Below are 55,140 nucleotides of genomic sequence, written 5' to 3' on the forward strand. Positions count from 1 at the left end.
CCGGGGTCCGCCGGCCGGGTCGGGGCCGGCCGGGCGGGGGGCGGGGGCCTCGGGGCGGGGCGGGCTGTCGGGGGTGTCCGGCGGCGGGGTGGGGCGGTCGGCGGGGGGCGCGCTCGCGGGCCGGTCCGCGGCGGCGGTCGGGTCCCCTGCCCTGTGGGCGGCCAGCCAGAGGGCTTCCGCCAGCGCGGTGCCGTCCAGGTCGGGGACGGCGGAACGCAGGGCGGAGAGCAGTCCGGGCAGCGGATCAGGCACGGGAGAGCTCGCGCAGGATCAGTTCCTCGACGGCCTGCCGCCGGTGCTCGTCGGGAGCGTCGGCTCCGGCGAGCAGGTGGACGGCGTTGAGGAGCTGGTCGACGGCGAGGCTCTCGCCCGCGGTGAGCCGTTCGAGGAAGACGGTGAGCAGCCGGCCGGCCTCGGGGGTGCGGGCGGTGCCGGCGCCCAGGTGGGCCTCGACGATCCGGAGCAGGGTGTCGGGGGTGGGCAGGGGCATGGTGAAGCGGACGCAGCGGCGGAGGAAGGCGGCCGGGAAGTCGCGTTCGCCGTTGCTGGTCATGACGATGAACGGGAACTCGGTGCACTGCACGCGTCCGCGCCGCACCTCGTGGCGCTCGTCGCCCTGCCATTCGCGTACGGCGACGAGGTCGGTGCCGTAGCGGGCGAGTTCGGGGATCTCGAACTCGCCGCGCTCCAGGACGTCGAGCAGGTCGCTGGGGAGGTCGAGGTCGCTCTTGTCGATCTCGTCGATGAGCAGCGCGCGGGGCCGGTCGGCGGGCAGCAGGGCGGTGCCGAGGGGACCCATCCGCAGGAAGGGGGCGATGTCGTCGCCGTTGTCGCCGCCGTCGGCGCCGTGGAGCCGCTGGGCGTGGATGCGGCCGAGCGCGTCGTAGCGGTAGAGGGCCTCGGTCAGGCCGCTGCGGGAGGTGATGTGCCAGCGCAGGACGGTGCCGAGGGCGAGTTCGGCGGCGACCTGCTCGATGACGGTGGACTTGCCGGATCCGGCGGGTCCGGTGACGAGCAGCGGGCGGCGCAGCGCGAGCGCGGCGTTGACGGCCTCGACGAGGCCGGGCGGCGGCACGAACCGCTCGTGCAGGGAGCGGCGCGGGAACTCCCGCCAGGGCGGGGCCGGGGGCAGCGCGACGGGGCGCTCGGGATCGGCCGGGGCGGCGCCGTCGCCGACGTAGAAAGGCTGCCAGGTCATGCGGGACTCTCCCCCTCCATCGGGAACGACTCCCGGGGGAATCCTTCCCGAGCCGTGTGCTCGCGGTCGAACCATTTGCAGAATTCCAGCCATTCGTGCCCGTCCCAGACCGTGCGCAGTCCGGCGAGCCGGAGCCGCGCGGGGTCGGCGGGGCCGCAGCCGCCGTCCGTCCCGGGTCCGGCGCGCCGGTGCTCCCGGTAGGCGCGGCTGAACTCGGCGGGCAGCAGATGCCAGTAGGTGTCCACGGAACGGCGTACGGGCTCCGGTACGGCGGTCCCGGGGGCGCCCGGGTCCCCGTCGGCGCCCGGGGCGCCCTCGCCGGCCCGGGCCGGGTTCGGCCAGAGCACGATCGGCGAGGAGGCCAGCAGGATCTCCATCAGGTCCGGCAGCTGGGCGGGCCGGTGGGCCAGGGCGACGGCCCGGCTGCGGGGCGCGGAGCGGCGCAGCCGCTCGTGGAGTTCCTCGGCGCGGCGGGTGTCGGCCTCGCCGAGCCAGTCGACGCGGCTGCCCTCGGCGTGGGCGTCCATGGCCTTGAGGACGGTCCTGGCCTGGCCGTTGATCCAGAACAGGTGCTCGGGTGGCTGGATGCGGTCGCTCCAGCGCAGCACCACGTCGTGCAGGTCGCCGAGGCGCATCCCGAAGTCGGTGTCCTCCGGGCGCCAGGTGGCGAGCAGCGGGGCGGGGGCGGCGATCTCGACCCGGCGCAGCGGGGCGTCGAGGGCGTCGGCGTGCCAGGAGGCCCATTTGAGGACGCCGACGAGGGCCCGTTCGACGCCGGCCCGGTCCTGCGCGGGGCAGGGGAACTCCTCGTGCCGGCACACGGTGCCGCCGTCGAGGAGCCAGACGGCGAGCGATTCGGGCCACTCGTCGCCGACGGCCGCGTGGAGGCTGACCACGAGCCGCAGCCGGGTCTCCCGGGCGCTGTCGGCGAGCCGCTCGAAGGCGTCGTTGAGGTCGATCCCGGCGCCGAGGTCGTGGGCCCAGCGGCGCAGCGCGGGATCGTGCGGGTCGACGAAGCTCTCGACGGCGAGGGCGGCGACGAAGGCGGCGAGGGGTTCGGTGGGGCGCTGCCCGGCGCGCGGGGCGCGCAACAGCAGGTATTCGACGGCGTCCCTGAGCAGTTCGCCGCCGGAGGACTCGGGCGGCGGGACCAGCGGCGCGGGGCAGGCCACGGCGAGGGCGCGGCGCAGCAGGGCGGTGGTGAGGTCGGCGCCGGGCCAGCCTGCCAGCAGTTCCTGGGTGCGCACGGCGTCGCGCAGGGCCCGCACCACCCGGCGCGCCCAGCTCCGCCGGGGCTCGGGCAGGGCGTCGAGCCGGCGGTCGAGCGCGTCCCGGCGCCGGGCGTCGGCGAAGAGGACGGAGGCGGGGAGGCCGAGAGCGCCGGGGCCGAGAGCGCCGGGGCCGAGGGCGCCGGGACCGCCGGGGGCCCCAGGACCACCCGGGCCACCCGGGCCGCCCGTACCGACCCGGTCGCCGGGGTCGCCTGGGCCGCCCGGGGCGCTCGTACCGACCGGGCCGACCGGGCCGACCGGGCCGCCCGGGTCACCCAGGGCGCCGAGGGCGAGGTCGAGTTCGGCGCGGCCGACCGGGCCGAGCGGGGCGCCCGGCCCGGCGTCGCCGTGGCGGGCGTTGCGGGCGAGCCAGAGCGCTCCCGTGGCGAACGGGGCGCCGTCGTGGTCCGTGTGGTGGACGGCCTGGCCCTCGGCGCCGCCGTCCTCGCGGACGGCCCGGACGACGGCCGAGGCGGCGAGCGTCTCGCCCTCGTCGGCGATGCCCGCGTCGAGCACCTTGACGAGGGTGCGGCTGAACCGGAGCCCGTACGCCTCCTCCTCGGCGCCCGCGCCCATGAGCAGCGAGAACCGGGTGTCGCCGCGCCGCACGCCGAGGGCGAGGGAGCCGAGGTCGGGCTGGGCGTTGCCCGCGTGGCAGGTGTCGACGAGGGCCAGCACCCCGTCGAGCCCGGGGGTGTCGAGGAGCGCGGTGAGCAGCGAGCCGACGTCCACGGCGCTCATCGGCTCCTCGGCGCGGGAGTCGTCGGCCATGAAGTAGAGCCGGGTGCCCGCGGCCATGCCGTGGCCGAGCAGGCCGAGGACGAGGACGGCCCCGGCGTCGGCGGCGGCCCGGCCCGCCCGCCGGACGGCCTCGTCGACCCGGGCGCGGGTGAGCCCGGGTCCGTACAGCAGGGTCGGGCCGTGCGGCTGCTCCTTCTCGCAGGCGCCGGCCCAGGGGGTGGTGAGGGTGTCGTGGAGGGCGCGGGCGGCCTGCTCCAGCTCGTCGAGGAGGCCGAGTCCGGGGCACTGAGCCCCGATCACCAGCACGTGGCGGGGTCCGGTCATCGCTCCCCGAGGGTGGTCAGCGCCTCGACGAGCGGCCCGGCGACGGCGGGCTGGGCCAGGTACTTCGCCGCCGGGTGGACCCAGGCGCCGTCGGAGTCGACGCGACGGGAGACCGGGCGGACGGCGTCGGCGTTGGGGCGGACGAAGCTCTCCAGGTGCGGGCGGGCGGCGACGAGGTCGTCGCGGTCCCAGAAGTTGAGCCAGCGGCCCACGGCGCCGGGCGTGGCGAGGGGCTGGGGCCGGACCCGGGGCTGGACGGCGGTGCGGATGCCGAGCGGTGAGCCGAGGGTGACGAGCAACGGGACCCGGGGGCCTCCCCGGGCTCCGGGCCCGGGCCCGGCCCCGGCTATGGCTTCGGTGCCGGGGACGGTGCCGGTGCCGTCACCGGCCCCGTCCCCGTACGCGAGTTCGTGGAGGGTCTCCAGGGCGACGACGGTGCCGAGGGAGTGGGCGACGACCACGTTGGGGCCGTCCGGGTCGAGGCAGGCCGCGACGCGGGCGCGGACGCGGCGGTCCAGGGTGGCGCCGCTCGGGTCGGCCTCGGCGCGGTTGAGGTAGCGGGCGACCTGGCCGAGCATCCCGGCCGTCGTGCGGGCGCCGAGCCAGCCGCCGAGGGCGCGCAGGCCCGGGACGGCGAGCAGCGTCGTGACGGCGTTGACCGCGCGGCGGGCGGGCGCCCCCGCGCCCTGGGCCCCGGGCGGCGGGGCGAGCTGGGTGCGGGCGTGCCGCAGGGCGCGGGTCTCGGTGGCGGACAGGGGCGCGGCGGGCTCGGCGAGCCGGGCGTCGACGGCCTCCAGGAGCAGCGCGGCGAGCAGTTCGCCGTCCTCGTCCCGCTCCGCTCCGGCGCCCCCGGCGCCCTGGCTGCCGGGGGCGCGGAACAGGTCGCCGTAGTAGGCGAAGCGGGCGTCGGCGGCCCAGCCTCCGGTGAGGCCGGAGGCCCGTTCCGCGTGCCCGGCGGCCCGGGCGCCCGAGGCGGCGGCCCGCAGCCATTCCTCCAGGTCGGCGGCGGCGTCGCGGGGGCCGCCGATGCCGTGGACGAAGACCAGGCGAGGTTTCATGGCGCCCCCCGTTCGACTCTGTGCGTGCGGGCGATCCTTACGGGTGCGACGGGGCGGGAGCAAGCCGTCCCGGAGGCTTGACCGAGTCTCGGCCAACTCTTACCGCAGCTTGGCGAGATCGTTCCGGTCGGGGGCGGGGGCGGGGCCGGAGCCGGAGCCGGCGGGGGCGCGGCCGGCTGCCTCGCGGACGAGGCCGTCGATGAGGGCGAGGGCGTCGTGCGCGGCGTACTCCTCGGCGAGGGCGGCGGCGCGCTCGCGGTAGGAGGGGGTGGCCAGCACGGTCTCGACGGCCGCGCGGAGCTCCTCGGCGGAGGGCTCGGCGGTGCGCAGGTTCACGCCGGTGCCGGACCATTCGACGCGCGCGGCGACCTCGGGCTTGTCCTCGGTGTCGCCGCCGACGACGAGCGGGACGCCGTGCGCGAGGGCGGCCTGGGTGCCGCCGTAGCCGCCGTTGGTGACCAGCAGGTCGGTCAGCGGGAGGAGTTCGGCGAAGGGGACGAAGCCGGCGACGCGGGCGTTGGCGGGGAGCTCGGGGAGTTCGGCGGCGATCCGCTCGGCGGCGTCGGGGCGGCCGGTGGCGGCGACGACGAGGACGTCCGGGCGGTCCGCGAGGGCCCGCAGGGTGGGGACGACGAGGCGGCCGAGGGCGGTGTTGGCGAGGGTGCCCTGGGTGACGACGACGATCCGCCGCCCCTCGGCGCGGGCCCGCGCGAGCTCGGGCCACCAGGCGGGCGGGCGCGGGGCGGTGGCGGTGCCGGGCTCGACGGGGATGGCGCCGACGAAGCGGACGTTGCCGGGCAGGTCGCTGCGCGGGTACTCGAATCCGGCCACGGTGAGCTGGAGGAACAGGTCGGCGGACTGGACCCGGTGGCGGATCAGGGAGCCTTCGCCGAGGGTCACCCCGGCGGCGGCGAAGCAGCCGCGCAGGTGCTCCATCAGGGGGACGGCGCGCTCGGCCATCGTCGCCGAGAGCTCGGCGTAGCGCGCGCGTTCGGCCTCGTCGGCGGGCGGCAGCAGGCCGAGCAGGTGCGGTGCGGTGTCGCGGCTGTCGACGCCGAGCGGCGAGATGCCGACGCCGAACACGGCGGGGCGGCGGCCCGGTTCCGCGCCGAGGGAGAGCGCGACGCCGCCGAGGAAGAGGTTGTCGTGGATGACGACGGAGGCGGGGAACTCGGCCAGCACCGCGCGCAGGGCCCCGAGTTGGGCCGGTACGGGGTCGCCGAAGATGTGCTTGACGTCCCACAGCACCTGGGCGGGTCCGGCGGGGACGGCCGCGCGGCCGGGGAAGCGGGCGGGCAGGTCGCGGTCGTCGTAGTCCGCCTCGGCGGGCAGCACCCGGAACGCGGGCCCGGCGGCCTCGACCTGGGCGGCGAAGCGGGAGCCGCCGAGGAAGACGACCTCGTGGCCGAGACCGGAGAGGTGCCGGGCGATCTGGAGCAGCGGCGCGTGGTGGCCGGCGACGGGTGTGGCGGCGACGAGGATCCTGGACATGGCGGTGCGTTCCCCCTGGGACGGTGCGTTGTGGAGCGGTCGGCGCGCCCCCGTGGGCGACGCGCGTAGCGACCCTACGAGCTGCGGCGACGGGGAGGGAAAGGGTCGGGGGACGACGGCGCGTCGGCCCGGCCCCGCCCCACGCGGGGCGGCGGCGGGCGCGCTCGGGGAGACTGCCCGGCACCTCGGGGGAGAATGCCCGGCATCTCGGGGAGAATGCCCGGCATGAAGATCACCGCACGTGGGCTCAACCGCGCCGCCCTGGCCCGCCAGCTGCTCCTGGAGCGCGCGCCGCTGGGCGCGGCCGAGGGCGTCCGGCGGGTCGTGGCGCTCCAGGCGCAGCACCCGGGTTCGCCGTACGTGGCGCTGTGGAACCGGCTGGACGGGCTGGATCCGGCCGAGGTGGACGCGGTGTTCGCGGGGCGGGAGGTGGTGAAGGCGACGCTGATGCGGATCACCCTGCACGCGGTGCACGCCGGGGACTACCGCGTGTTCCGGGAGGCGCTGCAGCGGACGCTGTACGGGACCCGGCTCGGCTACCGCTTCGCCGCGACGGGGCTCACCCCCGCCGAGGGCGAGGAACTCGTGCCGGGGCTGCTGGAGTTCGCGGAGCGGCCGAGGACGGTGGCGGAGCTGCGCGGCTGGCTGGCGGAGCGGGTCGGGGAGGAGCGGGCGGAGGGCGCGTGGTGGGGGCTGCGGGCGTACGCGCCGCTGCACCACCAGCCGACCGGCGGGCCCTGGTCGTTCGGGCAGCGCCCCTCGTTCGTGGCGTCCGGCGGGGCCCCGGTGACCGGCCGGGAGGAGCCGCCCGAGGCGCTGCGGGAGCTGGTGCTGCGCTACCTGGCGGGCTTCGGGCCCGGCTCGGTGGCGGACGTGGCGCAGTTCGCGATGGTGCGGCGGGGCCCGGTGCGCCAGGTGCTGACAGAGCTCGGCGACGGTCTGGAGCGGCTCGAAGGGCCGGACGGCACGGTCCTGTTCGACCTGCCCGGGGCGGTGCGGCCGGACGGGGAGACGCCCGCCCCGCCAAGGCTGCTGGGGATGTGGGACAGCGTCCTGCTGGCGTACGCGGACCGCGCCCGGGTGATCCCGCCGGAGTACCGGCGGGCGGTGATACGGGTCAACGGGGACGTGCTGCCGACGCTGCTGGTCGACGGCTACGTGGCCGGGGTGTGGCGGCCGGCCGAGGGCGGCATCGAGGCGCGCGCCTTCCACTCCCTTCCGGCGGGCGCGTGGGAGGGGCTGGCCGGGGAGGCCCGCTCGCTGCACGCGCTGCTCGCCTCCCGCGACCCGGCGCTCTACCGCCGCTACGACCACTGGTGGCCCAAGCTGCCCGAGGGGCACACGCGGCTGCTGCCGGGGTAGCGGCGGGGGCGGGAAGGCGGGGCCGTCCGTCACGGCGCCCCCGGGGGGCGCGCCGATGGCGTGGTTCCGCACCCGGCACGGCCCCTGACGGAGGGGCTCCGTCGGGCGGGCTCCATCGGGACGGGCCCCATCAGGCGGGCCCCATCGGGCGGGCTCCATCGGGACGGGCTCCATCGGGCGGGCCCCATCGGCCGGGCGCCCGGCTACCCCCCGTACCGCAGCGCCGCGGCGTACGCCTCGTCCGGGTCGAGGCGGCGCAGCTCCTCGGCGATGAGCTCGGCCGTGGTGCGCACCTTGAGGGCCATCACGCGGCTCGGCTGGCCCGGGATGGCGAGGTGGGCGACCGGGCCCTCCGGGCGGTCGATGCGGATCTCGCCGTCGGGCGTGCCCATCCGGACGGCCGTGACGACCGGGCCGTCCGTGACCACCCGCTCCACCGGCACGTCGAGCCGGACGCCGAACCAGCGGGCGAGCAGCTCGGCGCTGGGGTTGTCGGCCTCGCTCTCGACGGCGGCCGAGACCACCGTCGCGCCGGCCTGGTCGAGCGCGGCGGCGAGCAGGGAGCGCCAGGGGGTGAGCCGGGTCCAGGCGAGGTCCGTGTCGCCGGGGGCGTACGAGGCGGCGCGCGCGGCGAGGGCCGCGAGCGGGTCCTCGACGGCGTAGGTGTCGGTGATGCGGCGCTGGGCGAGCGAGCCCAGCGGGTCGCGGGAGGGGACCTCGGGGGCGTCCACCGGCCACCAGACGACGACCGGGGCGTCCGGCAGCAGCAGCGGCAGCACGACGGAGTCGGCGCGGGTGCCGAGCTCGCCGTGCAGGCGGAGCAGGACGGTCTCGCCCGCGCCCGCGTCGGTGCCGACCCGGACCTCGGCGTCGAGCCGGGTCTCGGCCCGGCCGCGCGGGGAGCGGGCGTGCCGCTTGATGACGACGAGGGTGCGGGAAGGGTGTTCGCGGGAGGCGTCGTTGGCCGCCTTCACGGCGTCGTAGGCGTTCTCCTCGTCGGTGACGATGACGAGGGTGAGCACCACGCCGACCGCCGGGGTGCCGACCGCGCGCCGGGCCTCCAGGATCGTCTTGTTGATCTTGCTGGAGTTGGTGTCCGTGAGATCGATCTTCATGGCCGGCGCCCGTTCCTTCCCTCGCGTGTCCGCATGGTCTCCCCCTGCCCTCCCGTAGGTGCCAGCACCGGGAGGGCTCCGGATCTTCCCGAACACTATCGAGCCGGCGCGTCCTCTCCGACCGAGAGGACCAGCTTGCCCCGGGTGTGGCCGCCGGCGCTGAGCCGCCAGGCCTCGGCCGCCTCGGCCAGCGGCAGCACCCGCTCGACGGGGACGGTGAGGCGGCCCGCGTCGGCGAGGGCGGCGAGGGCCGCCAGGCCGGCCCCGTCGGGCCGCACCCAGACGTAGTGCCCGCCGAGCGCGGCGGCCCGGTGGTCGGCGATGGAGGCCAGCCGGGCGGGCGAGCCGAGGAGGTCCAGCGACGCGTCGACCGCCTCGCCGCCCACGAAGTCGAGCGCCGCGTCCACCCCGCCCGGGGCCAGTTCCCGCACCCGCTCGACGAGCCCGGGGCCGTACGCGACGGGCTCGGCGCCCAGTTCGCGCAGGAAGGCGCGGTTGGCGGGGCCCGCGGTGCCGATGACCCGGGCGCCCCGGGCGACGGCGAGCTGGGTGGCGAGCGAGCCGACGCCGCCGGCCGCCGCGTGCACCAGCACGGTGTCGCCCGCGCCGACGCCGACCCGGTCGGCGGCCTGGAGGGCGGTGAGCCCGGCGAGCGGCAGGCCCCCGCACTGCGCCCAGTCGAGCGCGCGCGGCCGGCGGGCGAGCATCCGGACCGGGACGGAGACCTTCTCCGCGTAGCCGCCGCACTCGGCGCTGTCCTTGCGGATGTAACCGAACACCTCGTCGCCCGGGGCGAACTCGGTGGAGTCCAGGCCGTTGCGCTCGACGACCCCGGCGACGTCCCAGCCGGGGATCAGCGGGAAGTGGGTGACCATCAGGGGGTCGAGGCCCCCGGCGGCCATCTTCCAGTCGACCGGGTTGACCCCGGCGGCGACGACCCGGACCAGCACCTCGCCGGGGGCGACCTTGGGGTCCGGGAGCTCGGTGAGGGCGAGGTCCTCGGGACCGCCGTACCGGGGCATGGTCATGGCCCGCATGGGCTCAGCCCTCCGGGTCCGGGGCGGCCTCGTGCACGGGTTCCGGCTCGGGGCGCGCCTGCGCGTCGGCCTGGGCCTGGGCCCGGCGCCCGACGACGGCGGCGGCGGCGAGCGCGGTGCCGACGAAGGCGACGGCGACCACCCAGGGGCGGTCGAGGACGTGGCAGGTGGCGTGGTCGAGGGAGTAGCGGCCCGCGCCGGCGACGCCGATGGCGGCGGCGGTGAAGCCGAGGAAGGCGGGGTACTCGTAGCCGCCGCCCTGGGCGAAGAAGCCGGCCGGGGCGTGCACGGCGACCGCGCCCGCCATGGCGCCGGCCGCGGCGGCCCCGGCCGCGGGGGTGGCGAGGCCGAGGGCGAGCAGCGCGCCGCCGCCCGCCTCGCCGAGCCCGGCGGCGATGGCGCTCTCCCGGGCGGGCGAGAAGCCCATGGCCTCCATGCCCTGGGCGGTTCCCTCGATGCCTCCGCCGCCGAACCAGCCGAAGAGCTTCTGTGTGCCATGGGCGGCCAGGACGGCGCCGGTGCCGACCCGCAGGACGAGCAGTCCCAGGTCGCGGCGGTTGAGCGGGGTCATGGGGTCTCCCGGTGCGTGACGGGGTCGCGGCGGGTGCGGCGAGCTCCACGGGCGCTCTCCACTCTGCTCCGGACGGCGGCGGGAGCCGCTGCGATACTCGGCCGTTCAGGTCATTTTTGTCATGTTTTGCGGCGTTCGCCGTGTGTTGCTTTAGTGAGAGCGCAGTCACCCGCCCGACGGAAGGGGCCGCATGACAGCCGATGCGCCGGAGACCGCCGCCCTGCGCGCGAAGGTGCGCGCGCTGATGCCGCGCGCGAAGGAGGACCTGACCGCGCTGGTCGCGATGCGCTCGGTCGCCGACCCCCGGCAGTTCCCGCCCGAGGAGTGCGCGCGGGCCGCCGACTTCCTGGTGACGGCGTTCACCGAGGCGGGGCTGACGGACATGCGGCGCGTCACCACCCCGGACGGCAGCGACGCCGTCGTCGGGCACGCCCCGGGCCCCGAGGGCGCCCCGACGGTGCTGCTGTACTGCCACTACGACGTGCAGCCGCCGCTGGACGACACGGCCTGGCGCACCCCGCCGTTCGAGCTGACCGAGCGCGAGGGACGCTGGTACGGGCGGGGCGCCGCCGACTGCAAGGGCAACATCGCGATGCACCTGACCGCCCTGCGCGCGCTCGGCGGCCCGGACGGCGAGGGCTTCCCGGTCGGCCTCAAGTTCGTCGCCGAGGGCTCGGAGGAGCAGGGCACCGGCGGGCTCGAACAGTTGGTGCCGAGGCATCCGGAACTCTTCGCCGCCGACGCCCTGCTGATCTGCGACACCGGCAACTTCGCGCGCGGCCTGCCCACCGCCACCACCTCGCTGCGCGGGCTGGCCACCGCGGTGGTGACCGTCTCCACCCTGAAGGGGGAGATGCACTCGGGCATGTTCGGCGGCCCCGCCCCGGACGCGCTCGCCGCGCTCGTGCGCATCCTGGACAGCCTGCGCGACGAGGCGGGCAACACCACGGTCAAGGGCCTGCCGGGCGAGGGGAGCTGGGCGGGCGTCGCCTATCCGGAGGAGCGGTTCCGGACCGACGCCGGCGTGCTCGACGGGGTGTCGCTGCTGGGCACCGGGACGGTCGCCGAGGAGCTGTGGGCACGCCCGGCGGTGACGGTGCTGGGCATCGACTGCCCGCCGGTGGTGGGCTCCTCGGCCGCCGTGCAGGCGAAGGTACGGGCCCGGGTCAGCCTCCGGGTGCCGCCGGGCACGGACGCCGAGGAGGCACGGGCGGCGCTCGGCGCCCATCTGCTCGCGGCCGCGCCGTGGGGCGCCCGGGTGGAGGTGGAGTACGAGAGCGCGGGCCAGCCCTTCGAGGCGCGCACCGACGGCCCCGCCTACCGGGCACTGGCCTCGGCGCTGGGCCAGGCGTACGGGAAGGACATGGTCCGGTCGGGGCAGGGCGGTTCGATCCCGCTGTGCAACGTGCTGGCCGGGCGGTTCCCGCAGGCGGAGATCGCCCTGATCGGCGTCGAGGAGCCCGGCTGCCTCATCCACGCGCCCAACGAGAGCGTGGACCCCGCCGAGATCGAGACGATGGCGCTGGCCGAGGCGCTGTTCCTGCGCACGTACGCGACCGCCCTCGGAGGCGGCGCGACGAGGAGTGGAGTGAGGTCATGACACAGACGGACGACCGTCCCGGACGGGACGTGCCCCCCGGGCCGCTCGGGCTGCTGGCCGGGCTCGCCTGGCAGGCGACGCTGATCGCGGGACTCCTCTCGCTGGCGCTGGGCGTGATCGTGCTGGCCTGGCCGAAGGCCACGCTGACCGTGGTCGGCGTGCTGTTCGGCATCTACCTGCTGGTCAGCGGTGTGCTGCAACTGGTCGCCGCGTTCGGCACGCACGCCCGGACCTCGCTGCGGGTGATGGCCTTCATCAGCGGCACGCTGGGCATCCTGCTGGGCCTGTTCTGCTTCAAGGGCGCCACCCAGTCGCTCCTGCTGCTGGCGCTGTGGATCGGCATCGGCTGGCTGTTCCGAGGCATCATGCAGACCGTGGCGGCCGCCTCCGACCCGATGATGCCGGCCCGGGGCTGGCAGATCGCGCTGGGCGTGATCAGCGCGCTGGCCGGTGTGGTGCTGATCGTCTCGCCGCTGGAGTCGGTGGCGGTGCTGACGGTCCTCGGCGGTGTCTGGCTGCTGGTGGTGGGCGTGGCCGAGATCGTGACCGCCTTCATGGTCCGCTCCCGCGCGAGGCAGATCCCGCCGGGCGTCTGACCCGGCACGGATCCGGCCGACGCGGTACGGACCCGGCTGTGCGCGGCGCGGCCCCGGCCGGGCGGGCACGGACCGGGCCGCCGCTCGGCGCGACCGCCACCGGGCACGAGCGGCGCCGCTCGGCGCGGGCCCGCCGCCCCGGCGGGGGATGCGGAGCCACGGGGCCCCGGCCCGCCCGGCCGGGGCCCCGGCGCGCTGCGCTACATTTTTCCGGTTCCTTGACCGCGACCGTTCACGCTTCCCGAGCGTGCGCGATCCCCCTGCCCCGGAGCCGGCATTCCCATGAGCGACATCGTCAACGGCCTCGGCCGGGCCTCCGCGTACGGCGCCCTCGGCGTCGTCCTGCTGATCCTCGGCATCTTCCTGATCGACCTGCTGACCCCGGGCAAGCTGGGCCGGCAGATCTGGGAGGAGCGCAACCGGAACGCGGCGGTGCTGCTGTCCTCCGCGCTGCTCGGCATCGGCGGGATCGTCTTCACGTCGATCTGGACGACCTACGAGGACTTCGCCAAGGGCCTGGTCTCGACGGCGGCGTTCGGGCTGCTGGGGCTGGTGATGATGGCGGTGGCCTTCCTCGTGGTGGACCTGGTCACCCCGGGCCGGCTGGGCGCCACCCTGGTCGACCCCGAGCCGCACCCGGCGGTCTGGGTGACCGCCTCGTGCAACCTGGCCGTCTCGGCGGTGCTGTCCGCCTCCATCGCCTGAGCCCGCCCGGCGGCGCTCAGCGCGGCGGGATCGCCCCGGCGTAGACGTGGTCCGGGGTGACCACCTCGGTGATCGCGCGGGCCAGCAGGGTCGACGGCTCCTGGCCGCCGGAGAGCGAGTCCGTGGTGAGGAGGACGACCAGGGTCGCCTTCCGCTCGGGCAGGTAGACGGTGACGGTCTCGTACCCCGGCAGCGAACCGTTGTGCCCGATCCAGCCGTTGGTGTTCAGGATGCCGAGGCCGTACGCGGTGCCCGGGAAGCCGGTCGGCAGCGTCTTCAGGCGCTGGGCCTGGGTCTCGGGGCTGAGCAGCCGCCCGGTGGCGAGGACCTCCGCCCAGTGCCGCAGATCGCGCAGGTTCGAGGTCATCCCGCCGGCCGCCCAGGCCCAGCTCGGGTTCCAGTCGGTGGAGTCCTCGACCGCGCCGCTGAGCGTCTGGTTCGTGTAGCCGTGGGCGTGCGGCTCGGGGAACTCGGCGCCGTACGGCAGGGCCGAGTCCTTCAGGTGCGCCGGGCGCAGCACCCGGTGCCGCAGCACCTCGGCGAGCGGGCGTCCGGTGACCTTCTCCACGACGAGCCCGAGCAGCACGAGGTTGGTGTTGGAGTACTGGAACGTCGTGCCGGGCTTCGCGGTGTTCTCGTGCTTCAGCCCGTACCGCAGCGCCTCCCACGGGGTCCACTGGCGCCGGGGCTCGCTGAGCAGCGCCCGCACGAAGTCCTTGTCGGCGGTGTACGGGTAGAGCCCGCTGCGCATCTCGGCGAGGTGCCGCAGGGTGATGCGGTGCCCGTTCCTGACGCCGTGGACGTACTTCGCGATCGGGTCGTCGAGCCCGACCCGCCCCTCGTCGACGAGCTGGAGGAGCGCGGTGACGGTGAAGGTCTTGGTCTCGCTGCCGATGCGCACGTAGGTGTCGGTGAACATCGGCTCGCCGGTGGCCTTGTCGGCGACGCCGGTGGCCCGCACATAGCTGCCCCGGCCGGGCATCCAGAGCCCGACGACGACGCCGGGGATGCCCGCCCGCACGCGGACCTTCTCGATGGTCCTGTCCAGTTCGGCGGTCAGCTCGGGGCCGAAGCCGTCCGGCGGGCAGTCGTCCCCGCCGGTGCCACCGGCGCCGGGCGCGGGCGCGCTCGCCGCGTGGACGGCGGTGGCGGGGGCGGCGGCCACCGGGGCCAGCACGGACGCCACCAGAAGCGTCGCGGCCAGCAGCCGGCGGGAGGGCGTACGTCGTCGCATGGGGGTGGCTTCCTCCGGGTCACGGGCACGGACGCCCAGAGGAACACCGCCCCCGTCGCCCGGAGGCGGCGCCGCCGGGCGTGTTCCGGGAGTCCACCCGATCGGAGCCGCCCACGCCCGCCGGGCGGCCCCTGTCGGTCACGGGGCCGTCAGGCGCGGTCGATGAGGAGCGAGGTGACGGCGGTGCAGGCCCCACGGCGTCAGCGAGTCCCGCCCGGCTCCACCTCCAGGAAGTGGCGGCGGCGCGGGCCCCGGTAGAGCAGGGCGTCCCAGCCGAGGCGGTCGAGGACGGCCGCGCAGGCGGTGAGCGCGCGCTCCTCCTCCCGGGCGGCGCCGGAGCCGGGCGGGCCCAGCCACTCGACCACGGCGGTGCCGGGCCGCTCGCCGGGCGCGACCCGGTAGCCGGTGGCGGTGCGGGTGCCGGCGGCGTCGAGCGCCGAGGGCGGCTGCCCGGCGGCCTCCAGGGCGATCGCGACGGCCCGCACCGGGCGGGCGCGCTCCCACTCGGCGGGGCTCGCCGCCGGGTCGCCGCCCCGGGGGTTGGCCAGCCGCCGGATCTGGAGCAGCCCGTCGAAGGCGGCCCGGACCTCGCGCGAGCGCTGCTCCGGATCCCGCCCGGACGGCGCGGGCCCGTCCCCCTCGGCCGCCTCGAAGGTGCTCACAGCAGGCGCCGGATGTCGCCTCGGACCCGGTAGAAGCCGCCCGACGCCGGGTGCAGGGCGTCCACGACGTAGCGCGCGCCGGGCTCCCTGATGGCGCGGGGGAACTGCACGTTCCACCCGGTCTCGTAGCCTTCGGTGACGACGTGGACGCGGGTCCGGCCGCCCTCCTGGACGCACTCGACGACGACCGATCCGGCGGGCGCCGAGCGGACCGCGTCGACGGCGGCGACGGTGGTCGCCGGGGCGTACGTGGGCAGGGCGGCGGCCAGCTTGATGTCCTGGGCGACCGGGACGGTGCCCTGCTGGGCGGCGGCGATGGCCGCCTCGCTCGCGTCCACGCAGAGCAGCGAGCCGTCCGTGGTCACCAGGTACAGGCGCTCGTCGCGGTACTGCATGGAGAGAGCCGAACCGCCGCCGGTGCCCAGCTTCCAGAGCCGGGTGCCGTCCTCGGCGAAGCAGTAGACGGAGGACGCGTTGTCCCCGGCGAAGACGAAGCGGCCGCCCGGCGAGGTCGCGCACGAGTAGACCGGGCTGTCGCAGCCGTAGACCGCCTCGGTGCGGCCGTCCTTCTTGGCGAGCCGGTGCACCTTGCGGCGGGCGGTGCCCGCGTAGACCGCGTCCTGCTCCTGCCAGCCGAAGAGCACCCCGCCGTCGGCGGGGGTGTGCCACAGCTCGCCTCCGCCGTCCGGGGCGTAGGCCGTGACGCCGGCGCTGTCGCCGTAGTAGACGCCGCCGGAGTCGGCGCGCACCATCCAGGCGTGCTCGCCTCGGCCCGCGCGGGACCACTGGTGCTCGTCCTCGTGGTCGATGACGGTGAGCCGGCCGGAGCGGTCGGCGACGTCGAGGACGCCCTCGTGGATGTCGAGCCAGAAGATGTCGACGTCGGCGGCGATCTCGTAGGCGGCGAAGGGCAGTTTGGAGGACAGGTCGTAGACCCGGCCGTCGTCGCAGCCCGCGTAGATCCAGAAGTCGTCGGCGACCAGGCACTTGACGCCGTCGGGGAGGCTGAAGCGGGCGTGCACCTCGCCGCCGTGGCCGAGGGTGAAGACCTCGCCCGCCTGGTTGCCCACCCAGCAGCGCTCGTCGTCCACGTGGATGCCGAAGGCCGCGGAGCCGGTGCGGAAGCGCCACAGGACCGGGGCGACGGCGCGGGCGGTGGAGGGCGCGGAGCTGACGGCGCGGCGGCTGACCGCGCGGGCGGCGCGCTCCCCCTGGACCGCCGGCGCGTACCCCTTGCGGGCCTTCTCCCCTATCTTCTTCGCCGCGGCGGCCCGCGCCTTCTCGACGGTCGGGAAGGTCGAGGTCTGCGTCTGGCCGGCCGCGCCGATCCGTCCGTAACGGACCGACACCACCGTGCCGTCGACCGTCACTTCGTAGAACTTGTGCGCGCCGCCGCCGTCCTGCGACAGCTCCAGATAGGTCTTCGTCGTCATGTCGAGAACGGTAGGGGGGACCACTGACAACGGCCCCCGGGACGGGGTCCGGTAGCGGGTCCCGGGACCAAAGTCCGTCCGATTCGGGACCTTCGCCACGGCAATTCGGACATTAACCCCTGTGACCATGGTTCGGAAGATCATCAGACACGTCGTCACCTCCACGGGGGACGGCCGGAAGGGCCACATGACCGAGCGACAGAAGCGGCCCCTGCCCGTACGCGCGCGCTGGCACGCGGACGGCATACCGATGGACGACCTCTTCCGGGCCGACCCCGCGGCGCCGACCGCGACGCTCCCCGCGCTCCCCCGGACGCCCCGTGCCCAGGGCCGCCCCGCCCGCCCGGAGCCGGAGGACACCCGGGACGGCCCCTCGGGCCTCCCGCTCCGCCCGCCGCCGGACGACCCCGAACTCGTGGAGCGCCGCGGCCCGGCGGCCCCCGGCTGGCTCGCGGTCCTCGTGGGCCTGGGCGCGCTCGGCTGCGCCGGGACCCTGCTGTGGCGGTCCCGTCCGCTGCGCTCGGTCGAGCTGCCCCCGTGGGAGTGGGCGGCGCTCGGCGGCTGCGTCGCCCTCGCGGTGCTCGCCTTCGGCGGGCTGACCCGCGGCCGGACCGGCTCCGCCTGGGTCCTCTCGCTGTTCGGCCGCTACCGGGGCAGCGTGCGGCGCACCGGTCTGGTCTGGATCAGCCCGTTCGTGCTGCGCCGCCGGATGGACGTGCGGCTGCGGCACTGGCGCAGCGAGCCGATCCGCGTGGTGGACGCGGAGGGTTCGGCGCTGCGGGTGGTGATCCTGGTGGTGTGGTCGGTGAAGGACACCGCGCGGGCCCTGCTCGCGGTGGACGACCACCTCGACTACCTGCGCGAGCAGGTGGAGGCCGCGTCCGCGCGGGTGCTGTCCCAGCTCCCGGCGGACGCCTTCCGGGGCGACGGGCCCACGCTGCGGGACGCGGAGGCGGTCGGCGGGACGCTGACCCGGCTGCTCGCGGCCGAGTGCCGCCCGGTCGGCATCGCCGTCTTCTCGGCCCAGCCGACCCGGATCGAGTACGCCCCCGAGGTGGCGGCGGCGATGCAGCGGCGGCAGATCGCCGCGCTCGACGCCAAGCACCGCGACTCCGTGCTGAGCAGCGTGATCGACGCCGTGGACGACACGGTGACCCGGCTGACCTCCCGGGGCCTGGTCGAGCTCGACGACTTCGAACGCCAGGCCCTGGTCAAGGACCTGACCGTGGCCTTCTACACCCGGCGCGGCGGCGGCACGGCCGACGCGGGCCGGGTGTAGCCGGGAGCGGCCGCGAGGAGCCGCGCGCACCGGCCCCTCTCCCCCTCCACACGCACAGACCTTCCCCCCACCCATCCCATCCCATCCACCTCACCGATCTCGGCGACCCCACCGAAGAGAGCGAGCGCACCCATGGAGCTGCGACCCCCCGAGTTCACCGACGAGACAGCCGACTCCGCCTGCGCGTGCGCGGGCTGCGCGGCGGCCCGGACGGCCGCCCGCGCGGAGCGCGGCGGCACCGGCGCCCTGCGCGGGGTGCGCTGCGCGGTCGTCGCGACCGTCGGCGCGGTGGCCCTCGCGGGCACCGGCGCGGGCACGGCGGCGGCCGAGCCCGCCCCCTCGCACGCGGGCTGGGACGGCTCGCGCTACTGGTTCAAGAACGAGGCCGGCCAGTGGCGCTGGACCAGCCACCAGTCCACGTACGCCCAGCGGACCGGCGCGACGGCCCACAAGGCCCCTCGGCAGCACCGGCGCCCGGCCGGTGAGCCGGTCTTCCCCGGGCGGCAGGGCTGGGAACCGGCGTACCGGGTGTACTGGTTCAAGAGCGGCGGCCACTGGTACTGGACGAGCCACCAGGAGAAGTACGAGCGGCGCACCGGCGCCAAGGGCGGCGGCCCGGCCGGGAGTTCCCCGGGCTCCTCGTCCCAGGGCAGCGCGCGCGGCTGGACGGCGCCGGTCTCCTCGTACCACTTCACCGGCTACTACGGGCAGCGCGGCTCCTGGTCGAAGGGCTACCACACGGGCCAGGACTTCGCGGTGCCCACGGGCACCACGGTCCGGGCGGTCGGGCCCGGCCGGGTGGTGCACGCGGGCTACAACCGCAGCTACGGCTACGAGGTGGTGATCCGGCACGCGGACGGGCGCTACAGCCAGTACGCGCACCTCTCGCGCATCGACGTGTCGGCGGGCCGGAGCGTGTCGGGCGGGCAGCGGATCGCGCTGTCCGGGGCGACCGGCCGGGTGACCGGCCCGCACCTGCACTTCGAGGTGCGCACCACGCCGTACTTCGGCTCGGACGTCAACCCGCTGGCGTATCTGCGGGGGCACGGCGTGCGCGTCTAGAGCGTGTCTCCTTGACCGGTGATTCTCGTGGTGGGGCTGGTTAGTCTGCTGCGATGACGGACAGCGAGCTGATCGTTGACCTGCGGGGTCGGCTGATCGAGACACTCAACGACTTCTGGGACGCGGTGAGCGAGCCGTGCGGACTGCCAGAGTGGTTCGGCCGGAACCTGGACGCGTGGTCGGACACGATTGAGACCCGGGGCATCTCCGAGGTAATCGACAGCCACGACGTCCTGATCGTGCATGTCGACCAGCGGGGCCTCTTCGACGGGCACCGGCAGGAGGCCGACGTCCTGGCCGGCATCTTTGACGGAGAACAAAACCAGCTCATTGTCCATGGGCGGGCCTGACGAATCCTTCGGACGTCTGGCTCAGCGCCGGCTCCAGATGAGGATGGCGGCAAGGTGGAGTGCGGCCTGGTAGGCGATAGCGAGCTTGTCCGTTCGCATGGCCAGGCCGCGCCACTGCTTGAGCCGGTTGATGCACCGCTCGACCGCGTTGCGCTGCTTGTATGCCGCGGCGTCGAAGGCCGGCGGTCGGCCGCCGGCACGGCCCCGCCGCAGACGGTGGCCGACCTGGTCGGACGGCTGGGGGATGACAGCGCGGATTCCGCGTCGGCGGAGGTGACTTCGGATCGCGCGGGATGAGTACGCACGGTCCGCCAGGACGGCATCGGGCCGGGTCCTCGGTCTCCCCGGTCCGCTTCGCGGAACGCGGATGGCGACCATGACGGTGTCGAAGGCTGGAGCATCACCCGCCTGCCCTGCGGTGACGCGGAGGGCCAGGGGCCGTGCACGGGCGTCGCTGGCAAGGTGGACCTTCGTGCTCAGGCCGCCGCGCGAGCGTCCGAGTGCGTGGTCGTCGGGTTCGGCCCGGCCTGGAGCCCCTTTTTTCTGGCGCCAGCGGAATGCTGGTGAGCCCGGCAGACGGTGGAGTCCACCGACACGGTCCAGCCGATGTCGTCAGCATCGTCGGCCGCTGCCAGGACCGCGGCGAGGATGCGTTCCCAGGTGCCGTCCACGGCCCACCTGATCAGCCGCTTGTGGGCCGTCTGGAACGAGCCGAGCTCGTCGGGCAGGTCCCGCCAGGGCGAGCAGGTGCGGTACTTCCACGCGATGGCCTCCAGGGTTCGGCGGTGATCGGCCCACCGCCGACCGCGGACCGGATCGGCCGGCATCAGCGGCTCGATCCGGTCCCACATCGCATCAGTGATCACTAACCGGACAGACACATCCGATCAACTGACCAGCCGATCAAAGAGACACGCTCTAGGGGGTGTCCCGGAGGCTCCCGCACCGGACCCGCTCACCCTCCGTACGTGAGCGGGTCCGCCAGGATGTCGCGGACCACGAGCGCCGCCGCGCCCCTGGCCGTGGTGGCGGTGCCGGAGGCCGGGCGCAGCCGGCCGGCGCCGGGCGGCCAGAGGCCGGAGACGACCCGGTCGGCGAGCTCGGCCGCGGCGGCGGGACCGAGCCAGGGCATCAGGCGCGGATAGATCCCGCCGAGCACCACGGCCTGCGGGTCCAGGAGGTTGACGGCCCCGGCGAGGGCGACGCCGAGCATCCGGCCCGCCTCGTCGAGGGCGGCGAGGGTGCGGGGTTCGGCGGCGGCGGCCCGCTCGGCGAGGGTGTCCAGGGAGCGGGCCCCGGCCGCGCTCAGCAGGGCGCTCTGGCCCGCGTACCGCTCCAGACAGCCGTGCGCGCCGCAGCGGCAGCGGGGCCCGTCGGGGGCGACGGTCAGATGGCCGAGCTCGCCCGCGTAGCCGTGCGCGCCGCGCAGCAGCCGGCCGTCCAGGACGATCGCGCCGCCGACCCCGATCTCGCCGGTGACGTGCAGGAAGCTGCGGATGCCGTCGAGCGCGCCGAACCACAGCTCGGCCAGCGCCGCGATGTTGGCCTCGTTGTCGGAGGCGACCGGCAGGGCGGGGGCGCCGGGCGGGCGGGCCGCGGCGAGCGCGGCGGCGAACAGGGCGTCGGCGTCGACCCGGTTCCAGCCGAGGTTGGGGGCCTGGCGGACGGTACCGCCGGAGACCAGGCCGGGCAGCGCGAGGCGGACGCCGGTGGGGCGCAGGTCCCGGGCCGCCGCCTCGGCCAGGACGGCGGCGGCGAGCGCGGCGGCCCGGCCGAGCACGTCGGCGGGGGCGTGGTCGCGGGCTTCCAGCGGTTCGGTGCGGCGGACCCGGTCGGTGCCGGCGAGGTCGGCGACGCAGACGCTCACGTAGTCGACGTTGATCTCGACGCCGAGTCCGGCGGGGCCGGTGGGGGCGGGCGTGAGGACGGTGCCGGGGCGGCCCGCCTGGCCGCTGAAGGTCTTGCCGGACTCCACGAGCAGCCCGCGTTCCAGGAGCTGTTCGGCCAGCGAGGAGACGGCGGCGCGGGTGAGGCCCACCCGGGCGGCGACGGCCGCGCGGGTCGTCTCCCCGGCCTCGTGCACGGTGCGCAGCACGAGGCTCAGGTTGTGCCGGCGCACGCCCGCCTTGTCGGCCTTGGGCTCCGGGGGCTGGTGGGGGCTGTTCATCGTGCGCCGAGCCTAGCCGGAGGGCGCGCGAACGGCCCCGTGCCGACGGAACGCCCGCAGAAGAGTTCGGTCACCGAACTCTTCGGGGTATGGTCCGTCCATGACACTTCCGCGCGACTACAGCGGCCAGACCTGTGCCCTCGCCCGTTCGATGGAGGTCGTCGGCGAGCGCTGGACGCTGCTGATCGTGCGGGACGCCTTCTACGGGGTGCGCCGCTTCGGCGAGTTCGCCGGGCACCTCTCGGTGCCGCGCGCGGTGCTCACCGACCGGCTGGCCACGCTCACGGCCTCGGGCGTCCTGGACCGGCGCCCGGACACCGGCCGCCGGGAGGTCTACACGCTGACCGCCAAGGGCGTGGCGCTGTGGCCCGCCGTGCGGGCGCTGACCTCCTGGGGCGACCTGTTCTATCCGGGCCCGGGCGGCGGCCCGCGCCGCGTCTTCCGGCACGTCGGGGACGAGGCGCCGGTCGGCGAGGACGGGCGCTGCGCCGGCTGCGGGGCGTCCGTCCCGGTCGCCGACCTGCTGGTCACACCAGGCCCCGGGCTCGCCGCCCCCGGCCCGGACGCCGACCCGGTGAGCCGGGCCCTCGCCCGGCCGCACCGGCTGCTCACCCCCCTGCTCCCCTCCACCGTGAAGAAAGGCTGAACAGCGATGAGGATCCTGGTCGTCGGCGCCGGCGCCACCGGCGGGTACTTCGGGGCCATGCTGGCCCGCTCCGGACAGGACGTCACCTTCCTGGTGCGGCCCGGCCGGGCCGCCGTCCTGCGCGAGCGGGGCCTGCGGGTGGTCGGCCGCGAGGAGGAGTGGCGGCTGGACCCGGTCCTGGTGACGGCCGCCGAACTGGCCGCCGCGCCCGTCCCGTACGACCTGGTACTGCTCTCGGTGAAGTCCACCGCGCTCGGCCCGGCGCTGGACGACCTGGCCCCGGCGGTCGGCCCGGACACCGCGATCGTGCCGCTGCTCAACGGGCTGGCCCACCTGGACGCGCTCAACGCCCGCTTCGGCGCCGGGCGGGTGCTCGGCGGCGTCGCCAAGGTGGTGACCACCCTGGACGACACCACCGGCGACATCCGGCGGCTGGCCCCGCTCGCCCACCTCTCGCTCGGCGAGCAGGACGGCACGGTCAGTCCGCGCGTGACACGCGCCCGGGAGGTCCTGACCTCGGCGGGCGTCACGGTGTCCGTGCCGCCGGACGTGCTGGCCGCGATGTGGCACAAGTGGGTGTTCATCAGCACCTTCGGCGCCGTCACCAGCCTGATGCGGGGCACGGTCGGCGACGTCAACGCCGTCCCGGGCGGCACGGAGCTGGGCACGGCGCTCCTGGACGAGATCTCCGCCGTGTCGGCCGCCGCCGGACACCCCGTACCGGAGGCGGAGCGGCGGGCGACCCTGGACGTGGTCACGGCGACCGGCTCGCCGATGGTGCCCTCGCTCTACCGGGACCTGGCCGCCGGGCGGCCCACCGAGGTCGAGCACGTCTTCGGCGACCTGGCGGCCCGGGCCCGCGCGCTGGAGGTGCCGACGCCGCTGCTCGACCTGGCGACCCTGCACCTGCGGGTCCACCAGGCGCGCGTCGCCGGCTGAGGCGGGGCGCCCCCAGGCCCCCGGCCCCAGGCCCCCGGCGCCACGGCGCCACGGCGCGACGAAAGGCGGCCCTGCGACCTCTCGACCCCTGCGCCCCCTCGGCCCTTCGACCTCTCGACCCCCGGGCCCCAAGGCGCCACGGCCGCACGGCGCTACGGCCCTACGGCGCCACGAACAGCCCCGGGAAGCGCGGCCCCAGCCAGGGCTTGCGGCCCCAGGCGAGGGCGCGGCCGGTGGCCATCACGGGGACCGGGTCGATCCGGCCGAGGGCCATCAGGAGGAAGGCGACCGGCTCGGTCAGCACCGTGCAGTCCGGCCGGTCCACCGGGCCGTGCGCGGTGGTGACCGCCCCGTCGGCGACGGTCACGCCGAACTGGGCGCCGCCCCACAGCCGCACCCGGTAGCGGGCGCTGAGCCCGGCGACCGCCACCGGGTCGGCCACCCGGGGCATCACGGCGATCATGAACGGCAGCGTCAGCCCGGCCCGTGCCCGGTCCACCATGTGCGGGCGGCCCAGCGCGCGGGCCAGGTCGTAGCCGTGCCCGAGCATGTGGGTGAGCAGATAGGCGCCGAGGCCCTGCGGGTCGAGCGGGCCCAGCGGGGTCTGTACGACCTCGTCCTGGTCCCGTTCCGCCACGGCGTCCAGGAACGCCTCCGCCTGGTCCGCGATCAGGTCCGCGAGGGGGCCCGCGCCCCGCTCGGGGAAGGCCGCCAGGGCCTCCTCGTTGGCGGCGGCGATACCCTCGGCGGTGCCGTCGGCGTACGGGCGGGCGTGACCGGCGGCGAGCTCGGCCATCAGCCGGTTGGCCTGGCCCAGGTGGGCCGCGGTCTCGCCCACGGTCCAGGTCAGCCTCGGCACCGGCAGCCCGGTGTCGGGGGCGGCGCGCAGCACGTCCGCGATGTCCCGCGCGGTGCCGCGTATCGCGTCCCCGAGCCCTTCCGGCAGTACGGCCATGTCTCGCCCACTCCTCGCGCCCCGACGGATCAGGGCGCAAGAGTAGGGCGTACCCCTGGCCGGTGACCAGGGGTAACGCCCGTGGGCGGCGGCGGTTCAGGCGCGGGCGAGGCGCAGGGTGAGCAACTGGAACGGGCGCAGCGCGAGCACGACGTCGTCGCCCTCGACCGTCACCGCCTCCTCCCGGGGCCGCTCCAGCAGGTCGCAGAGCCGCGCCCCGGCGAGGGCGAAGCCCGCGGACAGCCGGGTGCGGGCGCGCCCGCCGCCGGACTCGTAGAGCCGGACCACGACGTCGCCGCTCCCGTCGTCGGCCAGCTTCACGGCGCTGAGCACCACGGCCGGGTCGGCCACGGTGACCAGCGGCGCGGTCCCCTCGGCGCCGGACACCCGCCGCTCGGGCTGGTTGACCAGGTACCCCTCGCGCACGGCGTCGCCGATCGCGGCGCCCGGCACCAGCGCGTGCCGGAAGCGGTGGGCGCCCTGGTCGGTGCGCGGGTCGGGGAAGCGCGGGGCGCGCAGCAGGGAGGCCCGGACGGTGGTCGTGGTGCCCCCGTCGGCGGCGCGCACGGTCCGGGTGACGTCGTGGCCGTACGTGGAGGCGGTGACGAGGGCGACGCCCCAGCCGGGCTCCTCGAAGTGGACGAACTTGTGGTTGCACGCCTCGAACTTGGCCGCCTCCCAGCTGGTGTTGGCGTGGGTCGGCCGGTAGAGGTGCCCGAACTGGGTCTCGGCGGCGTAGCGGTCGGTGTGCAGGTCGAGGGGGAAGGCCGCCTTGAGGAACTTCTCCGTCTCGTGCCAGTCCACCTCGGTGTCGAGGTCGAGCCGCCCGGTCCCGGCGGCCAGCCGGATCGTCTGGACGGCCCGGGAGGAGCCGAAGGAGCGGGTGGCCCGGACGGAGACCTCGGCGGGCGTGTCGGCGGCCACGGTCAGCTCGTCGAGGCCGTCCAGGTCGGTGACGGTGTTGCGGTAGAAGCGGTCGACGTCCCAGGCGTCCCACATGTTGGGGAAGTCCGGGTGGAGCTGGAGCAGGTTGGCGGCGGCGCCGGGCGCGACCGTCTCGCGTCCGGTGGCGAGCTCCACGACGGAGACCAGCAGCCCCCGGGCGTCCACCTCGGCGCGCAGCAGCCCGTCGGCGAGGACGAAGCCGCCCCCGGGCCGGGCGGTGACCGTACAGGGGACGGGCGCTCCGGCCAGCGTGTCGGCGCGCCGGGCGCCGCCGGCCGGGACGCCCCCGCGCGGGTGCGGGGCGCTGTTGAAGACGACCTCGGCGTCACCGGATCCGGCCAGCGCCCGCTGCGCCCGGTCGACGAGCGCGGTCAGCTCCCCGGCGACCTCGGCATAGGTGCGCTCGGCCTCCCGGTGCACCCAGGCGATGGAGGAGCCGGGCAGGATGTCGTGGAACTGGTGCAGCAGCACCGTCTTCCAGATCCGGTCCAACTCCGCGTACGGATACGCCAGTCCGGCCCGCACGGCGGCGGTGGCGCACCACAGCTCGGCCTCCCGCAGCAGGTTCTCGGCGGCCCGGTTGCCCTGCTTGGTGCGCGCCTGGCTGGTGAGGGTGGCCCGGTGCAGCTCCAGGTAGAGCTCGCCCACCCACACCGGCGGGTCGGGGTACTCGGCCTGGGCCTGGGCGAAGAAGGCGGCGGGCGGCTCCCAGCGCACCCGGGCGGAGCCCTCCAGGTCGCGCAGCCGGGCCGCCTTGGCGATCATCTCGCGGGTGGTGCCGCCGCCCCCGTCACCCCAGCCGGTGGGGGCGATGGAGTGCCGGGCGCGCCCCTTGTCCTTGAAGTTGCGGACGGCGTGGGCGATCTCCTTGCCCTGCATCGAGCAGTTGTACGTGTCGATGGGCGGGAAGTGGGTGTAGATCCGGGTGCCGTCGACGCCCTCCCACCAGAAGGTGTGGTGCGGGAAGGAGTTGACCTGGCTCCAGGAGATCTTCTGGGTCAGCAGCCACTTCGAGCCGGCCTCCTTGATGATCTGCGGGAGCCCGCCGGCGAAGCCGAAGGTGTCGGGGAGCCAGGCCTCCTCGCTCTCGACGCCGAACTCGTCCAGGAAGAAGCGCTTGCCGTGCACGAACTGCCGGGCCATCGCCTCCGAGGACGGCATGTTGGTGTCGGACTCCACCCACATGCCGCCGGCCGGGACGAAGCGCCCCTCAGCGACGGCCTTCTTCACCCGGGCGTACACCTCGGGCCGGTGCTCCTTGATCCAGGCGTACTGCTGGGCCTGGGACATCGTGTAGACGAAGTCGGGTTCGTCCTCCAGGAGCGCGGTCATGTTGGCGGTGGTACGGGCGACCTTGCGGACGGTCTCGCGCAGCGGCCACAGCCACGCCGAGTCGATGTGCGCGTGGCCGACGGCGCTGATCCGGTGCGCGGAGGGCTCGGCGGGCGAGGCGAGGACACCCGCGAGCTCGGCGCGGGCGGCGGCGGCCGTGCCGCCCACGTCCTGGAGGTCGAGGGCGTCCAGGGCCCGCTCCACGGCACGCAGCACCTCCCAGCGGCGGGCCCCCTCGACGGGCAGCTCGGCCATCAGCTCGCCGAGCACCTCCAGGTCGGCGACGAGCTGCCAGACGGTCTCGTCGAAGACGGCGAGGTCCAGGCGCGCGAGCCGGTACTGCGGGGTGTCGCCCGCGGTGTCGCGGTCGCCGAGCTCGGTGGGCAGGAAGGGGTGGTAGTCGAGGATGACCGGGTTGGACGCGGCCTCGACGTGCAGCAGCACCTCCTCGCCGCCGCGCGCGGAGTCGGCGATCCGCACCCACTGGTTGCGCGGGTTGAGCCCCTTCACCGGGCTGCCGTCGGGGCGGTAGACCAGGCCCTCACACTGGAAGCCGGGCATGTTGGCGTCGAAGCCGAGGTCGATCAGCGCCTCGACGGTCCGCCCGGCCCACTCGGCGGGGACCGTGCCGGAGACGGTGAGCCAGCTGGTACCCCAGGGCGCGCCCCAGGCGTCCCCGGCGGCGACGGGGGTACGGGGCGCGGCGAGCCCCTCGGCGACGGGCACGGGTTCGCCGGGGGCGGTCCAGATCCCGGCGGTGAGGGGCACGGAGACGGGGTACACGGCGGGGCGGACGCGTTCGTCGAGGACCCGCTTGAGGCGGTTCTCGACGAGGGTGCGGTCGTCATGCATGAGCGGGACTCTCCGGATCGCGTGAGGGACGGAGGGGGCGGAGGGCGTGGAGGGAGCTGAGGGAGCTCAAGGAGCTGAGGGAGCTGAGGGAGGTGAAGGAGCTGAAGGAGCTGAAGGAGCCGAGGGAACGTAAGGGGCGGAGGAGCACGGCCGGTACGGGCTCGGCTCGGCTCAGCGCCGCGCCCGTCCGGAGCCGGGCCCGTCGGGAGTGACGAGCTCCGTGATGCCCCGGGCCGCGAGGTACGCCGGGTCGGCGGCCCGTTCGGCGAGGACCACGGCCGGGCGGACGCCGTCCGCCGCCAGCCGCATGAAGGCCTCGAAGTACGCGCCGCCGGGCGCGCACCCGGAGCGCTTCGGGGCGTCGGCGGGCAGGTCCAGGACGAGTGCGGTGGTGCGGGGCGCCGGGGCCGGGGCGGTGGCACGCGCCTCGGCGACGGCGTCGGCGAGCGCGCGGCCGGCCGGCTTGACCCGGCGGTCGTTGGTCAACAGGCCGAGGCCGTATTCCAGTTCCGGGAAGTCGGCGAGCGCGCGGTCGACGTCGTGGGAGCACCACCACGTGATACCCCACAGGTCGGGGCAGTCGAGCGCGGCGGCGACGGTCGTCCGGGTGAATCCGGCCGCGCGGTCGGGGGCGATGTGCGGGGCGGGGGCGCCGACCTCCTGGAGCCAGACGGGGCGGCGGGGGTCGGTGGCCCAGGCCTTGGAGAGTTCGACCAGGTAGGCGGCGTGCTGGGCGACGGCGGTGGAGTCGGGGCCGTAGCGCTGGGCGGTGCCGTTGAAGACCCAGGAGTGGACGGCGGTGACGGCGCCGAGCCTCGCCGCCTGGGCCGGGGTGAAGGGGTGGTCGTCCTGGTACCAGGCGGCGTCGTAGGCGGCGTGCAGGTGGAGCCGGCCGGGGGCGCCCGCCTCGCAGGCGGCGAGCATCTCGGCCAGCCACTCCCGGGCCTGGGCGGGGGTGACCCGGTCGGGGTCGGGGTGGGGGTCGCCGGAGAACTGGTTGATCTCGTTGCCGAGGGTCATGCCGAGGAAGTTCGGCCGCTCGGCGAGGGAGGCGGCGAGGGTGCGCAGGTAGACGGCCTGCCCGTCGGTGACCTCGGGGTCGGTGAAGAGGTTGCGGCGGTGCCAGGTCCGGGTCCAGGCGGGCAGGAAGTCGAAGCTGGAGAGGTGGCCCTGGAGGCCGTCGACGGCGACGTCGAGGCCGCGTTCCCCGGCCGCGTCGACGAGCAGGCCGAGCTGTTCGACGGCGCGGGGGCGGATCAGGGTGCGGTTGGGCTGGAAGAGCGGCCAGAGCGGGAAGACCCGGACGTGGTCGAGGCCGAGGGCGGCGACGGAGTCGAGGTCGGCGCGTACGGCGTCGAGGTCGAAGTCGAGCCAGTGGTGGAACCAGCCCTGGCTGGGCGTGTAGTTGACGCCGAAGCGCGGACCGGTGGACTGCTGACGCTGAGTCATGCGGGCTGCGGTTCCTTCGCGAGGGAGGGGCTGCTGACGGGTCGGGGGGGCGGGTCCTGCGGGTCCTGCGGGTACCGTCGCGGGCGGGCCGCGCGGGCGGGTCATCCCTTGATCGCGCCCTCCTCGACCCCCTTGAAGAAGAAGCGCTGGAGGGCCGCGAAGACGGCGACGACCGGCAGGAAGGCGATCATGGTCCCGGCGGCGATCTGCCGAGGGTTGGCGGAGAAGGTGCCGTCGAGGTACTGGAGTCCCACGGTGAGGGTGTAGCGGGCGGGGTCGTTGAGGACGATCAGCGGCCACAGGAAGTCGTCCCAGGCACCGATGAAGGTGAAGATCACGACGACGCTCAGCATCCCCCGCACGCTGGGCAGCGCGATGTGCCACAGCCGCTGCCGGACGTTGGCGCCGTCGACGAGGGCCGCCGCGTCGAGTTCGGCCGGCACCGCCCGGAAGGCGGTGTACATGAGCAGCACGTTGAGCATGGCGATCGCGCCGGGCAGGGCGACCCCGAGGAGGGTGTCGGTGAGGCCGAGGCTGCGCACGGTCACGTACTGGGAGACGATCGTGACCTCGCCGGGCAGCACCAGGGTGGCGACGAACAGGCCGAGCGCGAGCCGGGCGCCGCGGAAGCGGAGCCGGGCCAGGGCGTACCCGGCGAGGGTGGCGCCGACGACGTTGCCGACGACGGCGATGGCGGCCACGGTCAGCGAGTTCGCCGCGTAGGTCCAGACGGGGACGGTGTCGGCGACCTTGGCGTAGTTGGCGAGGGTGGGGTGCTCGGGCAGGAAGTCGGGGGTGCGTGCGAAGACGTCCTCTCCGGGGCCCTTGAGCGAGGTGGAGAGCTGCCAGAGGAAGGGGCCGACGGTGAGCGCCAGGACGAGCAGGAGCAGCAGGTAGCGGACCGCCCGGTCGGCGGCGGAGGGCGTGCGGCTCAGGGACATCGGTCAGTCCGCCTTCCGGTGCAGCCGGGCCAGGAACAGCATCGGGCCGACGGTGAGGACGAAGAGCAGCACGCTGAGGGCGGAGGCGTAGCCGATGTGCCCGGTGAAGCCGCGGCTGTACATCTGGATGAGCATGACGACGGACATGTCGCGCCCGCCGGGTCCGCCGGTGCCGTTGGAGAGCACGTACAGCTCGGAGAAGATCCGCAGCGCGGAGACCGAGACGAGGACGGAGATCAGCAGCATCGCGGGGCGTACGCCGGGCAGGGTGACGTGCCAGAACCTGCGGACGGCGCCCGCCCCGTCGGCGGCGGCGGCCTCGTGGAGCTCGCGGCCGACGTTCCCGAGGGCGGACAGGTAGATGACCATGTAGTAGCCGAGCCCCTTCCACACCGTGAGGGCGATGGCGCTGAACAGCAGCAGCCAGCGGTCGGTGAGGAAGGGGACCGGGCGGTCGGCGAGGCCGAGCTGGTGCAGCAGGCCGTTGAGCAGGCCGCGCTCGTCGAGCATCCAGCCCCAGACCAGGCCGACGACGACGGCGGAGGCGACGACCGGGGTGTAGAAGGCGGTGCGGAAGAAGGTGATGCCGGGCAGCTTCCGTTCCACCAGGAGGGCGAGCAGCAGCGGCAGCACGGTGAGCAGGGGCAGGCAGACCAGGAGGTAGATGACGCTGTTGAGGAGGGCGTCCGTCAACTGGGCGTCGTCGAGGGCCCGCCGGTAGTTCTCCAGCCCCGTGAAGCGTCCGCCGCCGAGCGGGCGGGCGCTGGTGAAGGAGAGGATAACGGTGTTGACGGCGGGCCACACGTTGAAGACGGCCAGCCAGACCAGCGCGGGCGCGGCGAGCAGCCAGGGCGTGATCCGGCGCCGGTGCGTCAGCGTCATCGGCATCGCGGCGCTCAGTCCTTGATCAGGCGGTTGGCGCGGGCGACCGCCGTGTCCAGGGCCTCCTTGGAGCTCGCCTGGCCGCTGACGGCGAGGGCGATCTGCTGGTTGACGACGGTCTTCACGGCGTCGTTGGCCTGGACGGGTTCGAGGACGCGGGCGGAGGCCAGCGAGCGGAAGCCGGTCACCTTGGCGTCGGAGGCGTTGGTGCCGTCGCTCCGGCTGAAGAAGGGGTCGGCGGCGGAGGCGGTGGTGGAGGGGAAGATGCTGGTCTCGCGGGCGAAGGCGGCCTGGTTGGCGGCGCTGGTCACCCAGCGGGCCAGGGCGACGGCGGCGGGCTGGTTCTTGCTCGTGCGGGGGATGGAGAGGCCCTGGACGTAGAGCGGCGGGGTGCCCATGGCCGGCGAGGAGACCACCTTGGGGGCGAGCGTCGGGTTGTCGACGGCGAGGCTGGTGATGTAGTTGGCGCCGGCCGTGGTCCAGGCGGCGGTGCCGGAGGAGAACAGCTTGGTGTTGCCCGCGTAGGTCTCCGTCAGGACGTCCTTGGGCAGCAGCCCCTCCTTGTACGCGGCGCGGTAGGTGTCGAGGACGGCGGCGGCCTCGGGGGTGTTGAAGGTGAAGGTGCGCCCGTCCGCCGACATCAGCGGGACCCCGGCGTTGGCGAGGTCGATCAGGTTGGGCTTGCGGCTCATCAGGTAGACCTGGCCGCCGGACTTCGCCTTGACGGTACGGGCCGCCGCCACGAGCTGGTCGAGGGAGGCGGGCGGCTTCTTCGGGTCGAGGCCGTATCTGGTGAGCAGTTCGGCGTTCCAGTAGTTGACGTCGGTGTTGAGGTACCAGGGGTAGCCGAAGGTGCCCCGGTGGCCGGGGAAGCGGTACGCGTCGAGGCCGCCCTTGACGTAGTCGGCGGTGGCGGAGGCGTCGGCACCGGTGACGTCGAGCAGCAGCTTCTGCTTGACGAGCGGGAGGGCGAAGTCGGGGGGCAGGTTGACGACGTCGGGGAGGGTGCCGCCGGCGGACTGGCTGAGGACCTTCTCGGCGTAGCCCTCGCCGGGCTGGTCGAGCCAGTCGACCCGGACGCCGGGGTACTTCTTCTCGAAGCCGGCGATGACGCCTTCCATGTACGCGGTGAACTTCGGCTTCAGGGCCCAGGTCTGGAGCGAGACCGTGCCCTTGACCGCGCCGCCGGAGGCGGCCGGGGCGGGGGCGCCGGAGTCCTCGGCGCCCCCGAGTCCGCAGCCGGCGAGCGTCACCGCCGCCACCGCGACCGCCGTCCACCGCGCCCAGCGGCTCCTTCGTATGACTCGCACGAGGTGTCTCCTTGCTGATCGGTTGCTGATCGGTGGTGCAGGGAGTTCCGGAGGTGCACGTACTGAACTGGTCCTACCGAGCCGGTCCTACTGAATCGGCCCTGCTGAACCGGCTCTACCGAACCGGTGGTACTAAACCGCTCTAGTGATGCGGGACTATGGTCGCGGCTACACTCCGGTGTCAAGGGAACCCACGGGATCCGGCCGTCCGCGCGAGCGGGCCGGGCGGGGTGCCGGGGCGGGGTGACGACACCTGGTGACGGGGCGTCAGAGGGGGCGTGAGGTGGCCAGACCGACCATCGCCGACATCGCCAGGGAGGCGGGCGTCTCCAAGGGCGCGGTCTCCTTCGCGCTCAACGGGCGCCCGGGGGTGAGCGAGACGACCCGGGAGCGGATCCTGCGGGTCGCCGAGCGGATGAACTGGCGCCCGCACAGCGCCGCCCGGGCCCTCGGCGGCGCCCGCGCGGGCGCCGTCGGCCTGGTGCTCGCCCGGCCCGCGCGCACGATCGGCCTCGAACCCTTCTTCGGCGAGCTGCTCTCGGGGCTCCAGGCCGGGCTCTCCGGCCGGGGCACCGCCCTCCAGCTCCTCGTGGTCGAGGACACGGCCGCCGAGATCGAGGTCTACCGCCGCTGGACCTCCGAGCACCGGGTGGACGGCTTCGTCCTGGTGGACCTCCAGGTCCGCGACCCCCGCATCCCGGTCCTGGAGGAGCTGGCCGTGCCGACCGTGGTGCTCGGCGGGCCCGGCCGGCACGGGCGGCTGCCCGCCGTCTGGGCCGACGACCGGGAGGCGATGACCTCGATCGTCGAGTATCTGGCGGCCCTCGGCCACCGGCGGATCGCCCACCTCGCCGGGCTGCCCTCCTTCCAGCACACCCGGCGCCGGATCCGGGCCGTACGGGACGCGGCGCGCCGGCTCGGCCTCGCCGACGCGGTCTCCGTGCCGACCGACTTCAGCGACGCGGAGGGCGCGGCGGCCACCCGCGCGCTGCTCGCCCGGCCGGGGCGGCAGCGGCCGACCGCGATCGTCTACGACAGCGACGTGATGGCCGTCGCGGGCCTCGGCGTCGCCACCGAGATGGGCGTCGCCGTGCCCGGCGGGCTGTCCGTCGTCTCCTTCGACGACTCGGCCCTCACCCGGATCGTGCACCCGTCGCTGACCGCGCTCTCCCGGGACACCTTCGCGCTCGGCGAGCAGGTCGCGACGGCGCTGCTCACCCAGATCGACGACCCGTCCTCGGCCGGGGACATCAGGAATCCGACGCCCCGGCTCACGGTCCGCGAGAGCACGGCGCCGCCCGCCGGATGACCGGGAACGCCCTCTTGACCCCCCGCGCTAAAGCCGTTTAGCCTCCGCACCGGACCACCCCCCGCACCATCGCGCCACCGGCACCACCAGCCCCCTACCCCTCACGCTGGACCGGAGCACCGATGAGACGACCCCTGCAACTCCTCCTGGGCGCGGCCCTGTCGCTGGCCGCGCTCGGCCTCTCCCCCACGCCGGGCGCCGCCGCGCCCCAGCCGCCCCAGCGGTCCGCCGACAACGTTGTCGCGGCCGCCGCGGGCAACCAGCCCTACGCCTCGTACTGGTACCCGAACTCGATCCTGGACTGGGACCCGGCCACCGACCCGGACGCGCGCTTCAACCGCTCCCGGGTCCCGCTCCGGCCGCGCGTCTCCGACCCGGCGCTCAAGGCGAACACCAACGCCCGCGCGGGCGAGGGGAAGATCGCGTCCCTGGTCTCCTTCGCGCCCACCTCGAACAACCCCTCCCAGGGCTCGGCCGACGCGAACTACTACGCCTTCGGGCACTGGCAGTACATCGACACCCTGGTGTTCTGGGGCGGTTCGGCCGGCGAGGGCCTGATCCTCGCGCCGAACCCGACCGTCATCGACGCGGCCCACCGCAACGGCGTCAAGGTCTACGGCACGGTCTTCTTCCCGCCCGGCGCCTACGGCGGACAGCTCCAGTGGGTGAAGGACTTCACGCGCAAGTCCGGCAGCCGCTACCCGGTCGCGGACAAGCTGGCCCAGGTCGCGCAGTACTACGGCTTCGACGGCTGGTTCGTGAACCAGGAGACGGCGGGCGGCGACTCGGCGCTGGCGACCGAGGTCCGCAACACCATGCGCTACGCCCGCACGCTCGGCCCGGTCGAGTTCATGTGGTACGACGCGATGACCGAGTCCGGCTCGGTCAGCTGGCAGAACGCGCTGACCTCCGCGAACGACGCCTTCCTCCAGGAGGGCGCGCAGCGCACGAGCGACTCGGTGTTCCTCAACTTCAACTGGGGATCCGGCGGCCTGAACTCCTCCCGCTCGCTGGCCCGGAGCCTGGGGCGCGGCGAGTACGAGCTGTACAGCGGCGTGGACACCGAGTCCAACGGCTACGACACGGGCGTCGACTGGGACGCCCTGTTCCCCGCCGGGCAGCCGCACACCACCTCGCTCGGCCTCTACCGCCCCGAGTGGACCTGGAAGTCGGCGTCCGGGCGTGCCGACGCGGTCGCCCGGGAAGCGCGCTTCTGGGACGGCGCCAACGGCGACCCGTCGAACACCACGACCAGCTCGTCGTGGAAGGGACTCGCGCAGTACGTCGCCGAGTCCTCGCCCGTCACGTCCAAGCCCTTCGTCACCCATTTCGACGCCGGACAGGGCGACTTCTACGCCTCCGGCGGGACCCGGGTGTCGGCGGCGCCCTGGAACAACCTCTCCCTCCAGGACGTGCCGCCGACCTACCGCTGGCTGGTGAGCTCCACGGGCACGAAGCTGAAGCCGTCCGTCGACTTCGGCGACGCCTACGAGGGCGGCTCGTCCCTGCGGCTGACGGGCGCGCTGGACGCCGTGAACACCGTGCGCCTGTACCAGACACGGCTGCCGGTGGCCGCCGACAGCAAGCTGTCGGTCGTCGTGAAGACCCCGGCGGCCGGCCCCACACGGCTGAAGGCGGCGGTCTCCTTCACCGACGCCCCGAACTCCTTCACCACGCTGGACCTCGGCTCCACGACGGGCACCGGCTGGGAGCGCAAGGTGCTCGACCTCTCCCCGTACGCGGGCCGGACGGTCGCGCAGCTCGGCCTCCAGACCACCGGGACGGCCGCCTCGTACGACATCAGGGTGGGGCAGCTCGCCCTGTACGACGGCGCCGTCGACGCCCCGGCCGCCCCGACGGCGGCCACGGTGCTCGGCACGACGGAGGCGGGCGCGAGCATGTCGCTGCGGCTCGGCTGGACCGCCTCGGCCGCCGGCGACGTGCGCCACTACGAGGTGTACCGGCGCAACGCCGACGGCAGCCGCACCTTCCTCGGCGCGACGCCCAACGACGGCTACTTCGTGCCGAGGCTGGACCGGGCGGGCACCGAGACCTCGACGACCCTGGACGTCGAGGCGGTCTCCGCCGAGTTCGGCCGCTCCCCCGCCGCGAGCACCACGGTCGCCTGGTCCGGGACCTCCGAGACCAATCTGGCCCTGAACCGCCCGGCGACCGCCTCCGGCCAGTGCACCGCCTCGGAGACCCCCGCGAAGGCGGTGAACGGCAGCGTCTCGGGCGGCACCTCCGACAAGTGGTGCACGACCACCTCCGCCAAGTGGCTGGAGGTGGACCTGGGTTCCGCCCGGACGCTGACCCGCTTCGTGGTGAAGCACGCGGCGGCGGGCGGCGAGAGCGCGAGCTGGAACACCCGGGACTTCCGGATCGAGGTCCGCGACAGCACCACGGCCGCCTGGACGACCGCCGCCACCGTCACCGGCAACACGGCGGCGACCACGACCCACCCGGTCGCGGTGACCGCGCGCTACGCCCGCCTGGTGGTCACCACACCGGCCCAGACGACCGACCCGGCGGCCAGGATCTACGAGTTCGAGGCCTGGGGGTCGTAGGCCGCCGCCGCGCCGTGTTCTAGGAGGCGGCCGTCGCGACCTTCACGCCGAAGGCGATCAGCACGACACCGGTGGCCCGCTCCATCGCCCCGCGCACGGCGGGCCGGGCGAAGAAGGAGCGGGCCCCGGCGAGCAGCAGCACATAGCCGGAGAGCCACAGCAGCGTGAGCACCACGTGGACCAGCACCAGGAGGGCCATCCCGGCGTGCGGGGAGAGCCCGGACGGCGCCAGGGTCGGCAGCAGCCCGGTGTAGAAGACCGCGATCTTCGGGTTGAGCACGTTGCCGACCAGGCCGGTCCGCCAGGGGTGCCCGGCGGGCGGCGGCTCGGCGGGGGCCGCCGCCCCGCCGCGCCGGCTCCGCCACAGCGCCTGCGCGCCGAGGAACACCAGGTAGCCGGCGCCGGCCAGCTTGACCACGGTGTACGCGACGGCCGACGCGGCCAGCACGGCGGCGAGCCCGGCCACCGCGAGCACGCCCCAGACCAGCAGCCCGGTGGCGATCCCGCCGACGGTCAGCAGTCCGTCGCGCCGCCCGGCGGCGACGGCCCGGCGGGTCACGATCGCCATGTCCGGGCCGGGGACCATGGTCAGCAGGGCCAGCACACCGGCCGCGGCGGCGAGTTCGATCGTCATGCGCCGATTCTCGGGGACCGGGGAGGCCCGTGACCAGCCCCGACGAGCACCACCCGGTCCCGAGCGGGCTCCGCTACCCCCGGTCCAGCAGCTTCCCGAGTCCCGCCGTCAGCCGCTCGTACTCCTCGGGCCGGTTGTAGATCTGGCCGCTGATCCGGACGCCGCCGCCACCGGGCCGGGGCCAGACCAGGATCCGGCAGCCGAGCCGGGCGGCGATCTCCTCGCGGAGCGCCGCCGCCTCGGCCTGGGTCCTGGCCACGGTCGGCGGCAGCCGGAGGGAGCGCATCGCGAGGCCCGCGTCGTACGGGAGCGGGCGCAGGCCCGGGAGCCGGGCGAGCAGTTCGGCGCCGTGCGCGACGAGCGCGGCGTTGTGGGCCCGTACCCGGGCCGCGCCGAGGCGTTCGATCAGGTCGAGGCCCTCGGGCGCGGAGAGCCAGCCGGTGTAGTCGGCGGTGGCCCGGAACTCGACGGCGCGCGGGAAGCCGCGTTCGGCCTCCCAGGAGGGGACGGGGGCGGGGATCCGGGGGCGGAAGCCGGGGGCGACCGCGAGGACGGCGGTGCCGGGCGCCGCGTACGCCCATTTGTGCAGGTTGCCGAACCAGAGGTCGGCTGCCCCGGCAAGCGGGTCGGCGAGCATTCCGGGCGCGTGGGCACCGTCGACGACGGTGGTGATCCCCCGGGCGCGCAGCTCGGCGAGCAGCCGGGGCGTGGCGAGCGGGCGGGCGGTGGGCGAGCTGATCCGGTCGAGGAGCGCGACCCGGGTCCGGGGGGTGATCCCGGCGAGCACGGCGGCGCGGACCTCGTCCTCGTCGGGGAGGTCCGGGTCGAGGGCGACGGTGGTGAGCGGGGCGCGCCGGGCGGCGGCGGTGACGACGGTGCCGTAGCCGTGGTCGGTGACCAGGATCTCGTCGCCCGGTTCCAGGCGGAGGGCGTCGAGGGCGAGGTTGGCGGCCTCGGTGGCGTTGGCGACGAAGGCGAGCCCTTCGGCCGGTGTGCCGAGGTGGGCGGCGATCCGGCCGCGGGCCTCGGCGAGCCGGTCGGGGACGTCGCGGAAGAAGCGGTCGGGGTCGGCGGCGGACTCCTCGTCGAGGGCGCGGCGCAGGCGGGCGACGGGGACGGGGACGGCGCCGTAGGAGCCGTGGTTGAGGTGGGCGACCGCCGGGTCGAGCCGGAAGAGCTCCGGTCCGCCGGGGAAGGCGCCGGCGGCGGGGGGCGCCGCCGGGCCGCTCTCGGGGTGCGGCGCGCTCATCGGGTCTCGACCGTGACGGTGCGGCCGGGCGCGACGCGGGTGCGGACGGTCGTGTACGTGACGCCGTCGACGACCTCGGTGCGGGCGGGGCGCTTCACCCCGTCGACGAGGACGGTGGCGCGGGCGCCGGGGAAACGCGCCACCCAGGTGTAGGGGCGGGTGCCGGTGGTGTGGGTGAGGGTGGAGCGGCGGTCCCCGTCGTGCCGCAGGGTGAAGGCGGAGTCGCCGACGCGGAGGTCGGAGACGGCGAGCCAGTCCATGCCGGAGGGCAGCCGGGGCTGGGTGGTGAGGGTGCGGGCGGGGGCGTCGGGGGTGACGCCCATGAGGCCCTGGACGGTCTGGGCGACGAGGGTGAAGGAGACCTCGGGGTAGTCGCCGTTGGTGCCCTGGCGGGTGTTGACGTGCTGGGCGTCCTTGGCGGCGTAGACGCGGCGCATCCACTTCCAGGCGGTGTCGGCCCGGCCCGCGGTGAGGAAGGTGTCGGGGAGGTACGTGAGGGCCTCGATGTTGTCGGGGCGGCCCTCGCCCTCGGCCTGGGCGTCGATGTAGTCGAGGTAGGCCTCGCGCCGGGCGCCGGGGTCGATGATCCCCTTCATGGGCATGAACCAGCTGTTCTCCTTGCCCCAGCCGGTCAGCGCGCGCCCGTCGGTGGTGTAGCCGCGGACCATGTCGGCGCCGGAACCACCGCCGCTCCAGGTGGTGTTGAAGTAGCCGCGGAGCGCGCGGGCGCGGTCGTCGAAGCGGGCGGCGGTGGCGCGGTCGCCCTTGGCGCGGGCGAGGGAGGCCATCGCGCGGTAGGCCTGGTACTGGGAGCCGATGGCGTCACCGGCCTCGGCGAGGGGTTCGTCGCTCTGCTCGTTGTAGCTGGCGACGCCCTGGAAGATGCCGTGACCGGTGCCCTCGGCGACGCGGACGGGGCCGTTGTCCTTGCGGCCGTCGTGGAGGGTCACGAACTCCTCGGTGGTGTGCCGGTAGAAGTCCCACAGGGCGGGGTCGTCGAGGTAGCCGCGGTCGCCGGTCCAGCGGTAGGCCTCCTCGGCCTTCTGGACGAGCTCGAAGGGGGCGGGGACCTCGCGGACGAAGAGCTCGGGGCCCCGGTAGTCGATGGAGAGCGGGCTGCGGTTGTCGAAGTTGAGCGCCCACACCGGGTAGTAGGCGTGCTCGGGGGTGGCGGTGGCGGCGAAGGCGCGGAGCATCGCCTTGTTCTCGCCGTGCAGGCCGAGGACGCCGGCGCCGGCGAGCTGGTGGGCCATGTCGCGGGAGTAGTAGCCGCTGCGGTTGGCGTAGCCCGCCCAGTAGGAGGGGCCGTAGACGCCGCTGCCGGTGCCGCCGGTCTGGCGCTCGTCGGCGTCGAGCGGGCCCTGGGTGCCGGGGAGATGGACCCAGCTGTTGGCCTTGTGCCTGGCCCAGTCGAACATGGCGACGATCTCGGGGTCGCTGGAGGTGACCCGGGGGTCGGCGGGGGCCGCCGGGGAGACCATGACGTCGTCGACGTTGAGCCAGCCGCGACCCGATTCGAAGGCGATCTCCAGCCGGTCGCCGGGCGCGAGGGTGACCGTGCCGAGGGTGTGGCGGCGGTAGGCGGCGCCGTCGGGCAGGACCAGCGCGGCGGCCTCGGTGCCGTTGACGCGCAGCACGTAGCGGGCGCCGGGGCCGCCGGTGGCGGTCCAGGCGGAGACCAGGTAGCCGCCGTGGCCGGTGGCGGTGACGGTCTGGGAGACCTTCATGCCGCCGCCCGCGTCGAGGTAGGCGAGGCGCCCGCCGGCGTGCGGGTAGTTGCCCGCGACTCCCGTGCCGGGGGTGAACTCCCAGCCCTTGCCGCCCTGTTCGAAGCCGGGGTCGGCGACGGTGAGCAGGGCGGGGGCGGCGGGCCGGGCGGGCCGCGCGGGGCCGGCTTGGCCGGGGACGGCCTGCGCGGTGGCGAGCGGGGCGAGCGTGCTGAGCAGCGCGACTGCGGCGAGCAGCGTGAGGCGGGTGCGCGTCATGAGGGTGGTCTCCCGGATCGGTCGGGTCGGCGCGCGGCACGCTAGCAACCGACCGGAAGGGACGCAATGGATCAGGCAACATTCCCTGCTGGATCAAACTGAAAGTTTTCATCCCCATCGCGCAACCGCGCTTGCAACTTTCCCGGATCCGCTTGTACCGTCCCGCCCCATGACAGACCCGATGACAAACCCCGAGACAAACCCCGAGGCAGCCCCCGAGACAGCCCCCGAGACAGCCCCCGAGACAGCCTCCGTGGCAGCCCCCATGACAGACAGACAGCCCTCGGGACCCCCCTCCCGCCGCCGGCTCCTCCAGCTCGGCGGCGGTGGCGCCCTGGCGCTCGCGCTCGCCGCCTGCACCGGTGGCGGCGCCGCCGACGCGGGCGGCTCGGGCGCCGTCGGCGACCCCCGCAAGGGCAGGATCACGGTCTGGTCCTGGCAAGGTCCGGCGGCCGAACTCAAGGCCCTGATACCGAAGTTCCGCAAGGAATTCCCCGGCATCGAGGTCACCGTCGAGGACATCGGCAACCCCGCGATCTGGGACAAGATCACCGCGGGTCTGGCCGCCGGCGGCCAGGGCCTGGCCGACGTCCTGCACATCGGCGTCGACTACCTCCCCGGCTACGTCGAGCGCTTCCCCGGCGGCCTCGCCGACCTCGCCCCGCTGGGCGCAACCGCCCACAAGGACGCCTTCGCCCCCGGCCTCTGGGGGACCGTCAGCCCCGACGGCAAGCGCGTGAACGCCCTCCCCTGGGAGGCCAACTCGGCCGGCTTCTACTACCGGGCCGACCTCTTCGAACGGGCCGGGATCGACGTCGACGCCCTCCAGACCTGGGACGAGACCATCGAGGCGGGCAAGCGCCTCAAGGCCCGCACCGGCGCCCACCTGCTCGGCATCGACAAGCCCGCCTCCCAGCCGGACGCCGCCAACTTCTTCCAGATGCTGCTCCAGCTCCAGGGCGCCTTCTACTTCGACCTGGAGGGCCGCATCACCCTGGAGTCCCCCGAGGCCGTCCGCGCCATGACCCTCATCAAGACCATGAACGACGCGGGCCTGGTCAGCGACCTGGCCGGCGGCTGGAACGCCCTGATGAGCTCCCTCAAGCAGGGCACCGCCGCCGTCCTGCCCTGGCCCACCTGGTTCGGCGGCATCATCGAGGAGCAGGTCCCCGCCGAGGCCGGCAAGTGGAAGCTGCGGCTGCCCCCGGCCGTCCGCCGAGGCGGCCCCACCGCGGCCACCGTCAACTCCACCCACCTCGCCGTCGCGGGCGCCAGCAGGCACCAGGCCGCCGCCTGGACCTTCATCGAGTACGCGCTGACCCGTCCCGCCTCCCAGGTGAGCGTCTACCGGGGCAAGGGCATCGCGCCCGCCCTGCTCAAGGCGTACGACGACCCGGTCTTCCACCAGCCCTCGGCGTTCTTCAGCGGCCAGCGCAAGGGGGAGATCTTCTTCTCCGCCCTCAAGGCCCCCAGCCCCGCCGTCAACTACACCGCGGACTACGCCCGCGCCCTCAAGGCGGTCACCGACGCCCAGACCCGGGTCCTCCTCAAGGGCGCCGACCCGGCGAAGGCCCTCGCCGAGGCCGCCGGCGACCTGGCCCGGCAGACGGGCCGGAAGGCCGTCCGATGACGCGAGCCGCCCCGGCGGCCGGCCCCGCACCGGCCACCACCGCGCCCCGGGCCACCGGGTCCGGGACCACCGGGTCCCGCGCCGCCGCGCCCCGCACCCGGCGGCGCGGCCGGGGCGCCCCGTACCTCTTCGTGCTGCCCGCCCTGCTGCTCTTCGCCGGCTTCAAGCTCTACCCCATCGGCTCGTCCTTCCTGATCAGCCTGCACCGCACGGCCGGCGGCACCGAGACCTTCGTCGGCGCCGACAACTACCTTCGGCTCGTCGAGGACCCGCTGCTGTGGACCGCGCTGCGCAACACCCTGCTGATCCTCGCCGTGCAGGTCCCGCTGATGCTCGCGCTCGCCACCGGGCTCGCCGTCGCCCTCGACTCCGCCCTGCTGCGCGGCCGGCCCGTCTTCCGGCTCGGCTTCTTCCTGCCGATGGTCACCGGCCTCGTCGCGTACGGCATCGTCTTCTCCGTCCTGCTCAACAAGGACTACGGCCTGGTCAACTGGGCGATCGGACTCCTCGGCGCCGACCCGGTGCCCTGGCTGACCGACCCCCTCTGGGCCCGGATCTCCCTGGGCCTCGCCCTCACCTGGCACTACACCGGCTACAACGCCGTCATCCTGCTGGCCAGACTCCAGACCGTGCCGCGCGAGCTCTACGACGCCGTCGCCGTGGACGGCGGCGGGGCCCTCGCCGCCTTCCGGCACGTCACCCTGCCCGGCCTGCGCCCCGCGCTGCTGCTCACCACCGTGCTCTCCACCATCGGCACCCTCCAGCTCTTCGACGAGCCGTATGTGCTCACCGGCGGCGGACCAGACAACGCGACCCTCACCATCGGCGTGTACCTCTACCGCAACGCCTTCACCTACTTCGACTTCGGCTACGCCTCCGCCATCGCGTACGCCCTCACCGTCCTCGTCGGGCTGCTCGGCCTGATCCAGTTCCGCCTCCTCGGGGAGAAGACGTGACCACCCGCCGCGCCCGCAACCCCGGGCGGAGCATCCTGCTCACCTCCGCGCTGGCCCTCGCGCTCGCCGTCGTCGCGGTGCCCTTCTACTGGCTGGCCGTCGGCGCCACCCACAGCTCCGCCGAACTCTTCGCCAGCCCGCCGCCGCTGCTCCCCGGCGGACACCTCGGCGAGAACCTGGCCACCCTCCAGGACACCGCGGGCTTCGGCCGTGTCGTCCTCAACTCCCTCGGCATCGCGCTCGTCTACACCCTGCTCGCCGGCACCGTCTGCACCCTCGCGGGCTACGGCTTCGCCACCTACCGCTTCCGGGGCCGCGAGCTCCTGTTCGGGCTGCTCATGCTCGGCCTCGTCGTCCCCGCGCAGATCACCCTCGTCCCGCTGTTCCGGATGATGGCCGAGCTGCACTGGCTCAACACCTACCAGGCCGTCATCGCCCCCAACCTGGCGCTGCCCTTCGGCATCTTCCTCATGCGCCAGTCCATGGGCACCCTGCCCCAGGAGCTCCTCGACTCGGGCCGGATGGACGGCTGCGGCGAACTGCGCCTGTTCTGGCGGGTCGCCCTGCCGCCGATGCGCCCCGCCCTCGCCGCCCTCGCGCTGTTCCTCTTCCTCTACCAGTGGAACGACTTCGTCTGGCCCCTGATCGTGCTGCGCGACGAGAGCTCCTTCACCATCCCCGTCGCGCTCGCCTCGCTCCAGGGCCTGGACGAGACCGACTACGGCGCCATCCTGGCCGGCACCTCCCTCGCCGCCATCCCCATGGCCATCGTCTTCCTCGCCCTCCAGCGGCACTTCGTCTCCGGCCTCCTCGCGGGCGCCGTGAAGGAATGAACCGGACACCCATATGAGCCAGCCCAGCCAGCCCGCCCACCCGCCCACGCCCACGTACCCGCCCGCACCCGGCGACGCGGTGACCACCGCCCACCTCGCCCCGGCGGTCTCCGCCCCCCTCCTCGACACGGTCTCGATCGCCGTCCTCACACCAGAACGGCTCGACCGGACCGACCGGAGCGACCGGAGCGACCGGAGCGACCAAGCCGACCAGGCCGACCTGACCGGCCGGGCACCCCGCTGGACCCTCGGCCCGCCCACCGCCCACGGCGTCCGCGTCCTCGACGTCCACACCGACGGCGCGCCCGTCGAGATCCGGCTCTCGGTGCCGCTCGGCGACGCCGCCGGCTACTGGCACCCCAAGGGCGCCTGGCGCCGCACCCTGGTCGCCGACTGGGAGGGCCAGAGCCGGGTCAGCCTCGTCGACGGCGCCGCCGCCGGCTGCCTGTACGAGCACTCCGGCGCCACCCTGCTCACCTTCGCCGCCGCCGACCCGGTGCCCGAGGCCGCCGTCCGCTTCGGCGTCTCGGAGGAGAACGACACCCACGTCGTCCACCTCCACCTGCCCGCCGGCGAGGGACCGCACCGGCTGCTGCTCGTCCCCCGCGCCCCCTCGGTCGCCGCCGCGCTGCGCCCGCTGCGCGCCTGGTTCGCCGCCGACCGCCCGCCGATGCCCGTCCCGGACGGCGCCCGGGTGCCCGTCTACTCCACCTGGTACGCCTTCAACCAGGACGTCACCGCCGACGCCGTCGAGACCCAGGCCGAGATCGCCGCCGGGCTCGGCTGCGGGGCGCTCATCCTCGACGACGGCTGGCAGGCCCACGGCACCGGACGCGGCTACGCCGGCTGCGGCGACTGGGTGCCCGACCCCGCCAAGTTCCCCGACCTGGCCGGCCACGTGGCCCGCGTGCGTGCCACCGGGCTGCGCTATCTGCTGTGGGTCGCCCCGCTGCTGCTGGGCCCCGGGGCGGACGCCCACCGGGAGTGGGCCGCGGCGGCCCCGGCCCCGGCGACCGTGCCGGGCGCCCGGGTGCTCGACCCGCGCCGCCCCGAGGTCCGCCGGCACGTCGTCGGCCGGTGCGTCTCGCTCGTGACGGAGTACGGACTCGACGGGCTGAAGCTCGACTTCCTCGACCAGGCCGCGGTGTACGCGGGCGACGGCGGCGCCGACGTCGGCGCCGCCATGACCGGGCTGCTCGCCGAACTGCGCGACGCCCTTGAGGCCGTACGCCCGGGGGTGCTGCTCGAACTGCGCCAGCCGTACACCGGGCCCGGGATGGCCCCGTACGGCAACATGCTGCGCTCCTTCGACTGCCCGGCCGACGCGACGGCCAACCGGGTGCGGGCCCTGGACACCGCGTTCCTCGCCGTCGGCGGAGCGGTCCACTCCGACATGCTGATGTGGTCGCGCACCGCCCCGGTCGAGGCGGTGGCCCGGCAGCTGATCGGCGCGCTGCACGCGGTCCCCCAGCTCTCCGTACGCCTGGACGAGCTGCCCGCCGCACACCTGGACGCCGTACGGTTCTGGCTCGGGCGCTGGCTGCGCCACCGGGAGACGCTGCTGGACGGGACCGTCGAGCCGGGCCGCCCGGACGAGCTGTTCCCGCTGGTGAGCGCGGCGCTGGGCGAGGAATGCCTGGTGAGCGCGCACGGCGACCGGGTGGTGGAGCTCGACTTCGCCGCGCACCGGCGCTTCGTCCTCGTCAACGGCTCCGCCCGGGACCGGCTGATGGTCGAGGTGCTGGGCGCCGAAGGGCCGGTGAGCGCCCTGGTCCACGGGCCGGACGGCCGTATGATGGAGGATCCGCCGTCGCTCCCGCCCCAGGGGCCCCACTCCCTGGCCGTGCCGCGCGGCGGCCTGGTTTCGCTCGTCCTCACGGACGTACTCACGGAAGGACCGCGATGAAGGTCGGCATCACCGACGTCGCAGCCCGGGCTCAGGTCAGCGAGGCCACCGTCAGCCGGGTCGTCAACCGGCGTCAGGGGGTGTCGAAGAAGACCCGCGAGGCCGTCGAGCAGGCCATGGCCGAGCTCGGCTACGAGCGCCAGACCCAGGGCCAACTGGTCGCGGTGGTCACCGAGTTCGTGTCGAACCCGTTCTTCGCGGACGTCGCCGAGCGGATCGAGTCGGCGCTGGCCCCGCACGGCCTGAAGACCGTGCTCTGCCCGGTCTTCCCCGGCGGGGTGCAGGAGCTGGACTTCCTCAGCTCCCTCGTCGACAAGGGCATCGCCGCCGTCGTCTTCCTCTCCGCGTCCAACACGGTGGAGGGCGCCGACACGGACGGCTACGAGCTGCTGCGTCAGCGCCGGGTGCCGTACGTGGGGATCAACGGCGAGTTCGCGGACGGCGTGCCCGTCCCGGTGTACTCCACCGACGACGCCCTCGCCGCCGAGCTGGCCGTGGACCACCTGCACCGCCTGGGGCACCGCCGCATCGGCATGGCCTCGGGCCCCTTTGGCAACCGCCCGGCCGACCGGCGGGTACGGGGCTTCGTGGCGGCGATGGCCCGGCGCGGCATCGCGGACGCGGAGCGCTGGGTGGTCCGCCAGTCCTACAGCGTGGAGGGCGGCCAGGCGGCGGCGTCCTCGCTGGTCGGCCTGGGCGCCACCGGGATCGTCGCGGCCAGCGACTTCATGGCGCTCGGCGCGGTCCGGGGCGTCCGCCGGCTGGGCCTGTCGGTGCCCGCCGACGTGTCGGTGGTCGGCTACGACGGCTCGACGGTCACCGAGTTCACCGACCCGGCCCTCACCACCGTCCGCCAGCCCGCCGACCGGCTGGCCCTGGAGGTCGCCCGGAGCGTGCTGGCGCTGGTCGGCAACCGGGAGGTCCCCACGGGCGAGCTGCTGTTCGACCCGGAGCTGGTGATCCGCGCCTCCACCGGCCCCGCGCCCGCCTGACCCGGCCGCCCGGCCCCGCCGGGCGTCCGGCGGGGGTCCGTGCCGTGTCGGCGCGGGCCCCGTTTGCCGGGTGCGTCCGGTGGTGCGGTAATGGGAACGCCGTATCCCATCCGCCCCACCAGTGACGCGGGAGCAGCCATGACCGACGGCCCCGGGCCCCTCAGCGCCGCGGACCTCCGCGAGCTGGAGCGCGAGCTCACCGAGCTCCGCGACCGACGCGCGAAGGTGGCCGCCACCCTGCCCGACGACGACATGGTGGGCGACGCGGCGGACGCCGCCGAGGAGCTGGACCGCGCCGACGACGTCGGCAGGCTGGACCAGCGCATCGAGGAGATCGAGGCGCGGCTGCGCTCCGCGACCGTCGCGGCGCCGCCGGCGGACGTGGTGGGGCTCGGCAGCACGGTCACCGTGCGCTTCGCCGACGGCGCCGAGTCGACCGTGACGGTCGGCGAGCTCGCCGAGGCCCCCGATCTGCACCTGGTGACCACCGACAGCCCGCTGGGCCGGGCGCTGCTCGGGCACCGCGCGGGCGACACCGTCACGTACCGGACGCCGGAGGGCCCCACGACGGCGACGGTGGTCTCGCTCAGCCCGTGACGAGCGTGGCCACCAGGTTGATGGTGGTGGCCAGGATCCCGGCGCCGAACACGTACGACAGCAGGCAGTGCCGCAGCACGACCGCGCGGATCGCCGAGCTCGCGACGTCGGTGTCGGAGACCTGGTAGGTCATGCCGAGGTTGTAGCTGAAGTAGAGGAAGTCGCTGAAGCGGGGCGGCTCCTCGGAGTGGAAGTCGATCCCGCCGCCGGGCTCCCCGTAGTACAGGTCGGCGTAGCGCGCGGCGTACATCAGGTGGAGTGCCGCCCAGGCCATGAAGACCCCGGCGAGGGCCGTCGCCGCGCCGGCGTGGCCGGTGCCGGGGTCGGCTCCCGTGAGCAGCAGCACGATCGCGACCAGCCCGGAGAGCGTCGCCGCGACCACCGCGATCTCGGCGAGCAGCGGCCGGAAGTCCTCGCGGCGCACGTTGCGGTGGGTGGCGGCGGCGTCCATGGGCCAGAGCACGGCCCAGCCGCTGACCACGAAGACCGTCTCGGCGGCGGCGATCCCGCTGAGCACGCCCAGGGAGGCCCGTACGAGGCCCCCCACGGCCAGTCCGGTGAGCACCCCGACGACGCCCGAGCCCACCAGCCGGGGCACCGCCGCCAGCGGCAGCCGGTCGAGGAACCGGCGGTGGGTCGCGGGCGCCACGGGCTCAGTGGGTCAGGACGACGATGGCCTCGTCCGTGTAGGGGAGGAAGGCGAAGGTCTCCTGGAAGTACAGCTCGACCCCCTGCGCGTCGTGCCCGGTGTAGCCGATGGCCAGGTCCTGGCCGAGCCGCAGTTCGAAGTCGCCGCCCCGGGTGGACAGCACGAAGGCGCCGCTGAGCGCCGGGGCCCACAGCGGCGGGCCGTCCAGCATCCGGGCCAGGTGGGCCGCGATCGGGTAGCCGTGGTCGGAGGTCTCGCTGACGGCGCTGTACTCGTCGGCGCCGAGCAGCAGCGCGTACGGGCCGTCCACGCCGGCGAGCCGGAGCGCGGTGAGGGCGCGGCTGACCGCGTCGGGGTAGTCGCGGGGCTCGGCGGGCAGGCTGAGCACCGGGTTGGAGGTGCGGTCCCGCAGGCCCTGGACGCCGGCCGCCGGATAGCCGTCGAAGATCGCCCGGTCCTCGGCGAAGGCCATGGCGCGGGCCGCGTCCTTCACCGGCTGCCAGTCGGAGTCGGCCGAGCCCCGCTCGACGTCGTCCACGGCGGAGCGGCTGACGGTGAACGGCACCCGCAGTTCGACCAGCGGCTTCGCCTCGCGCAGCCGGGCGGTGACGCCGGGGGCGGGCGCGTCGATGCCGGTGAGGTGGCCGGTGCCGACGGCGGCGAGCCCGGGGCCCGCCGGGTCGGGGACGTCGACGACCCGGCGGCCGGCGACGTGCCGCCGGAAGGTGCGCCGGGCCTCCTCCTCGATCTGCTCCCAGGCGGCGGGGGTCACGGGGGCGAGTTCGCGGTGCAGGTTGGTGGTGCGGTCCGGGTCGGCGGTGGGGGCCATCGCGGTTCACGCTCCTTTCAGGCTGCCGATGCCGAGCCCGCCGTGGTCGGACGCGGGGGCGGACTCGGTGGCGGACGCGGTGGTGGACGCGGCGGTGGACGCGGCGGTGGACGCGGCGGTGGATTCGACAGCGGACGCGCCGGCGGGCGGGGCGGGCAGGTCGTCGAGGAAGTCGGCGCTCGGCACGTGGAAGAGACAGCCCGTCACGGCCGTGGAGAAGTCCAGGATCCGGTCGGTGGTGCCGGGCGGGTCGCCGAGGAACATGTGGGAGAGCATCAGCTCGGTGACGGCGGGGGTGCGGGCGTAGCCGATGAAGTACGTGCCGTACTCGCCGCTGCCGACGTTCCCGAACGGCATGTTGGCGCGCAGGATCTGGCGCTCGGCGCCGTCCTCGTCGGTGATGGTGTTGAGCGCGACGTGCGAGTCCGCCGGTTTGACGTCCTCGGGCAGCTCCACGTTGTCCGCCTTGTGGCGGCCGATGGCCCGCTCCTGCTCCTCGACGCTCAGTCCCTGCCAGGCGGGCATGTCGTGGAGGTACTTCTGCACGACGACGTAGCTGCCGCCGAGGAAGTCGGGGTCCTCCGCGCCGACGAAGACGGCGTCGGCCGCGGCGCCGCCCTCCGGGTTCTCGCTGCCGTCGACGAAGCCCAGCAGGTCCCGGTCGTCGAAGTAGCGGAAGCCGTGCACCTCGTCGACGACGGTCACGGCGCCCGAGAGGCCGCCCACGACCAGCCGGGCCAGCTCGAAGCAGAGGTCCATGCGCCGGGCGCGGATGTGGAAGAGGAGGTCCCCCGGGGTGGCGGGGGCGCGGTGCCGGACGCCCTCCAGGGGCACGAAGGGGTGCAGTTCGCGCGGGGCGGGGCCGGCGAAGAGGCGGCTCCAGGCCGCTGAACCGATCCCGGTGACGCAGCTGAGGGCCGCCTCGGGCTCACGGAAGCCGACGGTGCGGACGAGCCCGGCGAGCCCTTCCAGGGCGTCCCGTGCCGCGGCCTCGCCGCCGGGGTTCACGGTGACCACGAGAAAGACGGCGGCCTGTGTGGGAGGGGCGAGGACGGGCTGCGGGGTGACCACGTGACTCCCGGGCGACGAGAAGCGGCAAAAAGGTACCAACCGGACAGGAGATCCGGGCCCAGCGTAGCCGGGCCCGGATCCGCCCGCAGTCCGGGCGGTCCGCCCTCAGCGCACCGCCGCCCGCTCCGCCCCCTCCGCCGACTCGTCGAGGAAGCCGCCCGACTGGTGCTGCCAGAGCCGGGCGTAGGCCCCGTCCACCGCCAGCAGCTCCTGGTGCGAGCCCTGCTCGATGATCCGGCCCCGGTCCAGGACGACGAGCCGGTCCATGTGCGCGACCGTGCTGAGCCGGTGGGCGACCACGAAGGCCGTCCGCCCCTCCATCAGCCGCCACAAGGCGTCCTGGACCAGCACCTCGCTCTCCGAGTCCAGGGCACTGGTCGCCTCGTCGAGCAGCAGGATCGGCGCGTCGCGCAGGATCGCCCGGGCCAGGGCGACCCGCTGGCGCTGCCCGCCGGAGAGCTTCACCCCGCGCTCGCCCACCATGGTGTCGAAGCCGTCGGGCAGCGCGTCGGCGAACTCGGTGACGTGCGCGGCCTCGGCGGCCCGCCGGATCTCGGCCTCGGTGGCGTCCGGCCGGGCGAAGGCGATGTTCTCCCGCAGGGTCCGGTGGAACATCGCCGGGTCCTGCGGCACGTACGCCATCAGGCCGCGCAGGTCCGACTGGCGCATCCGGCTGATGTCCTGGCCGCCGACGAGGATCCGTCCCCCGTCGATGTCGGTCATCCGCAGCAGCAGCCGGGTGAGCGTGGTCTTCCCGCCGCCCGAACGGCCCACCAGGCCGATCTTCGCCCCGCTCGGGACGGCCAGGTCGAGGCCGTCGAAGAGCGGGTCGCCACCCGCGTGGGCGAAGGACACCCGCTCGAAGCGCACGTCGGCGCCCTGGGCCCGCAGCGGCTCCGGCGCCACCGGGTCGCACACGGCCGGCGGCTCCAGGAGCAGCTCGGTGAACTGCGCCGCCTCCGTCATCGAGCTCTCCAGACGGCGGTAGATCTGGTTGAACTCGAACATGATCCGGGTGGCGTTGGAGTAGTACGTGAAGGCGACGACGACCGTCTCCACACCATGCTCCCCCGCGCCGAGCGAGAGGGCGAGGGCCAGGCCCACCACGTTGGTCAGCACCGACAGCGGCGCGACCAGCGTGTCGATGCGCAGGTTGCCGAAGTCCCAGGAGCGCAGCTGGAGCCGGCGCGACTCGGCGACCCGGGAGCGGTGCTCGGCGGCCTCGCGGTCCTCGGCGGCGAAGGCGCGGACCGTGTCCATGTTCGTCAGGCTGTCGGCGACATGGCCGGAGACCCGCGCGATGGCGGCCTCGCGGTGCTTGACGAGCTGCTGGCGGCGCCGGATCAGCGGCCTCACCAGCACCGCCGTGAACACGATCATCACCAGCAGCCCGAGGACGAGCAGCGGTTCGTACATCCACAGCACCACGGAGGCGAAGAGCAGCGGCACGAGGTTGCCCACCACGGAGAAGGCCAGCGTGTCGACGAACTCCTCGAAGCGGGAGGCGAAGCTCAGCACCCGCTTGGTCAGCGACCCGGCGAAGTTCTCGTGGAAGAAGGCGGCCTCCTTCGCGAAGAGCTCGTCCATCCCGATGACGTAGAGGTGCTCGATGCCGTGGGCGTCGAGCCGGTTCAGGCAGTGCAGCCCGAGCCGCCACATCGCCTCGGAGAGCAGCAGCACTCCGGCGAAGCCGAGGACGTACGGCAGCGCGGGGCCGAGCCCCGCGCCGAGCCCTCCGGCGCTCCCCTCGGCGAGCCCGCCGACCAGTTTGGCGACCAGGAGCGGCGCGAGGTAGTAGATGCCGATGTTGCCCAGCGCCGGGAGCAGCATCGAGGGAACGGTCAGGCGTTTGAGCCGGGCCAGCTCCCGGGCGTAGTGGCGGAGCGCCAGGAGGACCGGCCCCCTGGCCGGTGAACCTTCGGGCGCGCCTTCGGGCGTCGCAGACGTATCCATCCCAACCCTGCTTTGTCGGACCTCAGTGGACAGGCCGGGAAGTGTTCCGCGCTGCGCCCCGCCCCGTCCACGGGTTTTCCCGCGCGGGGAAAGGGGCTTGACAGTGCCTCAGGCCGTCACGGCCGCAGCGCGGTGAGGGTCCCCCGGACGGGTCCGTCCGGGCGCAGGTTGGCGCCGAAGACGGCACCCCGGGGCGGGTCGGTGAGGGCCGGGCGGTACGCGGGGAGCAGCAGCCGCAGCAGGGCCAGCGTCTCCTGGAGGGCGAAGTGCTGCCCGAGGCAGGCGCGGGCGCCGACGCCGAAGGGCTGGAAGGCGGCCGGGTGCTGCGGGCGCCGGCCGCCCGGCAGGAAGCGCTCGGGCTCGAAGTGCTCGGGATCCGGCCACAGTTCGGGGATGCGATGGGTGAGGTAGGGGCAGACCAGGACACCGGTCCCGGCGGCGATCGCCACCCCGTCGAGGACGTCGTCGCGGGCGGCGTGCCGGGGCACCAGCCACACCGCCGGGTAGAGCCGGAGCGCCTCCTGGACCAGGGCGTTCAGCAGCGCGTCGCGCTCGGCGGGTCCGGCGGCCGAGGCGTGGGCGGCGAGGAAGCGGTCGTGGACCTCGGGGTGCCGGTCGAGCAGGACGAAGAGCCAGCACAGGGTCTGCGCGGTCGTCTCGTGCCCGGCCACGAGCAGCGTGACGAGTTCGTCCCGGATCAGCCGATCGGTGTACTCCAAACGGGTCTCGGCGGTGTCCAGGAGGAGGTCGAGGAGGTGCGGCGGCCCGCCGGGAGCCGCCTCGCGCGCCGCCTGGGCGCGCCGCTCGCGGGCCAGGGCGATCACCCGGTGGGCGGTGGCGTCGATCGCCCGCAGCGCCTCGTCGACGGCGAGCGCGGGGTCGGGCGCGCCCCCGGCGAGGGTGGGCAGCGAGGCGACGACCGTGTCGACGGCCTCCAGTTCCCGCTCGGTCGCCTCGTCGAGGGCGGTGCCGGTGAGCGCGCGCCAGATGGTGTCCAGCGCGAAGAAGCGCATGTCCCGCCCGATGTCCACCTGCGCGCCCCCGGCGTGCGCCGCCGCCCAGCGGTCCGCGATCCGTTCGGCCGCGCCCGCGATGTGGTGGGCCCACCGCCGGGTGCCGGTGACGGTGAACTGCCCCTGGAGCAGCCTGCGCTGCCGCTGCCAGGCCTCGCCCGAGGCGGAGATCAGCCCGTCGCCGAGGAGCGGCCGGGCCCGGTGCCCGTGCTTGACGTACACCTCCGGACGCCGGGCCAGGATCTGCAGCGTCTGCTCGGGCCCGGTGGCCAGGACGAACGACCGGTCCCCGATGCGGAGCGGGGTGAGCGGCCCGGCCTGGGCTGCCTCCCGCAGCAGCCCGACGACACCGGCCGGGGGCGCGGACGCGGACGGGGCCGGGGACGCGGCCGGCGGGGTGGGACCGGGGACGGCGGTGCGGGTGGTGGAGAGAGGGGAGAGAGGGGACGGGGGAACGGGTGACGGAGGCATGGCTTCCTTCCAGGTTCCGGGGTTCCGGGGTTCCGGGGTTCCGGGGTTCCGGTCCGGGGGGGACGAGGGCCTTCCCGGTACGAGGGCCGGGCGGGGCGCGGGCGGCTCCCGGTCAGCCGTCCAGGGCCCGCAGCAGCTCGTCGACGGCCGCCCGCCACAGCCTCGGCAGCAGCTCGGGGTCGGGCATCGGCCGGTCGGCGCGGAAGCTGACGTGGAGCTGCCCCCGGTACGAGGTCCAGGCGATGAAGAGACGCTGGCCGGGTACGAGGACGGGGATCGGGTACGCGTGCCGGACCGGCGTCCCGGCGAACTCCAGGACCCGCCGCACCCGCACGTCGGCGACGCTCAGCGCGGCCGTGCGCGGGTCGATGGCCCGCCGCAGGGCGAGCCGGTCGAGTACCGGCCAGCGGGCCCGCAGCAGGTGCGCGCGGCGCCCTCGGCCGACCAGCCGGCTGCCGGGGACGGCCCGCGCCAGCCGCCTCAGCCGGGCCCTCGGGTCCCGCTCGTCGACGGGGAGCTCGACGCAGAGCACGCCGACCTCGTTGCCGATCGGGCGGACCGGCGTCCCGGGCGGGCGCAGGCTGATGCCGAGGTTGGCGCGGAGCGGCGCGGTGTCCGCGAGCGGGCCCCAGGTCCGGGCGGTGGCGGTCGCCAGGGCCAGGCACAGCTGGTGCAGCGAGACCCCGGCGGCGCGGGCGGCGCGGAACAGCACGGCGGTGTCGAGCCGGAGGGTGACGGCGTGCGCCGGGCCGGGGGCCGGGGGGCCGGGGTCGGGGGCCGGGGGGCCGGGGTCGGGGGCCGGGGGGCCGGGGTCGGCGGCGGGTCCGGGGTCCCCGAAGGGCACCGGGGCCTCCCCCGGCGCGGGTCCGAACAGCGCCTCCACGGCGGCCATCGCGGCCTGTCCGTCCTGGAAGGCGTGGTGGACCCGGTAGCAGAGCGCGTAGCCGGTGGCTCCGGGCTCCTCGGGGCGCACGAGCCAGACCCCCCAGAGCGGCCGGTCCTCGGGCAGCGGCCGGCCGAGCACGGCCGCCAGATCGGCGTCCGCCGCCGGGCCGGGGCGCGCGGGCCGCACCTCCTCGTACACGTGCCGGGCGACGTCGAAGTCGGGGTCCGGCGCCCAGGAGGGGCGCCGGCCGGCCAGCCCGTACGGGCGGTACGTCAGCTCTGGCACCCGCCCGATCCGGGCCCGCAGGTGCGCCACGAGCTCGCCCGGCGCGGGCGGCGGGCCGTCCAGGCGCAGCACGGCGCCGAGGACCATGTCGCCGCCGTGCCGGGAGAGTTCGAGGGTGATCCGGTCCCGCTCGGTGAGCGCGATCGGGGCGGGCCCGGGGCCGCCGCGCGGTCCGGGGACCCGGGCGCCGAGGACGCGGCCGCGGGCGGTCACGCGGCGGCGAGGACGAGGGCCACGTTGTGGCCGCCGAAGCCGACGGAGAGGGAGAGGGCGGTGTCGAGGCGCGCCGAGCGGCCCGTCCCGGACACGTTTACCTCGATGCCGGGTCCCGGGGTGCCGAGGTTGGCCGTCGGCGGCACGATCCCGTTCTGCAGCGACAGCGCGGTCAGGGCGGCCTCCACGGCGCCCGCCGCGCCCATCAGGTGCCCGGTGACACCCTTGGTGGAGGTGACGGCCGGCCGGTGGGCGAACGCCCGTGCCAGGACCTCGCTTTCGATCGCATCACCGCGGGGTGTACTGGTGCCGTGCGCGTTGACGTGCTGGATGTCGCGGCGCCGCATCCCGGCGTTCCGGAGCGCGTCGTCGACGGCGGCGGCGATGCCGGCGCCCTCGGGGTGCGGCGCCACGGCGTGGTGCGCGTCGGAGGCGGAGCCGTGCCCGACGACCCGGGCGCGGACCCGGGCGCCGCGCGCGGCGGCGTGCTCCGGCCGCTCCACGACGAGGAAGCCGGCGCCCTCGGCGATGAGGAAGCCGTCCCGCTGCGCGTCGAACGGCCGGGAGGCGCCCAGCGGATCCTCGTAGCGCCGCGAGAGGGCGCCGAGCCGGTCGAAGCCCCGCAGGTGGTACGGGGTGAGCCCGGCCTCCGTGCCGCCGACCAGGACGACGTCGCAGCGGTCCAGCGCGAGCAGGTCGCAGGCCATGGCGAGGGCGGTCGCACCGGAGGCGCAGGCGGTGTTGACGACGGCGCTGGTGCCGCGCGCGCCGAAGGCCATCGACACCAGCGCGGCGGGCGAGTTGGCGAGGCTGCTGGGCAGGGCGAGCGGCGGGACGTCTTCGGGCGCGGTGTCCAGCATCGGCCGGTAGCGCTCGTAGGTCTCCGCCCCCGCGGTGCCGGAGCCGACGAGGACGGCGACCCGGGCACCGTCCCACTCCGCCGGGTCGAGCCCGGCGTCGTCGAGCGCCTCGCGCGCGGCGAGCAGCGCGAACTGCCCCGCCCGGTCCGGCTTCCAGCGCCGGGCCTCGCCGAGCCTGCCGGGGTCGTACGCGGGCACCCGGCCGACCACGAAGGTGCCGTGGCCGTCCCGGTGCAGGGCGGCAGCGGGCTCCCCGGCGCACACCCGCCGCCAGGTGGCCTCCCGGCCGTCGCCCGCGGGCGTCAGCAGGCCGACGCCGGTGATGGCGGCGTCGGTCACCGTTCCGCTCCCGCGCGGTGGCCGACGGCGGCGGCGACGTCGGCCAGGGTGGCGGCGGACAGGATCTCCTCCTCGGGGATCCGGATGCCCTTCTCCTGCCGCAGGACCAGGGCGAGTTCGGCGGCGAACAGCGAGTCGAGACCCGCCTCGTCCCGCAGCGCGTCCGGGTCGAGTTGCTCCGGCGGCATTCCCATGCCGATGAGGGTGCTCTTGAGCTCGTCGAAGGTCATGGCGCTCCTGAATCGTGCCTGGTTCGTGCGGGCCAGCGGATATTACCGTGCGGGCGCGGGCGGTTACGTACGGTAGTCTCCACCGGCGGCAGGAACACCGGTACGGGAGGGGCAGCGTGACGGCGCAGGAGACCCAGGAGACCGTGGACTACGTCGACGCGGACGACCGTCCGGTG

At 75.1% G+C, this 55,140-nt stretch carries 48 protein-coding genes (2 of these 48 running past the window's edge); 18 read left to right on the forward strand and 30 right to left on the reverse strand.

The window, feature by feature from the left end; translation table 11 throughout:
* The 5 genes from ACZ6J5_RS10705 to ACZ6J5_RS10725 all read right to left on the reverse strand — a co-directional run.
* Window positions 1–252, reverse strand: the 5' end (the start) of a protein-coding gene (locus ACZ6J5_RS10705; protein WP_469389906.1) for a NaeI family type II restriction endonuclease. The gene continues 4,782 nt to the left of window position 1, outside the view; only the first 252 of its 5,034 coding nucleotides appear in the window; the start codon lies at window positions 250–252; the stop codon falls past the left edge of the window.
* Entirely contained in the window at window positions 245–1,198 is a 954-nt protein-coding gene (locus ACZ6J5_RS10710; RefSeq protein WP_469389908.1) for an AAA family ATPase, read from the reverse strand. The genes ACZ6J5_RS10705 and ACZ6J5_RS10710 overlap by 8 nt, the downstream gene beginning before the upstream one ends.
* Window positions 1,195–3,534, reverse strand: a complete 2,340-nt coding sequence (locus ACZ6J5_RS10715) for a vWA-MoxR associated conflict system protein (RefSeq protein ID WP_469389910.1) — start codon at window positions 3,532–3,534, stop codon at window positions 1,195–1,197. The genes ACZ6J5_RS10710 and ACZ6J5_RS10715 overlap by 4 nt, the downstream gene beginning before the upstream one ends.
* Window positions 3,531–4,592, reverse strand: a complete 1,062-nt coding sequence (locus ACZ6J5_RS10720; RefSeq protein WP_469389912.1) for an alpha/beta hydrolase — start codon at window positions 4,590–4,592, stop codon at window positions 3,531–3,533. Before ACZ6J5_RS10720 ends, ACZ6J5_RS10715 begins: the two co-directional genes overlap by 4 nt.
* A gap of 99 nt (window positions 4,593–4,691) precedes the next feature.
* Window positions 4,692–6,083, reverse strand: a complete 1,392-nt coding sequence (locus tag ACZ6J5_RS10725; protein ID WP_469389914.1) for a nucleotide disphospho-sugar-binding domain-containing protein — start codon at window positions 6,081–6,083, stop codon at window positions 4,692–4,694.
* Between the two features lie 225 nt (window positions 6,084–6,308).
* Between ACZ6J5_RS10725 and ACZ6J5_RS10730 the strand changes: the two genes are divergently transcribed.
* On the forward strand, window positions 6,309–7,445 hold the full coding sequence (locus tag ACZ6J5_RS10730) for a winged helix DNA-binding domain-containing protein (protein WP_469389916.1): 1,137 nt from the start codon (window positions 6,309–6,311) through the stop codon (window positions 7,443–7,445).
* Between the two features lie 203 nt (window positions 7,446–7,648).
* Here the strand turns inward: ACZ6J5_RS10730 and opcA are convergent, their stop codons facing one another.
* The 3 genes from opcA to ACZ6J5_RS10745 all read right to left on the reverse strand — a co-directional run bounded on the left by opcA (window position 7,649) and on the right by ACZ6J5_RS10745 (window position 10,168).
* On the reverse strand, window positions 7,649–8,560 hold the full coding sequence (gene opcA / locus ACZ6J5_RS10735) for a glucose-6-phosphate dehydrogenase assembly protein OpcA (RefSeq protein WP_469389918.1): 912 nt from the start codon (window positions 8,558–8,560) through the stop codon (window positions 7,649–7,651).
* Between the two features lie 95 nt (window positions 8,561–8,655).
* Window positions 8,656–9,597, reverse strand: a complete 942-nt coding sequence (locus ACZ6J5_RS10740) for an NADP-dependent oxidoreductase (protein WP_469389920.1) — start codon at window positions 9,595–9,597, stop codon at window positions 8,656–8,658.
* A gap of 4 nt (window positions 9,598–9,601) precedes the next feature.
* The gene (locus ACZ6J5_RS10745) at window positions 9,602–10,168 is read right to left on the reverse strand and encodes a DoxX family membrane protein (protein ID WP_469389922.1); all 567 of its coding nucleotides are present in this window, start codon (window positions 10,166–10,168) and stop codon (window positions 9,602–9,604) included.
* A 190-nt stretch (window positions 10,169–10,358) separates the two neighbouring features.
* On the opposite strand from ACZ6J5_RS10745, the gene ACZ6J5_RS10750 reads away from it, so the two are divergent.
* The 3 genes from ACZ6J5_RS10750 (at window position 10,359) to ACZ6J5_RS10760 (ending at window position 13,069) form a co-directional block, all read left to right on the forward strand.
* Entirely contained in the window at window positions 10,359–11,768 is a 1,410-nt protein-coding gene (locus ACZ6J5_RS10750; RefSeq protein WP_469389923.1) for a M20/M25/M40 family metallo-hydrolase, read from the forward strand.
* Window positions 11,765–12,364, forward strand: a complete 600-nt coding sequence (locus ACZ6J5_RS10755; RefSeq protein ID WP_469389925.1) for an HdeD family acid-resistance protein — start codon at window positions 11,765–11,767, stop codon at window positions 12,362–12,364. The genes ACZ6J5_RS10750 and ACZ6J5_RS10755 overlap by 4 nt, the downstream gene beginning before the upstream one ends.
* Window positions 12,365–12,646: 282 nt before the next feature.
* The gene (locus ACZ6J5_RS10760; RefSeq protein WP_362483473.1) at window positions 12,647–13,069 is read left to right on the forward strand and encodes a DUF350 domain-containing protein; all 423 of its coding nucleotides are present in this window, start codon (window positions 12,647–12,649) and stop codon (window positions 13,067–13,069) included.
* A 16-nt stretch (window positions 13,070–13,085) separates the two neighbouring features.
* On the opposite strand, the gene ACZ6J5_RS10765 is transcribed toward ACZ6J5_RS10760, so the two are convergent.
* The 3 genes from ACZ6J5_RS10765 to ACZ6J5_RS10775 all read right to left on the reverse strand — a co-directional run bounded on the left by ACZ6J5_RS10765 (window position 13,086) and on the right by ACZ6J5_RS10775 (window position 16,398).
* Complete coding sequence (locus tag ACZ6J5_RS10765) at window positions 13,086–14,303, reverse strand: serine hydrolase domain-containing protein (protein ID WP_469389927.1); 1,218 nt, start codon at window positions 14,301–14,303, stop codon at window positions 13,086–13,088.
* A gap of 200 nt (window positions 14,304–14,503) precedes the next feature.
* Complete coding sequence (locus ACZ6J5_RS10770; protein ID WP_469389929.1) at window positions 14,504–14,965, reverse strand: hypothetical protein; 462 nt, start codon at window positions 14,963–14,965, stop codon at window positions 14,504–14,506.
* Window positions 14,962–16,398, reverse strand: a complete 1,437-nt coding sequence (locus ACZ6J5_RS10775) for a WGR domain-containing protein (protein ID WP_469389931.1) — start codon at window positions 16,396–16,398, stop codon at window positions 14,962–14,964. Before ACZ6J5_RS10775 ends, ACZ6J5_RS10770 begins: the two co-directional genes overlap by 4 nt.
* 187 nt (window positions 16,399–16,585) lie before the next feature.
* Between ACZ6J5_RS10775 and ACZ6J5_RS10780 the strand changes: the two genes are divergently transcribed.
* From ACZ6J5_RS10780 to ACZ6J5_RS10790, 3 genes are all read left to right on the forward strand, one after another.
* Window positions 16,586–17,677 carry an SPFH domain-containing protein gene (locus ACZ6J5_RS10780; protein ID WP_469389933.1) on the forward strand — a complete coding sequence of 364 codons (1,092 nt, stop codon included), beginning with the start codon at window positions 16,586–16,588 and terminating at the stop codon, window positions 17,675–17,677.
* 132 nt (window positions 17,678–17,809) lie between these two features.
* Window positions 17,810–18,739, forward strand: a complete 930-nt coding sequence (locus ACZ6J5_RS10785; RefSeq protein WP_469389935.1) for a M23 family metallopeptidase — start codon at window positions 17,810–17,812, stop codon at window positions 18,737–18,739.
* Between the two features lie 53 nt (window positions 18,740–18,792).
* Window positions 18,793–19,089 carry a barstar family protein gene (locus ACZ6J5_RS10790; protein ID WP_393007925.1) on the forward strand — a complete coding sequence of 99 codons (297 nt, stop codon included), beginning with the start codon at window positions 18,793–18,795 and terminating at the stop codon, window positions 19,087–19,089.
* 21 nt (window positions 19,090–19,110) lie between these two features.
* Here the strand turns inward: ACZ6J5_RS10790 and ACZ6J5_RS10795 are convergent.
* Together ACZ6J5_RS10795 and ACZ6J5_RS10800 are read right to left on the reverse strand one after the other, a co-directional pair.
* Window positions 19,111–19,940, reverse strand: a protein-coding gene (locus ACZ6J5_RS10795) for an IS5 family transposase (protein WP_469390514.1) whose coding sequence is annotated in 2 segments (ribosomal slippage) — window positions 19,111–19,611 and window positions 19,614–19,940 — 828 coding nt in all. Because the reading frame shifts where the segments join, the coding sequence is not laid out codon by codon here.
* A 104-nt stretch (window positions 19,941–20,044) separates the two neighbouring features.
* Window positions 20,045–21,256, reverse strand: a complete 1,212-nt coding sequence (locus ACZ6J5_RS10800) for an ROK family protein (protein ID WP_469389937.1) — start codon at window positions 21,254–21,256, stop codon at window positions 20,045–20,047.
* 100 nt (window positions 21,257–21,356) lie between these two features.
* Between ACZ6J5_RS10800 and ACZ6J5_RS10805 the strand changes: the two genes are divergently transcribed.
* Window positions 21,357–21,902 carry a winged helix-turn-helix transcriptional regulator gene (locus ACZ6J5_RS10805; RefSeq protein ID WP_469389939.1) on the forward strand — a complete coding sequence of 182 codons (546 nt, stop codon included), beginning with the start codon at window positions 21,357–21,359 and terminating at the stop codon, window positions 21,900–21,902.
* 6 nt (window positions 21,903–21,908) lie between these two features.
* Window positions 21,909–22,841, forward strand: a complete 933-nt coding sequence (locus ACZ6J5_RS10810; protein ID WP_469389941.1) for a ketopantoate reductase family protein — start codon at window positions 21,909–21,911, stop codon at window positions 22,839–22,841.
* 160 nt (window positions 22,842–23,001) lie between these two features.
* Here the strand turns inward: ACZ6J5_RS10810 and ACZ6J5_RS10815 are convergent, their stop codons facing one another.
* From ACZ6J5_RS10815 to ACZ6J5_RS10840, 6 genes are all read right to left on the reverse strand, one after another.
* Window positions 23,002–23,796 (reverse strand): maleylpyruvate isomerase family mycothiol-dependent enzyme, encoded by a 795-nt coding sequence (locus ACZ6J5_RS10815; RefSeq protein WP_469389943.1) that lies wholly within the window; start codon window positions 23,794–23,796, stop codon window positions 23,002–23,004.
* Window positions 23,797–23,892: 96 nt separating this feature from the next.
* A complete protein-coding gene (locus ACZ6J5_RS10820; RefSeq protein WP_469389945.1) occupies window positions 23,893–26,925 on the reverse strand; it encodes an alpha-mannosidase in 3,033 nt (1,010 codons plus the stop codon).
* A gap of 171 nt (window positions 26,926–27,096) precedes the next feature.
* Window positions 27,097–28,374: a glycoside hydrolase 5 family protein gene (locus tag ACZ6J5_RS10825; RefSeq protein WP_469389947.1), complete on the reverse strand. Its 1,278-nt coding sequence runs from the start codon at window positions 28,372–28,374 to the stop codon at window positions 27,097–27,099.
* A gap of 101 nt (window positions 28,375–28,475) precedes the next feature.
* Entirely contained in the window at window positions 28,476–29,315 is an 840-nt protein-coding gene (locus tag ACZ6J5_RS10830; RefSeq protein ID WP_469389949.1) for a carbohydrate ABC transporter permease, read from the reverse strand.
* A 3-nt stretch (window positions 29,316–29,318) separates the two neighbouring features.
* The gene (locus tag ACZ6J5_RS10835; protein WP_469389950.1) at window positions 29,319–30,203 is read right to left on the reverse strand and encodes a carbohydrate ABC transporter permease; all 885 of its coding nucleotides are present in this window, start codon (window positions 30,201–30,203) and stop codon (window positions 29,319–29,321) included.
* Window positions 30,204–30,211: 8 nt separating this feature from the next.
* Window positions 30,212–31,507: an ABC transporter substrate-binding protein gene (locus ACZ6J5_RS10840; RefSeq protein WP_469389952.1), complete on the reverse strand. Its 1,296-nt coding sequence runs from the start codon at window positions 31,505–31,507 to the stop codon at window positions 30,212–30,214.
* A 283-nt stretch (window positions 31,508–31,790) separates the two neighbouring features.
* On the opposite strand from ACZ6J5_RS10840, the gene ACZ6J5_RS10845 reads away from it, so the two are divergent.
* Together ACZ6J5_RS10845 and ACZ6J5_RS10850 are read left to right on the forward strand one after the other, a co-directional pair.
* Complete coding sequence (locus tag ACZ6J5_RS10845; RefSeq protein ID WP_469389954.1) at window positions 31,791–32,816, forward strand: LacI family DNA-binding transcriptional regulator; 1,026 nt, start codon at window positions 31,791–31,793, stop codon at window positions 32,814–32,816.
* A gap of 122 nt (window positions 32,817–32,938) precedes the next feature.
* Complete coding sequence (locus ACZ6J5_RS10850) at window positions 32,939–35,383, forward strand: endo-beta-N-acetylglucosaminidase (RefSeq protein ID WP_469389956.1); 2,445 nt, start codon at window positions 32,939–32,941, stop codon at window positions 35,381–35,383.
* A 19-nt stretch (window positions 35,384–35,402) separates the two neighbouring features.
* Here ACZ6J5_RS10850 and ACZ6J5_RS10855 read toward each other — a convergent pair whose 3' ends face one another.
* The 3 genes from ACZ6J5_RS10855 to ACZ6J5_RS10865 form a co-directional block, all read right to left on the reverse strand.
* On the reverse strand, window positions 35,403–36,017 hold the full coding sequence (locus tag ACZ6J5_RS10855) for a LysE family translocator (protein ID WP_469389958.1): 615 nt from the start codon (window positions 36,015–36,017) through the stop codon (window positions 35,403–35,405).
* A gap of 73 nt (window positions 36,018–36,090) precedes the next feature.
* Window positions 36,091–37,266: an aminotransferase class V-fold PLP-dependent enzyme gene (locus ACZ6J5_RS10860; protein WP_469389960.1), complete on the reverse strand. Its 1,176-nt coding sequence runs from the start codon at window positions 37,264–37,266 to the stop codon at window positions 36,091–36,093.
* Window positions 37,263–39,251 (reverse strand): carbohydrate-binding protein, encoded by a 1,989-nt coding sequence (locus tag ACZ6J5_RS10865; RefSeq protein ID WP_469389962.1) that lies wholly within the window; start codon window positions 39,249–39,251, stop codon window positions 37,263–37,265. The genes ACZ6J5_RS10860 and ACZ6J5_RS10865 overlap by 4 nt, the downstream gene beginning before the upstream one ends.
* A 265-nt stretch (window positions 39,252–39,516) precedes the next feature.
* Between ACZ6J5_RS10865 and ACZ6J5_RS10870 the strand changes: the two genes are divergently transcribed.
* From ACZ6J5_RS10870 to ACZ6J5_RS10895, 6 genes are all read left to right on the forward strand, one after another.
* A complete protein-coding gene (locus ACZ6J5_RS10870) occupies window positions 39,517–40,881 on the forward strand; it encodes an ABC transporter substrate-binding protein (protein ID WP_469389964.1) in 1,365 nt (454 codons plus the stop codon).
* Window positions 40,878–41,837 carry a carbohydrate ABC transporter permease gene (locus ACZ6J5_RS10875; protein WP_469389965.1) on the forward strand — a complete coding sequence of 320 codons (960 nt, stop codon included), beginning with the start codon at window positions 40,878–40,880 and terminating at the stop codon, window positions 41,835–41,837. Before ACZ6J5_RS10870 ends, ACZ6J5_RS10875 begins: the two co-directional genes overlap by 4 nt.
* The gene (locus ACZ6J5_RS10880; protein ID WP_469389967.1) at window positions 41,834–42,670 is read left to right on the forward strand and encodes a carbohydrate ABC transporter permease; all 837 of its coding nucleotides are present in this window, start codon (window positions 41,834–41,836) and stop codon (window positions 42,668–42,670) included. The genes ACZ6J5_RS10875 and ACZ6J5_RS10880 overlap by 4 nt, the downstream gene beginning before the upstream one ends.
* Window positions 42,671–42,683: 13 nt before the next feature.
* The gene (locus ACZ6J5_RS10885; RefSeq protein WP_469389969.1) at window positions 42,684–44,576 is read left to right on the forward strand and encodes a glycoside hydrolase family 36 protein; all 1,893 of its coding nucleotides are present in this window, start codon (window positions 42,684–42,686) and stop codon (window positions 44,574–44,576) included.
* Window positions 44,573–45,568: a LacI family DNA-binding transcriptional regulator gene (locus ACZ6J5_RS10890; RefSeq protein WP_469389971.1), complete on the forward strand. Its 996-nt coding sequence runs from the start codon at window positions 44,573–44,575 to the stop codon at window positions 45,566–45,568. Before ACZ6J5_RS10885 ends, ACZ6J5_RS10890 begins: the two co-directional genes overlap by 4 nt.
* A 138-nt stretch (window positions 45,569–45,706) precedes the next feature.
* Window positions 45,707–46,165: a GreA/GreB family elongation factor gene (locus ACZ6J5_RS10895; protein WP_469389973.1), complete on the forward strand. Its 459-nt coding sequence runs from the start codon at window positions 45,707–45,709 to the stop codon at window positions 46,163–46,165.
* Here the strand turns inward: ACZ6J5_RS10895 and ACZ6J5_RS10900 are convergent.
* The 8 genes from ACZ6J5_RS10900 to ACZ6J5_RS10935 form a co-directional block, all read right to left on the reverse strand.
* On the reverse strand, window positions 46,155–46,814 hold the full coding sequence (locus ACZ6J5_RS10900; RefSeq protein WP_469389975.1) for a DUF1345 domain-containing protein: 660 nt from the start codon (window positions 46,812–46,814) through the stop codon (window positions 46,155–46,157). The genes ACZ6J5_RS10895 and ACZ6J5_RS10900 overlap by 11 nt on opposite strands.
* Before the next feature lie 4 nt (window positions 46,815–46,818).
* A complete protein-coding gene (locus ACZ6J5_RS10905; RefSeq protein WP_469389977.1) occupies window positions 46,819–47,643 on the reverse strand; it encodes a family 1 encapsulin nanocompartment shell protein in 825 nt (274 codons plus the stop codon).
* A 6-nt stretch (window positions 47,644–47,649) separates the two neighbouring features.
* Complete coding sequence (locus ACZ6J5_RS10910) at window positions 47,650–48,714, reverse strand: Dyp-type peroxidase (protein WP_469389979.1); 1,065 nt, start codon at window positions 48,712–48,714, stop codon at window positions 47,650–47,652.
* A gap of 105 nt (window positions 48,715–48,819) precedes the next feature.
* The gene (locus ACZ6J5_RS10915; RefSeq protein ID WP_469389981.1) at window positions 48,820–50,667 is read right to left on the reverse strand and encodes an ABC transporter ATP-binding protein; all 1,848 of its coding nucleotides are present in this window, start codon (window positions 50,665–50,667) and stop codon (window positions 48,820–48,822) included.
* A 116-nt stretch (window positions 50,668–50,783) separates the two neighbouring features.
* Window positions 50,784–52,151 (reverse strand): cytochrome P450, encoded by a 1,368-nt coding sequence (locus ACZ6J5_RS10920; protein WP_469389983.1) that lies wholly within the window; start codon window positions 52,149–52,151, stop codon window positions 50,784–50,786.
* Between the two features lie 112 nt (window positions 52,152–52,263).
* Window positions 52,264–53,535 carry a wax ester/triacylglycerol synthase domain-containing protein gene (locus ACZ6J5_RS10925; protein ID WP_469389985.1) on the reverse strand — a complete coding sequence of 424 codons (1,272 nt, stop codon included), beginning with the start codon at window positions 53,533–53,535 and terminating at the stop codon, window positions 52,264–52,266.
* On the reverse strand, window positions 53,532–54,734 hold the full coding sequence (locus ACZ6J5_RS10930; RefSeq protein ID WP_469389986.1) for a beta-ketoacyl-[acyl-carrier-protein] synthase family protein: 1,203 nt from the start codon (window positions 54,732–54,734) through the stop codon (window positions 53,532–53,534). Before ACZ6J5_RS10930 ends, ACZ6J5_RS10925 begins: the two co-directional genes overlap by 4 nt.
* Complete coding sequence (locus ACZ6J5_RS10935) at window positions 54,731–54,964, reverse strand: acyl carrier protein (RefSeq protein WP_362476732.1); 234 nt, start codon at window positions 54,962–54,964, stop codon at window positions 54,731–54,733. The genes ACZ6J5_RS10930 and ACZ6J5_RS10935 overlap by 4 nt, the downstream gene beginning before the upstream one ends.
* A 116-nt stretch (window positions 54,965–55,080) precedes the next feature.
* On the opposite strand from ACZ6J5_RS10935, the gene ACZ6J5_RS10940 reads away from it, so the two are divergent.
* A protein-coding gene (locus tag ACZ6J5_RS10940) for an NUDIX domain-containing protein (protein ID WP_469389989.1) crosses the window boundary here: on the forward strand, window positions 55,081–55,140 show its 5' portion. The gene runs 462 nt beyond the window's last position; only the first 60 of its 522 coding nucleotides appear in the window; it begins with the start codon at window positions 55,081–55,083; the stop codon falls past the right edge of the window.

The sequence above is a fragment of the Streptomyces sp. NPDC042100 genome, from assembly GCF_055582325.1.

What these genes read in the sequence shown, in the direction of transcription:
- ACZ6J5_RS10710 (WP_469389908.1), bottom strand. Translation starts at nt 1,198, where the DNA reads ATGACCTGGCAGCCTTTCTACGTCGGCGACGGCGCCGCCCCGGCCGAT.
- ACZ6J5_RS10715 (WP_469389910.1), bottom strand. Translation starts at nt 3,534, where the DNA reads ATGACCGGACCCCGCCACGTGCTGGTGATCGGGGCTCAGTGCCCCGGA.
- ACZ6J5_RS10720 (WP_469389912.1), bottom strand. Translation starts at nt 4,592, where the DNA reads ATGAAACCTCGCCTGGTCTTCGTCCACGGCATCGGCGGCCCCCGCGAC.
- ACZ6J5_RS10725 (WP_469389914.1), bottom strand. Translation starts at nt 6,083, where the DNA reads ATGTCCAGGATCCTCGTCGCCGCCACACCCGTCGCCGGCCACCACGCG.
- ACZ6J5_RS10730 (WP_469389916.1), top strand. Translation starts at nt 6,309, where the DNA reads ATGAAGATCACCGCACGTGGGCTCAACCGCGCCGCCCTGGCCCGCCAG.
- opcA (WP_469389918.1), bottom strand. Translation starts at nt 8,560, where the DNA reads ATGAAGATCGATCTCACGGACACCAACTCCAGCAAGATCAACAAGACG.
- ACZ6J5_RS10740 (WP_469389920.1), bottom strand. Translation starts at nt 9,597, where the DNA reads ATGCGGGCCATGACCATGCCCCGGTACGGCGGTCCCGAGGACCTCGCC.
- ACZ6J5_RS10745 (WP_469389922.1), bottom strand. Translation starts at nt 10,168, where the DNA reads ATGACCCCGCTCAACCGCCGCGACCTGGGACTGCTCGTCCTGCGGGTC.
- ACZ6J5_RS10750 (WP_469389923.1), top strand. Translation starts at nt 10,359, where the DNA reads ATGACAGCCGATGCGCCGGAGACCGCCGCCCTGCGCGCGAAGGTGCGC.
- ACZ6J5_RS10755 (WP_469389925.1), top strand. Translation starts at nt 11,765, where the DNA reads ATGACACAGACGGACGACCGTCCCGGACGGGACGTGCCCCCCGGGCCG.
- ACZ6J5_RS10760 (WP_362483473.1), top strand. Translation starts at nt 12,647, where the DNA reads ATGAGCGACATCGTCAACGGCCTCGGCCGGGCCTCCGCGTACGGCGCC.
- ACZ6J5_RS10765 (WP_469389927.1), bottom strand. Translation starts at nt 14,303, where the DNA reads ATGCGACGACGTACGCCCTCCCGCCGGCTGCTGGCCGCGACGCTTCTG.
- ACZ6J5_RS10775 (WP_469389931.1), bottom strand. Translation starts at nt 16,398, where the DNA reads ATGACGACGAAGACCTATCTGGAGCTGTCGCAGGACGGCGGCGGCGCG.
- ACZ6J5_RS10780 (WP_469389933.1), top strand. Translation starts at nt 16,586, where the DNA reads ATGACCGAGCGACAGAAGCGGCCCCTGCCCGTACGCGCGCGCTGGCAC.
- ACZ6J5_RS10785 (WP_469389935.1), top strand. Translation starts at nt 17,810, where the DNA reads ATGGAGCTGCGACCCCCCGAGTTCACCGACGAGACAGCCGACTCCGCC.
- ACZ6J5_RS10790 (WP_393007925.1), top strand. Translation starts at nt 18,793, where the DNA reads ATGACGGACAGCGAGCTGATCGTTGACCTGCGGGGTCGGCTGATCGAG.
- ACZ6J5_RS10800 (WP_469389937.1), bottom strand. Translation starts at nt 21,256, where the DNA reads ATGAACAGCCCCCACCAGCCCCCGGAGCCCAAGGCCGACAAGGCGGGC.
- ACZ6J5_RS10805 (WP_469389939.1), top strand. Translation starts at nt 21,357, where the DNA reads ATGACACTTCCGCGCGACTACAGCGGCCAGACCTGTGCCCTCGCCCGT.
- ACZ6J5_RS10810 (WP_469389941.1), top strand. Translation starts at nt 21,909, where the DNA reads ATGAGGATCCTGGTCGTCGGCGCCGGCGCCACCGGCGGGTACTTCGGG.
- ACZ6J5_RS10815 (WP_469389943.1), bottom strand. Translation starts at nt 23,796, where the DNA reads ATGGCCGTACTGCCGGAAGGGCTCGGGGACGCGATACGCGGCACCGCG.
- ACZ6J5_RS10820 (WP_469389945.1), bottom strand. Translation starts at nt 26,925, where the DNA reads ATGCATGACGACCGCACCCTCGTCGAGAACCGCCTCAAGCGGGTCCTC.
- ACZ6J5_RS10825 (WP_469389947.1), bottom strand. Translation starts at nt 28,374, where the DNA reads ATGACTCAGCGTCAGCAGTCCACCGGTCCGCGCTTCGGCGTCAACTAC.
- ACZ6J5_RS10830 (WP_469389949.1), bottom strand. Translation starts at nt 29,315, where the DNA reads ATGTCCCTGAGCCGCACGCCCTCCGCCGCCGACCGGGCGGTCCGCTAC.
- ACZ6J5_RS10835 (WP_469389950.1), bottom strand. Translation starts at nt 30,203, where the DNA reads ATGCCGATGACGCTGACGCACCGGCGCCGGATCACGCCCTGGCTGCTC.
- ACZ6J5_RS10850 (WP_469389956.1), top strand. Translation starts at nt 32,939, where the DNA reads ATGAGACGACCCCTGCAACTCCTCCTGGGCGCGGCCCTGTCGCTGGCC.
- ACZ6J5_RS10855 (WP_469389958.1), bottom strand. Translation starts at nt 36,017, where the DNA reads ATGACGATCGAACTCGCCGCCGCGGCCGGTGTGCTGGCCCTGCTGACC.
- ACZ6J5_RS10860 (WP_469389960.1), bottom strand. Translation starts at nt 37,266, where the DNA reads ATGAGCGCGCCGCACCCCGAGAGCGGCCCGGCGGCGCCCCCCGCCGCC.
- ACZ6J5_RS10865 (WP_469389962.1), bottom strand. Translation starts at nt 39,251, where the DNA reads ATGACGCGCACCCGCCTCACGCTGCTCGCCGCAGTCGCGCTGCTCAGC.
- ACZ6J5_RS10870 (WP_469389964.1), top strand. Translation starts at nt 39,517, where the DNA reads ATGACAGACAGACAGCCCTCGGGACCCCCCTCCCGCCGCCGGCTCCTC.
- ACZ6J5_RS10875 (WP_469389965.1), top strand. Translation starts at nt 40,878, where the DNA reads ATGACGCGAGCCGCCCCGGCGGCCGGCCCCGCACCGGCCACCACCGCG.
- ACZ6J5_RS10885 (WP_469389969.1), top strand. Translation starts at nt 42,684, where the DNA reads ATGAGCCAGCCCAGCCAGCCCGCCCACCCGCCCACGCCCACGTACCCG.
- ACZ6J5_RS10890 (WP_469389971.1), top strand. Translation starts at nt 44,573, where the DNA reads ATGAAGGTCGGCATCACCGACGTCGCAGCCCGGGCTCAGGTCAGCGAG.
- ACZ6J5_RS10895 (WP_469389973.1), top strand. Translation starts at nt 45,707, where the DNA reads ATGACCGACGGCCCCGGGCCCCTCAGCGCCGCGGACCTCCGCGAGCTG.
- ACZ6J5_RS10905 (WP_469389977.1), bottom strand. Translation starts at nt 47,643, where the DNA reads ATGGCCCCCACCGCCGACCCGGACCGCACCACCAACCTGCACCGCGAA.
- ACZ6J5_RS10915 (WP_469389981.1), bottom strand. Translation starts at nt 50,667, where the DNA reads ATGGATACGTCTGCGACGCCCGAAGGCGCGCCCGAAGGTTCACCGGCC.
- ACZ6J5_RS10920 (WP_469389983.1), bottom strand. Translation starts at nt 52,151, where the DNA reads ATGCCTCCGTCACCCGTTCCCCCGTCCCCTCTCTCCCCTCTCTCCACC.
- ACZ6J5_RS10935 (WP_362476732.1), bottom strand. Translation starts at nt 54,964, where the DNA reads ATGACCTTCGACGAGCTCAAGAGCACCCTCATCGGCATGGGAATGCCG.